Origin of the sequence: Methylovulum sp. (genome assembly GCF_028687615.1) — a bacterium.
Classification (GTDB): domain Bacteria; phylum Pseudomonadota; class Gammaproteobacteria; order Methylococcales; family Methylomonadaceae; genus Methylovulum.
Map to the genome: position 1 here is coordinate 1 of NZ_JAQTZU010000004.1, position 56,981 is coordinate 56,981.

The window sequence follows — 56,981 nt, forward strand, 5'->3', positions numbered from 1 at the left end:
GGGGATCGTCGAGCTGTCCAAAAATATCTAAAAAATCCATTTCTCCATCGTCCTTGATCAATTGCTTATGCCGCTATTATCTAAAATTCTGTTGGTTGGGTCGCTATTTTTAATGAGGTAGCCCTGAGTGGCTTAGAATTCGGTAAAAAATAACGTTCCGATTGGAATAAAATACAGGAATCCAGCGGGGCGAATTCATTCGCTCCAGGCGATTAAAATCGCCCCTACCAAAAGGTGCTGACCGGCATGTTATGCTCGCGCAGCAATTGCTGGTCGATAGGTGTAGCTCCGAATTCGTTAATGATAATGGCAGAGCGCGGGTAATGGCTGAGCAAGCGGTTAAGCAAAGTGGTTTTGCCACTGCCTAGAAAGCCGCTTAGGAGGGTTATAGGGATTCGATGGATAGGGTTTGACATATAGATTAATCGGGTCTGGTTTTTTACATTATAATTTGGCAAGCCTATTGTGTGGCAACTTATTGAAAATATTATGAATGAATACCCTAACTCTATAATCGTCCCTAAGGCAGGGAAAAATTTAAACCTATTTGGTAATCCAAGCCCCTTAGAAGAAACTGAATGTGGTTCAAATTTTAACAAACCGTACCTATTTTCTTTTTTTTCGGGTGCAGGTTTTTTGGATTTGGGTTTTGAAAAAGCGGGTTACACCATTGCTTACGCTAATGAGATACACAAGCCCTTCCTTGATGCTTACCGCCATTCCCGCCAAAAAATGCACATCCCTGAACCACTCTACGGCTATTTTGCAGGTGATGTCGAAGACTGTCTTTTAGGTCAAGAAGCGGAGCGTTTAGGCCGTTTAGTCAAGGCTGCAAAATTGGCAAGCCAGCCCGTCGGCTTTATTTGGCCCGCCTTGCCCCGATTTTTCGGTTGGTGGTAAAAATCGGGGTCAACACGGTGAAAACGGACGTTTGTCGCAAATTTATACGGATTTGATTTGTAAGATTTTTTTGTATTTGAAAACGTCAAAGGTCTATACCGCACCATTCGGCATCGGGCTTTTTTTGATGGCTTGAAAACCCAGCTTATCGAAGCGGGTTATAGTTTGACTGAACGGCTAATTAATGCGATTGACTACGGTGCGCCGCAAGACCGTGAACGCATCATTTTATTTGGTGTTCGCCAAACGGCTTCAAAGAAGCCTCTCATAAATTCAAGGCATTAAGCCAATTCTGGCCTCTACGAAATGAAAAAAATACCAACAAGAGAACAATTATTAAATCCTGTTTTAGCAGCACTCCTTGGGTTAGGGGGGTCGGGTTCTATTGATGAAATCAACGAGAAAATTATCTCAAACCTCCAAATCCCTGATGAGTTAGTGATCATCCCGCATATAAAAGGCAAAGAAGGTGGGCAGACTGAACTGGAATACCAATCGGCATGGACTAGAACAATACTTAAAAGTGCTGGCTACATTACCAATTCAAAACGAGGTGTTTGGGCATTAGTGGACAGCAACAACACTACAATTGAAGCGATGGATTTGCCTAACATACCGTTGTCCGCCTACCAACAAGAAGAACTGGAAGAACATTGGAAATCTAAACTCCAAAAGATTTTAATCGAAAAATTGACCCCAGATGCTTTTGAGCGGTTAATACAGCGTTTTTTAAGGGAAAAAGGATTTTCTCATGTTGAAGTGACGGGACGCTCTGGAGATGGTGGAATTGATGGTAAAGGCATAGCAAAGATTAATGGGATATTAAGTTTTCATATAGTTTTTCAGTGCAAAAAATACCAAGGCGCGGTTTCGGCGGGGCATATTAGGGATTTTCGGGGTGCTATGGTGGGACGAACTGACAAAGGGCTTTTTATTACAACAGGCTATTTTACAAAAGATGCAGTTAAGGAAGCGACTCGTGACGGTGCGCCAACCATTGATTTAATTGATGGTGAAAAATTGGTTGAAAAATTAAAGGAGTTGAATTTAGGTGTCAACGTGGAGTTGATTGAAAAAATTTCAATTGATGAAAAATGGTTTGAGGGTATTTGATATATTGGTTGATACTTTTATATTAGCATTTAGTTTGGACACCTGAATCGCCTCATCAAAATGGCGTTTTGGCAGAAAGCCAAACAGGTAATGACCAAGCCATTTCTGAAATCCCAACCCAAAATATCGTTTATGATTCCTTGGCAATCACGAAGTCTTCATTACCCGCCGTAGGGACATTGACGTTAAACGGCGGCATCTGCAAATCCAAATCGCCTTGATTGAAATCGGCTATATGCTGGGATTCAGGACATGGGTTGCCCATAACGACAAAGGCTTTCAATACGGCGACAAAAGGGTTGGCGAACTCAATGGCGTTATTCCTCGCCTTGCTGATGAACGGGTCTTGGCTTCTTATGAAGATGCGGTAAAAGCCGCTAACTTAATTGATTGCATCTGGTTTAAAAACGGCAAACTGATGCCGGCGGTAATGGAAGTAGAACACAGTACGGGCATTACCAGCGGTTTGACGCGCATGAAAAATTTTCAAGATTTAGGCCCGCATCTGGCTGATATTCGTTGGGTGATTGTCGCGGCGGATGAAGATAGGGCGGAAGTGATGCGTAAAGCCAGTGTCGAGCATTTTCAATCGCTGAATGCTAAATTTTTCCCCTATTCAGCGGTTGAAGAGCTGTATGACTTATGCAAAAGGCGAAAACTTTCCAATAAGTCGGTTAATGAAGCGTTTTTGGATTGTTTTATGGCGCCGTGTTTGGCTGAGTCAATCCTAAATTAACCAATTTCAGAAGTAAGACTATTTGCAATACTCCAATTATCGACTTATCAAACCTACTCTACAATATCAATCAACATGGCGAACAAACCGCCGATGCTGAAAATCAAACGAAGCGATGGCAACGGACTGCAATACGTTGATATTGTGCGGATGCTGTAACAGTTGCCGGACAGGTGCTGATACGGGTCTTTGCACAATGCACATATGCGTGTCGTATTCGTAAATGCTGCTTAAATCTGCCAAATCGTTGCTAATGACGGCTTTGGCGGTAAAGGTCGGACTTTGTTGTGATTGCAAAACGGCGGACATAGCATTCATCAGGCCAATAAAAAGTGTTCAAAAATTACAATCAGTTGCATGAAAGCCACCCCCGCCGCAAAAATCAGGCTTTGCCCAATGAAATGGCTTAACGAGGAATGTTCGTGCAATACAGGAATAAAATCAGTGGCGGCAATATAGATAAAGCCGCCTGCCGCGATGGGCAATAAAAACACCAAAGAGGCTTCGGCGATACTGCCCAACCACAGCGTAAACAACGCCCCCACGATAACGGTTAACGAGCAGTAAAAGTTATAACGCAAGGCTTGCTTTGGCGTATAGCCGCCATAGACCAAGGCACCGACATCGCCGATTTCTTGGGGGATTTCATGGACGACAATCGCAAGCGTGGTGGTGAAGCCCAACACCGGATCAACCAAAAAACTGCCCGCGATTAAAATGCCATCGACAAAATTATGGATGGCATCGCCCAGTAAATTCATTTTTGCCAAAGGGCGGATACCCTTGGCTTCGGGTGTTTGTTCATCGCTTGGCACAGGGTGCTCATGTCGCCAGCGGAGAAATTTTTCCAAGACAAAAAAGCTAAAAATCCCTGACAACGTCAACAGGCTCACGCTTGACACCGAACCTTGGCGATTGACTGCATCGGGGATTAAATGGATGAAAGCATCACCGAGCAAAACGCCAACCGCCAACGCCACCAAATACGGGACAACCCGCTGCAACGTTTCCGCTTTCAGCCATAAGGCGAACACGCCACTTAAGGAAACTGTGCTGACAGCCATGCTGGCGGCTAAGGTTTCGGCGAGGACATTAAGAACGGGAATGGTCATCATGCTGTGTCCATGCGAAAGTTTTTTGCGCTGCGGTGGGCAAATGCGAGCGGTAAATAAAGCCCGCAATACGCTTAGGCAGCCAATACATACAAACATTGGCCAATACGGCTGCCGCCACGAACAACATGAGACGGGTGAGGATTATTTTTAGGATTGGCGTTTGAATTGACATCATCATTCTCCTCAAAACGTGATGGAACGGGTTATAAGCCTGTTCCAGCAAAGAATTATTTTTAGGATTGGCGTTTGAATTGACATTCTTGTTCTCCTCAAAACCTGACCCGATTAGAAAGATGCTTCAGTTCGCCCCAAAATCGTCATTCCGGCAGGGATTGCCGGAATCCAGAAGCCAAGGATGGCAATCTACACATCACATCCCTGTGTTTTAGATTCCGGCAATCCCTGCCGGAATGACGGCCAAGGGGAGCATCTGTCTAATCAGGAAACGTGATGGAACGGGTTATAAGCCCGCCAACAGCGGAGCTTCCTTAAGGAAACCCTGAATAAGTCTTCTGGCAAATTTAGGGCAAAGGGCATGAACGAATTCAACTTGTGCCGCGTTTTTAACAATCAAGCCGGCTCATCCAACAACCAAGCCGGAAAATCATCTTGATAGCTTTCCCAGTGGCTCTTACCTGCCGACAATTCCGCAGCCGTCAACAAACAGGCGTCCAACTCCCGGCACGCCTGATCGACATTGATGTTTTGCCCGATAAACACCAATTCTTGGCGGCAGTCACCATAGGGGGCTTGCCAATTTGCCATGATGTCATCGACGTTTTCTTCAGGCCATTCGTTTTTGGGTACTGATGCCCACCAGCGTCCGGCGCAGCCGTGCTGCATCATGCCGCCGGCTTGTGACCATTGCCCGACCCAATCAGGTCGCGATGCCAACCAGAAAAAACCTTTCGAACGCAATAAAGTGCCGTTATTCCAATCGCCAAAATGCAGGTAATCGTAAAAGCGTTGTGGATGGAAGGGGCGACGGGCGCGGTAGACAAAACTGGCAATACCGTATTCGTCAGTTTCGGGCTGGTGTTCGCCACGCAATTCCTGCAACCAGCCTGGCGCTTGGGCGGCCTTGTCAAAATCAAAACGTCCGGTATTCAGTAGTTTTGCCAGTGGTGCGTTCCCCATCACCATAGGGATAATTTCCGCATCACGGTTAAGGCTAGCCAATAAGGCTTGTAATTCCGCCAAATCAGTGCTGCTCACCAAGTCGGCTTTGGCAATCAGAATCACATTGCTGAATTCAATTTGTTCAACCAACAAATCGGCAATATTGCGCTGGTCATCTTCCCCTGCAACTTCACCGATTTCCGCTAGAAACGGCGCTTCCAAATATTGCGTCATGAAATTCATCGCATCCACAACGGTGACCATCGTATCGAGCTTGGCAAGGTCGGATAAACTCACGCCAGCGTCATCACGGAAGGTGAAGGTTTCGGCAATGGGCAGCGGTTCCGCGATGCCTGTCGATTCAATCAACAAATAATCAAAGCGCCCCGATTTCGCCAGTTCGGTGACTTCCAGCAACAAATCTTCACGCAATGTGCAGCAAATGCAGCCGTTGCTCATTTCCACCAATTTTTCTTCGGTGCGGTTCAGCACCCTTTCGTTTTTGACTAAGGCGGCATCAATATTGATTTCGCTCATATCGTTGACGATGACGATGACGGCAATTTTCAGCCCTTCGCGGTTGGCGAGGACTTGGTTTAATAACGTCGTTTTGCCTGCGCCTAAAAAGCCGGAAAGAACGGTGACGGGTAAGCGGTTTGTGGTCATAGTGTTTAAATCGGGTGTGTTTGCCCCGCTATTTGCTGTAGCGGAACAAGTGAAAAAATCTTCTAGCGGCGGCTAATACTTGGCCACCACGTTTAGGCATTTTCAAAAGAGGTTGCCGCAAAAATGATTTTTTGGATGAAGCATTTGGCGGTAAGAGGCGCGTCCCAGGTTAATTTTTTATGGGCAGGTATCGGTACAATTCGGGTGATTTTTAATACGTTCATGTTTTACGCGTTCATCGTGATTAGTGGCTAAGGATCATATCCGCGCTGTGTTTAGGCGCAGCAGGTTTTGCCATTTGCCAAATTGGGGTTTCAAGTATAAGCCCGTGGTGATGAGTCTTACGCCGGACATAAGTGGATTGCCGTTACCGGCACCGATACAGGAATGAAACCGGAGAGAAACACCCCCTTACCTACAAGTTACGGCAATCCGCTTATGCCCGGTGCATTCCCTTGCTTTTTTTAGCAGGACGATTGTCAGAAAGTTGAATCAATTCCTCCACGCTATAATGGTCAATAATTCACCCTAAGCCCAATCTCCGCCCCCCTACCCGGTTCCGGCGCAAAATTACGCAAATACGAGGTCGAATTGCGGATATTTTCATCCAGCAAGTTATTGGCTTTGGCAAACACCATCACATCCACGTCTTTGATTTGCTTGATGAGGTACTGGGTGCTGAGGTTTAGCTGCACATAACCAGCGGTGGCGGTGTCGAAATCGCCGGGACGGTCTTGGGCTTCGCCACGGGTCAGCCGCAGGTTGCTGTTCCAATCACCTTTGATATGGTCGAGTTGGAAACCGAAGCGTAACGGTGGCATTCGTGGCACGTCGCCGCCGGCGACAAATTGCCCGCGTGTGTAGTCGCTGAACAAAGTCAAATCGACGAGTCCGTAGTGGTTTTCTATGAGCGGGAAAATCAGTTTGCCTTCATAGCCCATAAACGTGGCATTGGCTTGGCGGCTTTCGACGACGGGCGAGCAAGGTGTGCCTACGGGGCAAATGCCGCCTTCTTCGGTGACAAACACCCCGCTACGTTGCTGGTAAATGTAATCGTTGGCCCAGTTGTGGAACAGATCGAATTCCGCGCGAAAGCCGTTGGCGTTGAATTTATAACCCAAATCCAAATTGTACGAAGTTTCTTCATGCAGCTTGATGTTGCCGATTTCAAAGCTGCGGGTGGCGTCGTGGTAGCCATTGGCGAGCAATTCCTGCACTTGCGGGGCGCGTTGCGAGCGGGTCATGGCAAGGTTGACACTGTGATTATCGTTGATTTTCCACAGGCTGGACGCGGATGCGCTGACGGGAACGTAATTCAAATTACTCAAGCCTTCCGGGGCGATAGTGGTATCTTCAACCCGAAAACCGAGTTGGTTATTCAGCATTCCGAATTTGAACGATTCGACGGCGAACACACCATAGCTATTGGTAAACGATTGCGGGACGATGACGGAATTGCTGGATTTATCTATCGCGGCAAAATCGCTGGCTATGGCTTGGAAGCCTAATGCCCCGTGCAGCCCGGCAATGGGTTTGTGGGTCAGTTCCAAACGGCTTTCGTAAGTTTTGTTGGTGAAAAACGCGGCTTCTTGCCCATTGGGGATTTCGGTGTGTTGGTAATCGGTGTAGCCCAGTTTCATGCGTAGCGATTCGGCAAAGGCGAACGGATTTTTCAGTTCGCTTTTCAAATCGTATTTGCTTTGTTTGAGGGCTATGCGGGTGATTTCGCCGCCTGTGCCATCGGGGGCGATGCCGTAATTGTTTTCCAATCGGTTGATGGACACGCCCGCAAAACCAGGTTCGCCGATTAACGACAGACCTGCCGAACCGCTGATGGCATCGCTAGAGCTGTTGGCGATAAAGCCATTAGTGTTTTGCAGCGTGTCGGGCAAAGTTGGGTCAACTTGCCGCGCGGCGTTGATGTCTATCGCATTGCCGCCAATATCGACATTGCCCCGGTCACGGAAAAAGCCGTCGATATGGTAGGCGATGTGGTCTTTGCCGCCTTCCAGTTTCATGGTCGTGGCGGTTTCATCAGAGACGGAATCAAAACGTTGTTCCAACGCACCGACCCACAGGGATGTGGGAAGTGCGGCGGAAGGTCGGGAATCTTCGCCGCCGCCTAGGAGTTTTTCGGGCAGTTGTTCGGGGATGCGGTTATCGATGACATTGACCACGCCGCCGATTGCACCGCTGCCGTAGAGTAGCGTGGCAGGGCCGCGTAATACTTCAATACGTTCCGCCAGCAACGGTTCGACGCTGGTGGCATGGTCTGGACTGATCGCGGACACATCGTTACTGCCGATGCCGTTATTCAGAACCCGCACCCGTGGCCCGCTTTGCCCGCGTATAACCGGTGTGCCAACGCCGGGCCCAAAAGATTGGCTGGTTATGCCGAGTTCGTTTTTCAGAGTTTCGCCGATGCTGTGCCCGACTTTCAAACGTAATTCTTCATCGCTTAGGATAGTGACGGGAAGCGTAGTATCGGAAACATTTTCTTGCAGGGGCGCAGTGACGACTATTTGCTCCAGTTCCGTTATAGATGAAGTTTCCGCATAGACAGGTGTGCCAAATGCGGATAGACAAAGCATGGCGAGTTTTTTATTCATATTTTAAGTGTCGGGGAAAGAGGCTATAGAAATGGTCAAACGGTGGATTATTGGCAAAAAATCTGGATATGATTAAAAGTGCAAAGTGACAAGTTTTTTCGCAGGGAAAAGATTGATGTGGGTTTCCCTTGCACACCAGTCCCAAACCCATCTTCTCCAGGAGAAAAAAAACAGACTAACCGGGTACCTTCTTGAAACCTTGCACTTTTAATCACACAAAAATCAGCCACTTCATAATGGCCTTGTTGCCATCAACCCAAACAACACGGCTCATAAAATATGTTATAACATAACATATTGCAAGTAATTTTTTCCCTGATGAAACAAGCTCCGCTATTCGGTAAACGGCGAATTCATATAATAAGTGCCATAACTTGCCTCATAAGCACTGATAAGCTAGTATTTCCGCATATCGAGTTTTTCAGCCACACCCAACTTTAAACCGTAAGGAATATCTCTCATGTTAAAAATCTATACCCTACTCATTCCGGCATTGCTGGCAGCAAGCTTGAGTGGCTGCGGAATGTTTCATAATTACGAAGTTAAAGATGCCGATCTGGTTGATGTAAGCTACGACGCCGTTGATGACCTGCAAAAAAGGCTCACCCGAAAACCCGCCAAAAACTCCCTGATCATCGTCACAACCTTATTGAATGTCGATAACCTTAACAAAACATCGGCTTTTGGCCGGATCGTTTCTGACCAAATCGCCTCGGCTTTCCATCAAGCCGGCTATCAAATCATCGGCATGGAACTGCCCATTGATTTGTTTGTGATGCAAGAGGATGGCAGCTTGCATCTTTCCGATGACACCCAAAAATTGCTTAGACGTTACCATGCCGCCGTCTTGGTTGGCGGGGTCTACGCTCCGGGCAAAAAGAATTCTTATGTGTCACTGCGCGTTATTGAAACCGCGACAAAAAATATCATTTCTTCAACGGATTACTCCATACCGATGGGACCGGATGCAAAATTGCTGATGTCGCCTAAGGATGTCGGCTCCGCCGGTACACGAGGCGAACCGCTTGCCGAGGAAGTAAAATCCGCCCCTGAGCCTGAAACCAGCGTAGTCGAAGAAAGCTCACCCGCTAAAACAGCAACTGAAAAGACCACAACAGAAAAAACCTCAAGCGACAGCCTCGAATAAGCATTTGGATTAACGCTCCCTCACCAAGCGAAAACCCAGATTTGCCTGCCGCGCCCACGCCGTACTCCAGTTGCGGTAGGCGGCGCGCACTCTGGGCGCGTCGGCATTCCAGCCGCCACCGCGCATCACCAGCAAATCGTCAAAATCGGGTTTGGCGTTTAGGCAAACCTGTTCGGAACCGTTATAAGCTTCTTCATAACGTGAACACGTCCATTCCCAGACATTGCCCAACATATCGTGCAATTTCCATGAATTAGCCAGCAATCCCCCTACCGTGGCATAAAAAAACTGCCCGTCGTCACATTCATGCCTTTGTTCCCAGGAGAGCGCCTTAATTTTTTTCTTATCGGCGACATTCGCATAACGGCAAGCAATGTCGGGATTATTTCCCCAATACCGCGCCGTTGTCGACCCTGCCCTGGCGGCATATTCCCATTCGGCTTCGGTAGGCAAACGATAATAGTGGCCAGATTCTTTGTTCAGCCAATCAATATAAGCCTGCACATCATGGAAACTGACACATCCCACTGGCTGGTCGGATTTTAGGCTCAAGTCCTTGACGGGAGACCGCCAGTTTGCCCACTCCCACCAGGCCCAATGTGGTTCGGCAGTATGGTCATAACTCCAGCAACCTTTTTCTTCGTTACCACGTTCAGCATCGGTCACAAAATGGGTGGCGTTGACAAAGTATTGGAATTCCTCGACGGTAATTTCGTATTTTGCCAACTTAAAACTTTTGACGCAGATTCTATGCAGGGTTTCGTTATCACCACGACCTTGTTCAGTTTCAGGACTCCCCATAAAAAAACAGCCCGAAGGCACAGCGGCCACATCGGGAACCAAGCCTGCACCGATATGACGTAAAGGCGTTTTTAAGGTCTTAGCCAATTCGGCCCGCACAGGCAAGTTGATGGCAAAACCGCCCAGCAAAAATAGAAAAGTGACGTGGATAATCGACATGAAAAAGTTTGCAGGCAAAAATTAAATTATCGCATGTTCCGTAACCAGACTTCCCTCTCCTTTCATAGGGTAAGTCAAACAACAATTCCGTTTGAAAACCTACAAAGTCTATCTTGCAATTAATATCTGCGGACAATTTAGGTATGATGCGGTAATTATTACCAGCTCATCCTACGATATGCCACTGAATAAAAGCCTACAATCCGAATTGCAAAACTTGCCCGACTCCTTGCGCGAAACTATCGCCCCATTATTGCAACAATGGCAGGAAAAACTCGGCCAGCTAAATCTGGACATTCCCACCTCGCCGGAATTGACCAGCCTGCCCAAAGTGTGGGCCGGCAGCCAGTTTATTGCGGAAACTTGCTTGCGGCAGCCGGAATTGCTGTTGGATTTAATAGCCACTGGTGATTTGTCAACACCTTATGCGGAATCGTCTTTTAACGAAAAGTTACAATTACTCGCCATAAGCGATGAAGCGGAGTTAATGCGCCAGCTCCGGCACAACCGGCGGCGCGAGATGGTCAGGATAGCGTGGCGGGATTTGGCGGGCTGGGCGCAATTGTCTGAAACGCTGATGGATTTATCGCGCCTGGCAGATGCCTGCATCCAATTCGCCTTGGATTTTCTGTACACACAAGCCTGTGCGAAACGTGGCGCCCCCTTACTGCCGGATGGCAGCCCACAGCAGCTTATCGTGCTGGGCATGGGCAAACTCGGCGCCTACGAGCTGAATTATTCCTCCGACATCGACCTGATTTTTGCCTACCCCGAAGAGGGTGTCTTGCCTGACCGCAAAGCCACGAGTTACGGCGAATTTTTCACCCGTTTATGCCAAAGCCTGGTCAAAGTCTTGGATGAAATTACCGTGGACGGCTTTGTATTCCGCACCGACATCCGTCTGCGGCCTTATGGAGACAGCGGCGCGGTGATCATGACGTTTGACGGCATGGAGCATTATTACCTGACCCAAGCGCGGGAGTGGGAGCGTTACGCGATGATCAAAGCCCGGCAAGTCGCCGGCGATTTTACGATGGGGGCGCAGTTGATGGGTATGTTACGGGCCTTTGTCTACCGGCGTTATCTTGATTATGGCGCGTTTGAAGAATTGCGCTCGTTGAAAGCCCAAATCACCCAAGAATTGCGCCGTAAAGACCGCCTCGACAACGTCAAGCTCGGCGCGGGCGGTATCCGCGAAGTGGAGTTTATCGGCCAAGCGTTCCAACTTATCCGGGGCGGTACTGAAAAATCCCTACAACAACGCGGTATCCTGGATATTTTAAAAAGGCTAGGCGAGCTGAATTTGCTCACGCCTGCCGACACCGAACAACTTATTTCGTCTTACGGCTTCCTGCGCCGTGTCGAAAACCATATCCAGCAATATCAAGACAAGCAATGCCACGATTTGCCAACCAACCCGACCGCCCAAACCAGCCTGGCCTATTCACTGGATTTTTCTGATTGGAACCATTTTAAAACCGCCTTGGACAGCGTCAGAAGCCAAGTCCATAGTGTTTTTGAACAAGTCTTCTCATTATCCAAACCGGAATCAAGCGACAGCCACGGGCTGCATATTTGGTCAGAAAATGCCGATGAAGCCGATTTACTGGAACAACTTGGACAATGTGGGTTCACCAGACCACAAGCCAGCCTGACCGCCATCCGGCAATTCAAACAAGCCGCGCCGATTAAACGTTTGAGCGCCAAAGGCGCGGCGGTGTTGGATCGCTTAATGCCGCTATTGTTAGATGCCCTGCCCGTCCAGACCCACCCTGACCAAACCTTAAAACGGGTCTTGACCTTGTTTGAAGCTGTCGCCGGACGGGCAGTGTATTTGTCGCTACTGGCAGAAAATCCCGATGCGTTGGCACAATTGTTACGCTTGATTTCCGCCAGCGCATGGCTAAGTGATTATTTGGCGCGTTACCCCATTTTGTTTGATGAACTGCTTGATCCGCGCACGTTATTTGCCCCCTTGCAAAAACAGGATTTGGACGCGCAACTGGCGATATTGCTCACCCCGATAGACAACCAAGACCTTGAAGCGTTGATGACCGTCCTGCGCCAATTCAAGCAACAGCAAGTATTGAAAGTCGCCGCCGCCGACATCATGGGCGTGGTTCCATTGATGGTGGTCAGTGATTATCTGACCTATATCGCCGAAAGCGTGGTCGGGCAAGTCGTCAAACGGGCATGGCTGATGCTGACTGAAAAACATGGCTTCCCGCCGGTAAGCCAAGAAAGTGGCGAAGTTAGCCCTGGTTTTGCTGTCTTGGGACTCGGAAAATTTGGCGGTATCGAATTGGGCTATGGTTCCGATTTGGATTTGGTGTTTATTTGCGATTACGCCGATGGCCTGGCAATGACCGATGGTGCAAAACCGCTGTCCTGCACCCAGTTCTACGGGCGTTTAGGCCAAAAAATCAGGCACATCCTCGACACCAAATTGCTGTCCGGCATTTTGTATGAAATCGACATGCGCTTACGCCCGAACGGTGATTCCGGCTTGCTAGTGACCCACATCAACACCTACGAAGACTACCTCCGCAACCAAGCCTGGACCTGGGAACACCAAGCCTTGGTCAGAGGCCGCTTTATTGCAGGCGACACCCGTTTGCAAACGGGTTTTGAAAAGTTGCGCCATGCTATTTTAGGCTTGCCCAGAAACCTTGAAAACTTAAGGGCCGAAGTCCGCGACATGCGCGAAAAAATGCGCCTAGCCCTTGTGAACAACGAACTTGGGAAATTTGACCTCAAACAAGGCAACGGTGGCATCGCCGATATTGAATTCATCGTGCAATTTCTGATACTGGCCCATGCTGCAAACCACCCCGCGTTGACCGTTTACACCGACAACATCCGCTTATTGGAAAATCTGGGAAGCCAAGGCTTGCTTCCCGAAACCACAGTCACCACGCTAAAAACGGCGTATTGCGAATACCGGGATTTAGGCCATAAACTGGCGCTACAAGACAGCCTCGCCCTGGTTGATGAAAGGGAAGTTGCCGAATTGAAACAGTCGGTCGGGCACATTTGGGATCAAGTATTAATTTTCCCGTAAGTTTTGCATTCTTTAGCGTTGCGCTTGCCTATACAGTAAGCCAGGCTTAATGGAGATTTGCATTGGATTGCTGGCAATTTCCCGTGCCGCCAGAAATTGCGCGTAATAATTGCGGGAAGCGAATCCAAACGCCGGGCCGTTATAAGCCTTGACGATACGGACAAAATCCCGGCCCACGGTATTTTGCGCCCGTCTCATGCCGCCAACACCGTGGTTGTAGGAAGTAATCGCTGTCGGCCAATCCCCCAGTTTGCGGTAGGCGAAACTCAAATAACGGGCCGCACCAAGCGCAGATGCAAAAGGATCCAAGCGTTTGTCAACCCTATCGCCACCGGGCATGAAGGTTTTCGCCGCGCCTTTGGTGAATTGCCACATGCCTACCGCACCTGCGGAAGATTTGGCGGACGGTTGGAACGAAGATTCAACATGAGGCAATAAGGCCAATTCTTCCGGCAAGCCCGCATCACGGAATATTTTTCTAAATTGCCGTTCATAGCGGCGGCTTATCTCCAGCCCTTTCATAAACCGTTCCTGGGTGCCACGTTGTGGACGCACCCGTTCGGCTGCTCCGGTTAAAACACTGCCCAGTGGTCTGCCATTAGCTTGTAATTTGGGGATGATTCGCCTGTCGCTGGCATTCAACGGCATGTTATAGCGCAATTTATTCTCAAGGATTGCCAGTTGGGTTTTCCAAAAAGCGCGGCGTTGGCTGACCATTTCTTTTTGTTCGCTGGTCAGGCTTTCGCCGACATCCCCTGGCAACACCATCACTTCGTAGATCACATCCAAATAACGGTCATCGTGAAATGCCACTTCCGAGCGACGCCACTCCACATAGGTTTTGCGCCAGAATTCCACCGCCGGTTCCAGCTCACCGGGTTTGTGAAATGCATCGGAAAGGTTTGATTTATAGGAGCTTTGCGGAGGAAATGCCGGTTGGCTAATGGGATGGGAGGTGGCGATATGGTCACTTTTGATCGTTGGTTCCGTGCTGGTACAAGCATTCAACACGAACACAAGCACTGCCAAAAACCCAATACGCTTAATTAATCGGTTCATTATTATTCAAAGGGGCTGGATAAATAATCTGTAGAAAAATAGTTTTTGCAACACAACATACAAAAAAACCTGGACATTGACAAGCAACATTGGTGTCGCAGCAAATTTTCCGCAGCCACCCTTCTTCATCACCCAACATCCATCAGCAAAAGCGCAGTAAAATGGAAACTGCTTTAAGCGGGTTTGGCCGTGTCGCTTGCTTTGAAGCCCATCAATTATAATAACTGATGTTACGCACCGACTACGAACTATCAATAACTTACAGTTGTTTTTTGCTTTGTAAGTCATTGATTCTTCGTTGGCCTGCGTAACATCAGATAATAAGCCATTAAGCATTTGCCAGCCGATAAATAGACCTTCCTGATCTTTAAAAATGGAAGACCTATGATCCGCATTAACCCAACCTAAAACCAAGCCCATGCCCACCATCGAAATACCCATCTGGCCTTACGCTTACGGACAACCCGTCAGCACCGGAAACCTGCGCACGTTGCCAGAAGACTTCATCGTCACCGAACAACTCGCCTTTGAACCGTCCGGCGACGGCGAACATGTATTTCTTTATATCGAAAAAATCGGTGAAAACACTGAATACATCGCCAGGCTCTTGGCAAGACACGCCCAGGTCCGGCAACGTGATATTGGCTATGCCGGACTCAAAGACCGCCATGCCATCACCCGCCAATGGTTTAGCGTCTGGTTGCCTGGTAAAACGGGGGACGGGCCGGATTGGACCTTACTGAATGGCGATCAACTACACGTTTTACATACTGTCCGCCATGCACAGAAACTAAAACGCGGCGTATTGGCGGGCAACCAGTTCCAAATCACGTTACGGAACTGGCAAGGCGACACCGACACGCTGATCCGGCAATTGGAGCAAATCAAAACCCACGGCGTCCCAAATTATTACGGTGGGCAACGTTTCGGCCATAACGGGCAGAACGTCAACAAAGCCTTGGCGATGTTCGATGGTGCGAAAACCGGACGCGAACAACGCAGCCTTTACCTTTCCGCCGCCCGTTCATTTTTATTCAACCAACTGCTCGCCCAACGCGTCCAAAACCAAACTTGGAACCAAGCCGTAGACGGGGATGCTTACATTTTTGACCGTTCTAATAGTTGCTTCAAATCCACGCAGGCCGATGACGGCATCATCCGACGTTTAAGCCGTGGCGACATCCATCCTAGCGGGATGTTATGGGGCAAAGGCGATGCCGACGTCAGCAGCACGGCATTGCAACTCGAACACAACATCATCGCCGCGTACCCAGCCCTAGCCGAGGGTTTGCTGGCAGTTGGGGTAGATAGAAACCGCCGCGCCTTGCGTGCCAATGTCTTTGATTTACAATGGGCATTTATTACGGATGATGTGCTGGTTGTGAGTTTTAGCTTGCCTGCGGGTAGCTATGCGACGGCGGCGTTGCGGGAGTTTGTGGATTATGGGGAAAAGTAGTTCAAGAGCGGTATCGCTTAGGAATGAGCATGGAATAAATTCGCGGATCAAGACCTGTCAGGTTTCTTGTGCCCCAGAGATATAAGGGTATCAAAACCTGGCAGGTCTAACGAGCCGTTGCGGAAATTATTTCATGCCCGTTCCTTACCTAAAAAATTTGTCCAATTTGGCTGTAAACTGGGTAAAGATTAGTAGCAGCGGGCAGAAGCCCGCCGCCTAGCTATAATGAGTTTGAAGCGATATTGAACAGCTTCCAACGCATCGGAATGGGGTTGCTAACAAAACTTCATCCTGGTTACGGGATTATTTGTTCATTTTTCATCGTGTTAAGCAATTGGCGTGCTTGTGCCGTTTCTTCTTCGGTACCATGCAGGATTAGGACAAATTTATCCGCAATCAGGGCTTTTTCGTATTTGATGATTTCGTCTTCTTTCATGCCCATGCTGAATAACGCCGCACCGAGCGCGGATAATCCCGCCATGATCACCGAACTTTCCATAGCCGCCACCAGCGAGGTGACAATTGGGCCGGCGAGGGCCACCAAACCGACACCGGGAATAAAGAACACGGCGGGTGCAAAAAGCAATCCCCAAATGCCACCCCAAATCGCGCCGACACTCCCCCACGTTTTAATGCGGTCGCCTTTGGTATAAAAACCTACGGGGTGTTCTTCAGTTTGATAGCCTTTACCAATAATAGATAGGTTTTCCATATCGAAACCTTGCTTGTGCAAGGCTTTTACGGCTTCTTCTGCCTCGATGTGGGAGTTAAAGATGGAGATGACGGTATTCTCAACACTATTTTTTAAATTATCTAAAGTATTTTCTGTGCTCATGGTACATGTCCTGAAAAATTTGCGGGAAGTCGCTGTCGGTTAATCTACTTGATTCGTAAAGATAATCCACCGGACAGTTTAGGATTTGGCTAAAAACAACTTCCCTGAAGCATTCTTGAAATCCTAGACCTGACAGGTTTCAAAAACCTGTCAGGTCTTAATATCGGGAAGTTATTAATGGCCAAATCTTTAGCTTGAATTATCAAGGGATAATCCAAATCCAGTATACGCCGATTTTTCAAGCTGAGTTAATCCGTTAAAGTCACTCGTTTTTCAGAGCAAACGAGAAGAAGAACGCTCGATATTGCCCTGCTGGTGCTGGACTTTATTTTACAAAATCTGCGTGGGAACCCTTAGCAGAAGTTATTTTTTGCCACATCCTAAAGCACTCGATACCCTACAGAAAATCACCTTCTACCTTCTATCATCTTCCGTCATTAACCGTGCCGCGAGCTGATGATCAGAAAACGTTGACAAGGCTTCGCCTATTGTCCGGCATTGGCCTCCTTGCGCTTCATAATCCTCAGAAAAGTCATGGATAAACTCCATGACGGTATGATCAATCAAATAACCTGCTGTAAAATCAAAAATAATCGACCTGCCTTTTTCAAGCTTGGCGAGCGCCTGTTTTAATGGCAGGAAGTTGGAAAAAAGCGCGGAACCCAACAGTTTGACCACCAGCGTACCGTTAGTTTTTTGCTCAATCGTAAAATGGATTTTGAACAAATTGCTAAACCACACGCCGCGTAGCAAATTAATCGCCAGCTTTACAATTATGCCCAGAACGACACCGCTGAGTAAATCTAACGCCAATATCCCGATAATAGTGATGATAAACATCAACAGTTGTTCTTTGCCAATATCCCTGACCCTGGCGAAAACTTTGGGCGAGGTTAATTTATAACCGGTATAAACTAGGATAGTCGCCAGTGAAGCTAAGGGGATATTTTGTATCAAGCGGGTAAACAGCACGACAAACAGCAATAACAACAAGCCATGAAAGAAGTTAGCCCATGCCGTTTTCGCGCCATTGTTGATGTTCGCTGAGCTACGGACGATTTCGGCAATCATCGGCAAACCGCCAATTAAACCGCAAACCAGATTACCTATACCGACGGCGGTTAAATCGCGGTCAAGATCAGAAGAACGTTTATCCGGGTCAAGTTTGTCAACTGCCGCCGCACTCAACAAGCTTTCTAGGCTGCCGACCAAGCTGATGCCCAGTACCGCTTCCCAAAAAGCGACGGTGCTTATCTTGGCAAAATCGGGGAAACAGAAACTGCTCAAAAAATCATCAGGAATAGCCACCAAATAGCCCATCCCTTTTGAAGTTGCTTGCTTATCAAGGCCGAAATGCCAGGCAAAAAGCATCCCCACCAGCACGACAATCACAGGTGCAGGAATTTTGGTGTTGATTAAAGGCCAAAGTATCAGTATTTCCAATCCTAAAAAACTAATCAGCATGGTCTGTCCATTCATGTTCAATAGGCTATGCGGGATTTGCGCGACCATTGAAAGCAAGCCGCCGGAGTCCGGCGTAACACCTAGCATGACATGGGTTTGGGTGACCATGATGATCAAGCCAATGGCTGCCAACATGCCGTGGATGACCGAAGCGGGGAAAAAGGCGCTCAAGCGTCCCAGCTTAAAAACGCCCATCAAAATCTGCAACAGACTGGCGACCACTATCGCCGCCAAGGTATACCGATAACCCGCCAGCGCGTCGCCTTCCCCCAATGCCTGCACCGCCGCCAACACCACGACTATCAATCCGGCGGCCGGGCCGTTGATGGTCAAATGGGAACCGCTGATCCGCGAAACCAACACACCGCCGATAACCGCCGTGATAATGCCCGCCGACGGCGGAAAGCCAGACGCCACCGATATGCCTAAACACAAAGGCAAAGCGATTAAAAAAACCAGAAAACCTGATTGCAAATCATCACGCCAATGCGCTTTCAACTCAGCCAGGCCAGTTTTAGATAGAATACCTTTGTCCATCATTAATCCTCATGTTTATCGGCTTTGCGCCGATCTTTTATCATTTTATGCGCGTTTTTGAGGGGACAATTTACCCTCTGACCTAAGCTGTGCTTGAACCCAAATCATATCGGCTAACTTCCCCTTTTTTTAAACCAACCCGCTTAACTTTGTTCGCTATTGATTGTTTCATAGATGCTTGCTCAAAAAGCTGGGCGATGCGTTCAATAGGCAATGCAAGCATTTATGAAACACAGTATAAACGGGATGGATAAAATCGGGCCTATGATTTAATTCAAGCACACGTTCATTGGCTTAAATATTGCCCAATAAAAAAGCCCCGGTAGATAACCGTTATCTACCGGGGCTTTTTGCAGGCATCCGTCATCTCACCAACAACTCCGGCCCAAACCAATCCACAATGACATGCCGATAATGCTCGGCTTTTGCGGTTTGCAGATGTTCAAGCGGGTTGAGATTATCGGTGAGCAAGACGCCATTGCGCTTGTCCACCGGAAACAGCCGTTCTTTCAACCACGCGGATTGGCTGCCCAGCAAGGTTTTTGCATCCAAATCTATCGATTGTTTTTGGGTCGCCAAAAAAATGAAATCGTTGAAATCACGTCCGGGTTCGGAGATGAACACGGATTGTTGTGGAAACACTTCGGCTATGGTTTTAGATACGGCGGCCAAGGCATTGGCGTGTCCACCTTGGGCGAAGGCGACAAAATTCACGGCGAGTATGCCTTGTTCGGACAGCAAGCCGCGTAATTGCGCGAGGGTTTCCACGGTCAACAAGTGCGATGGTTCCGAACCGCCCGTGAAGCAATCGTGGATAATCAGGTCGTAAGGGCCGGACAAATGGCGGATTTCATACCGCGCATCGCCGACGATGGCTTTGCCGGTGGGCTGGTAGCCAAAATAATCGACGGCGGCATCGGCAACGGCGGGGTCGATTTCCAAGGTGTCGGTGACGATGTGGTAGCGCTCATGCAGGACTTTTGCCATGTGCCCCGCCCCCAAACCGATGATCAGGGCACGGTGCATTTTTTGCGGGGCCAAGGCGGGAATCAGGCCGACAATATCCTGATAACTCAAGCGGCTTTGTCCGTTGCTGAGGCTGGACGCGCCGATGGTTGACGCATCCGAAGTCAACAAACGCAAGTCGCGGGCTTTTTGGTCGATGACCCGCACCCAACCGTACAGACTTTCGCGTTCGGATTGGACCTGGAACTGGTTGCCGCCTGTATAACCATGCCCTGCACCGATAATTGCTGGCAACAAGGTCAAGCCGATAATGGCAAGGACGATGCTGGGCAGGATGGCGACGGAAACTTTACGTTTTTTCTGTTCATAAACCGCAATGGCGACCGCCAGCACCAGCAATAAAATCCCCGTACCGATCAAGATTTGCCGCGAACCCAACAAAGGGAACAAGAAAAATCCCAGCATCAAAGTGCCAACCACGCTGCCGACGGTGCTGACGGCATAAATTGAACCCGCGCTATTGCCGACCCCTGCCAATTGTGACGTTGCGAGTTTTATCGCAAAAGGCCCGACCATGCCAAGCAAGGTCAAACTGGGCGAAAACAAAATCAACGCGCTGACAAACGCCCCGCCGCGAAGCCCTAGCGGGTCGGTAGCCAACAGAACCGGTCGGGTCAGCAAGGGGATCAGCAACGTGAAAATAGCCGCCAAGGCGATGATTAGCGATAAACCTGTGCGTTTTGACGTATCCGCCCAACGTCCGCCGATAAAATAACCGATGGCGAGGGCGATCATGGTCACGGAAATCAGCGATGACCAGACGTAAAGGCTGGCCCCATAAAACGGCGCGATCATGCGCGTCCCTAGCAGTTCGATCACCATCACGGACGCGCCGGTGACGAAAACAGTGGCAAAGAGTCCGGTGCGGTGGAACAGTTGGGTGTTATGGGTCATTTTTGTCTGCTATGTGGTAGTTTTTATGGGGATTATCTATGACCAGCGAGTTGGGTTGTTCGTGGGAGGGAACGCGTATCTCCGGGGCATAAAGGCATCCTGCCCGCCAGTTGCGCTCAAGAGACCTTAAGCTCCAAAAACCGAAAACTTGACCGTTCAAAGCATATTTTCTATGCGGCAAACAACGAACCGCCCGCCCTACCCTCGACATCAAACCAATAATGCGGCAAACCCAGCGAATCCAACCACTCCGGGCCTTGGTCTTCCTTGAGCATGGCGATGGTTGACGCACTGCCGGCAATCACGCAAAAATCACTGACCACGCTGACCGCCGCCAAATATTTGACAGGCCAGCCGGTTTTCGGATTGAGGATGTGCCCGTAGCGGACACCGTCAATCAGGATGCAGCGTTCGTAATCCCCGCTACTGGCTAGTGCCCCGTGATGTAATGACACCGTATCGAGCAAGGCATTTTGTTGGCGCGGATGCCGTATGCCGATACGCCAGGGACTGCCGTCTGTACGCGGGCCGATGATTTTTATGTCGCCGCCGAGATTGACAACGCCATGATTTATGCCTTGCGACCGGCACAAGGCGGCGGCACGGTCTACGGCGTATTCTTTGACGATGCCGCCAAAATCAATTTCCATCCCGGCCACGGTAAATTCCAGCAGTGGACTTTGCCAGTGGACTTTGTGCCAACCGATTTTACCAAGCAGGTTTTGTATGGTTTCTTCATCGGGTAGTTTGCCTAGATCAAACCGCCACGCCTGCCGCAAGATACCTGAGGTTATATCAAACAAGCCTTCGCTTTGTTCATGGCAAGCCACTGCGTAATCCAACAATCCCCCTGTTTCGGCATCCACTTCGATACTGCCGCCAAGCGCCGCCACACGGTTGATCGCCGCTAAAAAACTATCGGGACGATAACGCGAATAACGGATTTCCAAGCGTTGTATGTCGGCAATGGCGGCATCAGCGACTTGCTTGGCTTGGGTTTGGGTTTTGGCAAATAGCTGAATATCACAAGGTGTGCCCATAGCCTTGAATTCAGCGCGATAAAATTCCATGCCAGCTAAAACATCACGCTCCAGGTTGCCGACAACGCCCCTTCCCTTTCCAGTTGATAGCCGTTGACATCGTCTTCAATGGGTTGCAGCCATTCCACTCCTAAACTATTGCCTTTTAAATCACCCGAAGGGACAGTGAAATTGAGACCTAAACCTAAATCCCAATAACGCCCGCCGTAATTGCCGCCAAAATCCATAGGCCCAGAACTGAAATTGGCTTTTGATCCCGGATTGACATTATTGACCAGCACATTGTCGACTACACCCGCCACCCGGTTGAATCTGCCGTCAATTTTGCCCTGCACGGTATAAATGCCCCGGACGGAAGCGGATAACCAGTTTGTCAAATGGTAATTTCCCCATGCCGTACCCTGAAACATATCGCCCAAGGCATAGCCGGAATCGTTTTTGCTTTCAAGGCGGTTGGTCGCACTGAATTGCGCCCCCCATGACCAATCATCCAACATACCTGTGTACGTCAAGCTGGGTTTAAAATCCCATGTGCCACTGCCAAGCTGCATACCGTAATGCAGCAAACCTTTATCATCACCGTGCATGGCTCTGAGTTTGATGTCAACATCCCCGGTAGGCGCACTTAAACCCAAGGTGGCATGGACATGATGATTACCTGTGTCAAACAATTTAAACAGCGCGTACATGCCGGTGTCGCCGACCCCGCCAGTGCGATGCCCGCCGTGCAAATGGTCTTGGAAAGCATTGTAGGAGACACCTTCCAATAAACGTAAATCCATGTCCATGTCCATAAACTGCGGCATGAGCATCAGGTTCAGCCAGTCGGTAGGGGCGTACATGATGTCCAGCATGTGCATACTCATATCCATATAGGTCGGCGTAACCCGGCAGTGTTTGGTGAAAGCCTGCAAACAACCGTTGTTCCTGATGGTTTGATCCGTAACGGCCTGGATGCCGTGTAGCGTATCCCCTGCCTGACGGCTGTACATATATCGGTAACCGAGCATGACATCGTTGGCTTGATCAAGCATGTGCCCAAACATAACACCCGCCGGGCCGTGGCTGCCGTGGTGCTTGCCATGATGGGCATGGCTATGGCCGGATTGGCTACCGCCCGTGTTTAAAGCGGCAAGATTGACGTTTAAGGCGGCATTCGCCAGGTAATAATCAAAATCGCTATAACTGCCTTCGCCACCACCGCCCATTTTTAAAGCACCGGCATGGGTATAGTATTCAAAGCCCGCCTCAATACTGACTGCTTTGGATAATTTTTTGTTGATGGTCACGCCGCCGCTTAAGGCACCAAACGCCGACAGACGTTGGTCACTGGAGAAATTGGCGGGCAATGTGCCGGGGTCGGCGAGGGCTTTGGCATAAGTCTGCTTGGAAATTAAATAAGGGTGATAAAAATCAGCGGCATCTTGGGAGTAATAACGGATTTTTGGTGTTATCGTCCAGCTTGGGCCGACAGCTTGCACCCAATCCGCTTCAAAGGTGTGGGCGTTGATACCCCAATCATCGTGAAAAAAGCGATAATCAAGATGTAATGCCGCATCGGCAAAAGCAATGTGCTGGATAAAACGGCTGCCTACCGTCAATTGGTTGCGCTCGTTAGGACGCTGCTCCAGAAATGCCCTGACATCACCGACAATGGAATTAGGATGATCTGGGTCCGTACCTAATGTTGCCGGATCGGCAAAGACAATAGTCATCACTTTGTAAGGATTTTCCAAATAACCGGTGCTGCGTGTGTAAGCAACACTGGTTTGGACTAAAGCACTCTTATTCAACACTTGCGTCAAGCCCAAACTGGTCGCCCAATCTTGGCGGTTGCCGTGCAATATCTGCATAGTGCCACTTTTTTCAATCTGTTGGGCAAATGCCTTTTTAGTGATGTAGGTTTCAGCATCATGATCCAGGATCGCCGAGTTATCGCTATTGGTATAACTCAAGCCCATATCCAAGGTCGTGCGTTTTTGGTTAAAATCCAAGCGACCGCTTAAATTACCAAAACGTGATTCATAATCATGTTCCACAGATAGGCCGCCGCCTATTTTGATGGCGGCTTCATCCCATTCATAACCCAAAGTGAAATCACCTTGTTTGCGTGTTTCAGGCGAAGCCATCGATAAAACATGCACAGGTTGTGCAGTTCTAAACAATTTTTTTCCTGGTACGGTTTTATCGTAAATGAGGATCGGGACAAACTTTTGGGTCAAGAACATCCGGGCGTTATTGATATAAGGCGACGCCCCCGTGATAATTGTTTCATTGTTTGCCGTATTCGCCTTAATCGCACGGTTGCCATTGGCTGCCAATGGTGCCGTGGTAATCGGCGTCGCCCCCGACCAAGTGTCCTGGATGTAATTAAAAGCAAATTTGATACGGTCAGACAAGCTGACACGCGCTTTCCCCACCACGCTTTCAACTTCGATGGGATTTTTGTTGTTCAGTACGTTGTATAAATTACGCTTGCCTTCTTCATAATGGCTGTATTGGAAATTGACTTCGTCATCTTCAGCCGCACCCGCCGCAGGCAAAATCAGTCCAGGTAAGGCCAAAGCCGCAAGCGTCAGGGCTTGAAGCGCAGGATTGGATTTAATAACAGCCACAACCGCCTCCACTGGCAGAACTGCTGGCAGACTCCGCTTCACGGCTACTGTGCGTATGTTCGCTCAAAGTATCTTGCATGGGGGTAGGCGCAGTCGCCATAGAGGGTTTGGCAAGTATCCCGCGTTGCCAAGGTGATACGGGGACGCAGGCTGACAGGGTAATGGCCGACACTATCAAGGCCACTAAGGTTGGGCGTGGTTTTGTACTCATTGTTGCGATTCCCTGTTAGGGTCCGGCCAGTAACTTGTCAACCAAACTTTTTAATTCTTCTGCTTCCCCACTTTTAAAGCCCAGATGCACATGACGCACCACGCCTTTTTGATCGATCAGGTAAGAAGAAGGCATTGCTTGTACAGCAAACTTTTCGGCACATTGCCCGTTAGCATCAGCGACAATAGTAAAACCAACCGGATATTTGGCAAGAAAATTCTGGGCATCTTCGGCGTTTTCATCCATATTCACCCCAATGACTTGCAAACCACGACCTTTAAGCCCGCTATTTAAGCTGTCCAAAAAGGGGAAAGACTTGGCGCAAGGGCCGCACCAGGAAGCCCAAAAATCAATATACAAGACTTTGCCTTGAAATTGTTTAAGCGATTGCGGTTCGGCATCGGGGAAAGATTTGAGCTGGCAATCAGGGGCTGTATCCCCAGGCTCTACGGCATGTGCCATTGGTATAAAAGAGACCACCAAGGCAAGAAATAGTAAAGAGAGGCTGCGTCTATTCATTTGCTGTTATTTTTTTTATAAATGAAACACTTAGCCGAGAATACGCAAAAAGGCATTATCCTCGGCCAGAATTATTGGATTATTGGTTTTGCACGATTTTGACGGCGATACCTGTAAGTTTGCCTACGCTGCTATAGCAATTCACATTCATTTTGTAGTTTTCAACACCAACGGCCGTTTTATTGACCCTGACATCGTAGACACCATTGCCGCTATTGATAGATTTAACATATTTTTTAGTAATGGGATTGTAGATCATGCCAGTAGGTATCGCTGTCGGACTAGGGGCATTAGTGGCGTCCCCATCGACAGCGTCTGTGGTGTTTGCCCCAAATACGCCTTTGACAGCTTGCACACTTATGAGAGGGGCGGCAACGGGCAATAAATCCAGCACATTGACTTTCAGATTATAGGTATCGCCGTTGGCATTTTTAGAGCAAGTCACCCGGTAATAATCGGTTGTTCCTCTACCAGCCCCAAGAGCACCCGTTACAGAATTTGCCATTGTCGTATGGGCGTGGGTTACTAGCCCCGTCAACAGGATTGTTGCCAACGTATTTTTTAAGGTTGTTGTGTTCATAAATTCCTCGACTATTTAATTGGCATTACTGGTTAATGGTTTGGACTATATCTGTACCGGTATGCCCGCCATCGCTTGCTTCGCAATGGTATTGCAAAGAGTAATTTACTGCTCCAACCGCAGTTTTATCGACTGCCAGATAAAAAAAGCCATTGCCGCCTTTATAAATGATAGTCGGGCTAAAAGTGGCGTTGCCATTTGCCGCATCGGTGGTATTGGTTGCCGTCGCAGGCAAGGTGGTGCCGGTATTATCATCCCTGATGACTTGGATACTGAGTTTTGGGATCGTGGTTGAATTATTTCTGACCGCAACATAAATGCGGTTAGTATCTCCAGACCCATCGCCAAAGTTGTAACAATGTACTTGATAGTAATCCATCGCGGTACTTGCCGCGCCTAAAGAACCGGTCAAATCATGGGCGAAGGCAAGGGTTGTTTGCCCTAAAGCCGTTAGCGCCAACAACGTGATCAAAACAGGATGTTTCTTCATTTTTTTCATAAAAGTCCTCATAATTTAATTATTAGCGGCAAAGCTGTTCATAGTAGCGTGTTTTTAAGCCGATTGACGCAGATTATTCATCCTTAAATGTGACCATCAATTGTGCTTGTCCACAACCAACATCTCATTGGGTTTTCAGGGCCTCTAATTTGGACGCTGCATATAATCTTACCGTTTCATCGCCATCAACTAGTGCCTGTTGCAACAAATCAGGATGATGACCGGCACTATCGACCACCATCAAGCGGACTGAAACGTCCTCATCTTGTAATGCGGATGCCAATCCGTCCGTAGCATCTGCGTCGTCATATTTAGACAAAGCGAACACCGCTTGCGCCCTGACCTCGGCAGAGGAATCTGATAAAGCCGACACCAAGGTTTTCCTAACTAACGGATCTTTATCGGGTGTTTGCACCGCCAGTGCGCCAATTGCATCTGCGCGGCTTCCAGGGTCATTAACTTGGGCCATCGCAAGCAATTTCCCCGTATCATTATTATTGGAAGCTTGCATTAAAAGCTTCTTATCCGCCTTATTTTTTAATGTCCCCTGTTTGCCGTCTTTAGCTGCCCCAAACACCCATATCTCTTCCAACACAGCAGGCTGTGCAGTAGCAGTTGCCTGTGCATAACGGAAAACCATATCAGCCTGTTTATCCAGCAGGCATTCAAGGAGTTGTTTTATATTTGATCCAGCACAAGCCACTGATACCGGCGCATCCGGCAAACCAGAAAAATGTATTATGACGCCGGTGTTTTTTGCTAGGGTATCAAGTACCTGTGCTAACGTTTTTTTTGACGCTTCAAGCTTAATCTGTTGGTCAGCATTGCTATAAGCGGTCAAGCGGATAGCTTCATCGTCCGCCCTTATTGCCAACGACACTAGCAAACCTACGCATATCACCAAAACTTTGCTTATCAACACACCCAGTTACCGAGTTTACATAAATGAAAAACCACGAATCCGAAAATTCGTGGTCAAAAGCATAAAACAAGTTATTTATAGTGGCATAGAGGTTGATAACATAAGAATAATTATCTAGCTGATACCAATTATTCCACAGCCATAATCAAATAACACACCAGAAGGCCAAAGCGAGGTTTAGTGTTACGTTATGATCTCTATCTTCTTGAAGGCCAATAGTGTTGTGGCGCACCGGCTGGTGCACGGCCACGCGGAATTGGCAAGTTGGCATCAATATCTGCATCCGCAGGCTCGATAGCCAAGTTATAACCGTCACCGCAAGCAGGATCAAGTGGATTAGCTACCAAATCACGGCTAATGGTCATTGTAGGCCAGTAGAACAAACCCTTATCCATATCGGCTTGGCTATAAGGCATGACTTGCGGATCATTGAATTTAGTTGTCATGTGACCAATCCAGACATCCATCCGGGCAGGATTAGTATCGTTGGCCTTGCCACTTAGACACCAGTTGGCGGCAGCTACACGCACTTTCAGGCTTTTTGCACAAGAAGTTGATGATTTTATAAAAGCAACTGGGCCAACATTGAACGGGCCATAGACAGAAGTACTGGTCACTGATTCCCACATGGGCGCAGACGCATAAGGTATTGGGCCATTATGACTGAAAAAGCCTCTATTTAAAGGCGTGGCATGTTGACCAACCAACGTGTTTTTATCTATCACGGGAACAAAATTAGGGAAGATATTAGGTTGCACCAAACCCAAACCCAAGTTAATAAAACCTTTGCCTGGTACGACACCGGCAATATCTCCTGATAAATCAGGCAATTCCCCTATTTTAAGCCCAGTTGTCGGATCCAACTTAGTGACTACCGCCATCGCAGGATCTGCGGCATTTGGAAACAGCACCGAAGATGCAATGACATCCAAGTGCTTGCCTGAAGTATCTTCATTACCGCTACAGCCATGAGTAATATTGAGTGCATTAAAAGACAGTTGGTTTTCCACAACGGCATTTCTGATACCCGTGTGCGCCAGTACGTTTTGGGCGGCAACCGAAACCAATATTGCGCCTGAAATCAGTGCCAGTTTTTTCGCCAGTGTTTGTTTTTTCATCAAGTCCTCCTGTGGACATTATTAGTTTTAAAAGCAAATCAAGAAAATGATTAGAACCTGCCCTAGATTTACATTAACTAAAGAGAGCAGTATGTATGCCACTTTCTTATATAAAGATTTCAAACTAATATGAATAGCAACACATTGAATTATATATTTTAAAAATTTTATTCAAGAAAAAATAACTTATAAAAAGCAGGGGATTACCATCTTTTTGGAACCCATTCCCTTCCTTAAAATTAACGGAGAAATGCCTGAAACCGCCGCTTTAAAAGAAAAACGTGTGAAATGCCGCAGATTTATTTTTTTGGCTTTAATTAAGCCTATGTTTTTATTAAATATAATAGAAACAGCGTCAAATGACACAATTAAATACGTTAAATAACATAGTTTAATTATATTTATAACGACGTGTTGGTATCCAGCTTCCATCTAACAACCGTGTTCCATTGCCCGGTTCGCCCAACTGACAACGCCATTACCGTTAAGCCAAAACAAAAAAGGCCGGAAACACAAATTCTCTTTGTATTTCCGGCCCTTGAGCTGACTAAATGGCTACCTACCTGCCATAGCCCATCATTGTAATGATAAATTAACTGATTTTACCGTGGCAATGTTTGAACTTTTTCCCGGAGCCACAGGGACAAGCATCGTTCCTGCCGACATTTTTAGTGTCAACGCCAGCAAGCAACGGTGCGTTGGCCTCTTCCTCATCGTCCACCGCCAATTGCGCCGCGTCATCAGCATCGAATAATGGCACTTGTGCATGCTGGAACTGCATGGCCCTTGGCGTTTGCATTTGTTCGTCCAACACTTGGGCGTCATGGTCTTGCCTGAGCTGGATTTTGAACAAGATGGTGACGACTTCGTGCTTAATATGTTCCAGCAGGTTATTGAACATTTCAAACGCTTCACGCTTGTATTCCTGTTTCGGGTCTTTTTGTGCATACCCCCGGAAATGGATGCCTTGGCGCAGATAATCCATCGCGGCGAGATGCTCTTTCCAATTGCTGTCCAACACTTGCAACATGATTGTTTTTTCAATATGTTGCATGATTTCCAAACCGATATGCTGTTCCTTGTCTTTATGGTTTTGTTCGAGTATTTCGACAATACGCTGACGTAATGAAGGCTCTTGCAAAGAATGGTCTTCATCCAACATTTGGCGGATCGGAATCTGCACAGTAAATTCTTGGTGGATATGGGACTCTAATTCCTCTATCGCCCATTGTTCAGCCATCGTTTTAGGCGGGATATATTCCGTGATGGCGTGGTTGACGACGTCTTCCCGTATCGCCGTGATAATCCCGGAAATTTCCGCCGCCGCCATGACTTCATTACGCTGGGCATAAATCACTTTACGCTGGTCATTGGCGACATCGTCATAAGCAAGGATTTCTTTACGGATGTCAAAATTGCGGCCTTCGACTTTGCGTTGGGCGTTTTCAATGGAGCGCGTCACCCAAGGATGCTCAATCGCCTCGCCGTTGCCCATACCCAGTTTTTGCATCAAACCGGCGACGCGCTCAGAAGCAAATATCCGCATCAAGTCATCTTGCAAAGACAAGTAAAAACGGGTGGAACCCGGATCACCTTGGCGACCGGAACGACCGCGCAACTGGTTGTCGATACGGCGTGATTCGTGCCGCTCCGAGCCAATGACATGCAATCCACCGCTGGCGATGACTTGGTTATGGCGATCCAACCAGCCCCCGCGTGTTTTGTCCTTTTCTGCATCGCTGGCCTCAGTGCCTAGAAGTTTCAGTTCAGCTTCAAGATTGCCACCCAGCACGATGTCGGTTCCGCGTCCCGCCATGTTGGTGGCAATGGTCACGGCGAAAGGCTGGCCGGCCTGTTCAATGATGTGCGCCTCGCGTTCATGCTGTTTGGCGTTCAACACTTCATGCTTGATGCCCATCGTATTCAAGAGCAGCGACACCCGTTCGGAATTTTCAATCGACGTGGTTCCAACCAACACCGGCTGCCCGCGACTGACGCATTCTTTAATGTCTTCAGCCACGGCTTGGTATTTTTCATCGGCGGTCAGGAAGATCACATCACCCAGATCGCGGCGTATCATCGGTCTATGGGTAGGGATAACCACCACTTCCAAACCATAAATTTTGTTCAGCTCGAACGCTTCGGTATCGGCGGTTCCGGTCATGCCCGACAGTTTTTCGTACAGACGGAAGTAATTTTGGAAGGTGATGGAAGCCAGCGTTTGGTTTTCGTTTTGGATGGTGACGTGCTCTTTCGCCTCTATCGCCTGATGCAGGCCTTCTGACCAACGCCGTCCGGGCATCACGCGTCCGGTAAATTCGTCAACAATGACCACTTCGTCATTGGCGACAATGTAATCCACGTCTTTCTTGAACAAGATGTGGCCCCGCATGGAGGCGTTCAGATAGTGCATCAAACGGATGTTGGTCGCATCATACAAGCTGGTGCCTTCCGCCATCAGGCCGTGTTCGACCATAAGCTGTTCGATACGCTCATGGCCTTGTTCGGTCAGATGGATTTGGCGGGTTTTTTCATCGACCGTGTAATCGCCATGCGGGCTGTCTTTTTCCTGGACGGTCAACAGCGGGACAATGTCATTGGCCTTGATGTAAATCTCGGTGCTGTCTTCAGTGGGTCCGGAAATAATCAGCGGTGTCCGTGCTTCGTCAATCAGGATGGAGTCCACTTCATCGACGATGGCAAAATACAAATCCCGCTGGACTTTTTGCTCCAAGCTGAACGCCATATTGTCACGCAGATAATCGAAGCCGAATTCGTTGTTAGTGCCGTAAGTGATGTCAGAAGCGTAGGCTTGGCGTCTTGACGGGGCATCCATCTGGCTCAGGATCACACCCGTGGACAAGCCCAAATAGCCATAGAGCATGCCCATGTTTTCGGCATCGCGTTTAGCCAAATAGTCATTGACGGTGACGACATGCACGCCACGGGCTGGTAATGCGTTCAGATACGCCGCCAAGGTCGCCATCAGCGTTTTGCCTTCGCCGGTTTTCATTTCGGCAATCTTACCGTCGTTCAACACCATGCCACCGATCAATTGCACATCGAAATGGCGTAGGCCGAACACGCGTGTGGACGCTTCGCGCACGGCTGCAAAGGCTTCAGGAATGAGAGTGTCCAGACGTTCTCCCTGAGCCAGACGGTCACGAAAAAACTGGGTTTTAGCTTTTAATTCATCCTCAGATAGTTTTTCATATTCCAAAGCTAAAGCATTGATCTTTTTGACCAGCTTTCTCTTTTTATTTATCAGCCTATCGTTACGGCTCCCTACAACAAGTTTAACTAGCTTACCGAGCATGTCTTTTTCCGGTGTGAAAGTGGTAAATGATTTAATCAAAGCTTCCGATTATATACCGTCTAGCTTATTAGTTACAGAGAAAACGCCCGATTGTTATATTCATCAGACGCTTGTGAACGGCTGGAAATTAACCGATAACTTGATATTTGTTGGTCATTGCCTTGGTCATTGCTGATGCAGCCAAGGCCCTTCTGCATTGATAAGCCACTGAAAATGTGAAATTAGCATATAATTGAACGCGTAGAATTGGTTTTTGACACCTACGGTCAAGGACGCTGGCCGGCACTTTTAGGTGTCCGTAAAACCAACAGGATGGACAATAATAATTAAACATCAGTATCCATGTAGAGAAAGTGCGTCTGGTTTATCCAGCACGTTCTTTACGGCTATTTACTGGCAACCACGACTAGAACGACAGAGGAATAAAATCATGCAACTGTTCACCAAAAAACTTTTAAATTATTTTTTGATCGGTATCCTAGCGATAATCCCCATCGTAGTTATTTTGCAAATCATTATTTTTATTGAGAAATTAGTTTCAGACCTGTTCAGCATCGTCTATGACTATGCGGATAGCTATGTCTATACGGCATTGTTTTTCACTGTCAGTTTTACGATTGTCGTGTCCATCGGCCAGAAAATCGTCAAGAAAGGCCGCCCTTGGGTGATCACCATATTCGACAAAATCATTGAAAGAATTCCATTTTTAAATACGGTGTACCGGGTGGTCGGCAAATTGATCAACATGTTCTCATCACATAACCAAACTATTGCCAAAGAAGTGGTTTATGTTGAATACCCCAGTGCGGGCATTTGGGTGCCGGCTTATGTCACCAACCGGCATGATGACAAGTATGTGTTGTTTATCCCAACCTCGCCCAACCCAACTTCGGGCTTTACCGTTATTGTTGACCAGGCAAAAATCGTTAAATCCGCAATGGATATTGAAGAAGCCACCAGCTTTATTGTCAGTGTTGGCGTCGATTACAATAAAGCTTCAGAAATGGCTGAACTACCTTAAGCTGTCTGTGAATCCTTAAAATCCACTTTACATAAACCCCATAAACCAATGAAATTTAAAATTGCCCTCATATTTTTATTGACCATTTTCAATATGGTCGGCTGTAGCAAAGAAAAACCGGCCGACGTCAATGCTTCTTCCGCCCCCAATGATCAAGCAACCGGTGCTCAAAACCCCCAGCTCGAAGCCCTCAATAGAGCCAAACTGGTGGAACAAGTGCTCCAAGAAGGGGCTGAACAAGAAAAACGACAAATTGATTCGCAAACAAAATAAGCTTCAAAGTCAATGTCGGTTATACCGGCGGTCAAGTTTTCGGTTTCTTCAATTCGTTGTAGGGTACGCTGTGCGTACCTTTTTCATTGATTTTTAATGATAATTTATGAAGGTACGCACAGCGTACCCTACCTAAAAAACCGAAAACTTGACCATTCTGAGAGTATATATTCCGCGTTGATAACATCTTGGCAGTGACCGTAACACACCAAAAACCTCCCGAATCTTACAAGCCAGGATATTTTTTATACAATTTAATGGCTTATGCTGTAATCGACGCAGTATACACCGTCAGTTTTATCCTACCGCCACCGCCCTATTCGCATCCCTAATCCACTCGCTCCAAGACCCGGCATATAAGCTGGAGCCACGCAAACCCGCATGTTCCATAGCCAACAGATTATGGCAAGCAGTGACTCCCGAACCGCAATTGTGTACCACTGCATCCGGTGAGTAGTTGCCTATCAAGTTGCTAAACTGTTGCCGTAACACCGCAGGTGGCAGAAACAATCCATCTTGAGCTAAATTTTGCTGGAACGGGCGGTTTAACGCGCCAGGAATATGCCCGGCGACGGGATCTATCGGCTCTTGTTCACCACGATAACGTTCGGGTGTCCGGGCATCAAGCAAGCAAAGTTTTTTAGTCGCCAAGCCATTTTCCAGCGCACGGGCATCCAAGCAGCCGCTGGTGTTCAGGTACGGCCTGAAAACAACCGGCTTAACTTTGGGCAAGATAGTGGTGATGGGCAAACCCAGTTGTTGCCAGTGTTTGCTGCCGCCATCCAATACCGCCACCTTGTCATGCCCCAACCAACGTAACAACCACCACAAGCGCCCGGCAAACGCGCCGCTGGCATCATCATAAACCACCACTTGGGTATGGTTGGCTATGCCCCATGTCCCTAATTTGTTTGCCAATGCCCGGACATCCGGCAACGGGTGGCGGCCTGTTTGGTCAGTGATTTGCGAGGATAAATCCTGGTTCAAATCGGCATAACGGGCGTTGGGGAGATGTCCGAACCGGTAAGCGCTGTGTCCGGCTTCGGTGTCAGCCAGTGAAAACCGGCAATCGACGACGGTCCAGTCTGGATTCGCCAAATTAGCTTGCAAATCGGCGGCGGAAATTAAAGTGGTGTAGTTCATGGAGAGACCTGTAGGATAATTTTGCCGATGTGCTGGTTGCTTTCCATCAGCGCATGGGCCAGCGCGGCATCGTTAAGGGGAAAAATACGATGGATAACGGGCTTGATTGTGCCGGACTCCAGTAAAGGCCAGACGTTTTTATAGAGTTTTTGGGCGATGGCGGCCTTAAAGGCATCGTCACGGCCCCGTAAGGTGGAACCGGTAAGGGTCAGGCGTTTTTGCATCACGGCCCACAGATTCAGTTCGGATTTGGCGCCCTGCTGCACGGCGATTTGCACCAGCCGCCCATCTGTTGCCAGGCATTTGATATTACGCGGCAAATAATCACCACCGATCATATCGAGGATCACGTCAACGCCACGATGTTGGGTCAATTGCAGGACTGCTTCGACAAAATCCTGTTCACGGTAATTAATCGCCGCCTCTGCGCCTAATTCACGGCAAAAGTGGCATTTTTCTTCAGAACCTGCGCTGATAAAAACTTTGGCGCCAAACGCCCTGGCAAGTTGTATCGCGGTTGTGCCTATGCCACTGCCGCCGCCATGCACCAGTAAAGTTTCGTTGGCATTTAAGCCGGCGCGGTCGAAGATATTGCTCCAGACGGTAAAAAAGGTTTCCGGCAACGCCGCCGCTTCGAGTAATGACAAACTTTCTGGTACTGGCAAACATAAGGCCGCAGAAGCCAAGCAATATTCGGCATAGCCACCACCCGTGACCAAGGCGCACACGGTATCACCGACTCGCCACGGCGTCACCGCATCGCCCACCGCCGCCACGGTTCCAGCAATTTCCAGACCGGGAATATCCGATGCGCCAGGTGGCGGCGGATATAGGCCATTACGCTGCATCACATCAGGGCGGTTTATCCCGGCGGCGGCGACTTTAACCAACACCTGATACGAAGCCGGTTCCGGTATGGCCCGTTCGGAGCTTAGTAAGGCATGGTTTTGTATTTCGATAACACGCATAAATTAATCCGCAATAAAAATGACCACGCTATTATATGCAACGCAAGCCAGTTTCCGGCAATCAAGGTTTGCAAGTTTTTAAATCCAGCCGATAGAAAAAATCAGAAAATACGGATAACACACAAACGCTAAGATTCTGATTGCCCGATAATTGACGCTGCCTGTAGTGGATGCTATCTTGCCGCCCAGCTATTTAGCGGCGGGATTTTAAGCCGCCACAACATAAGGATAAAAAATGATTAAGGCAGGTATTGTAGGCGGCACCGGATATACCGGAGTGGAACTGTTACGGATTTTGGCACGGCATCCCGATGTTGACGTGTCTGTCGTCACGTCACGCGCCGATGCCGGGGTGCGGGTAGATGCGGTGTATCCGAGCCTGCGAAAATTGCTGGATGCCTGCTTCACCCAACCGGAAATCGACACCCTGGCGCAATGCGATGTGGTGTTCTTTGCCACACCCAACGGCACGGCGATGCAAATGGCCGAAGCCTTATTGGAGCGGGGCGTCAAAGTCATCGATTTATCGGCTGATTTTAGATTACAAAACGTCGAAGAATGGCAACATTGGTATGGCATGAATCACGCCTGCCCCGATTTGATCAGACACGCCGTCTATGGCTTGCCCGAAGTCAACCGCGCCGCCATCCAGCAAGCCAATTTAATCGCTTGCCCAGGCTGTTACCCGACCGCCGTGCAATTGGGTTTTTTGCCGCTGATAGAAAACAAGTTGGTTGATCTTGGCCACCTGATCGCCGATGTCAAATCCGGTGTCAGTGGCGCAGGACGCAAAGCGGAATTGGCGGCCTTGATGAGCGAAACCGGCGAAAGCTTCAAAGCCTACGCCGTCAGCGGACATCGGCATTTACCTGAAATCCGCCAAGGTTTGGCTATTGCCGCCGGACAAGCCGTGCAATTGACGTTTGTCCCGCATTTGACCCCGATGATACGCGGCATCCACGCCACTTTGTACGCACAGTTGCGGGGCAATGCCAGCTCCTTGCAAGCCCTGTACGAACAACGCTATGCAAACGAGCCGTTTGTCGATGTCCTGCCGCAGGCTTCACATCCTGACACCCGTAATGTGCGCGGCAGCAACAATTGCCAAATCTCCCTGCATCAACCGCAAGACGGCAACACGGTGGTGGTGCTGTCGGTCATCGACAATCTGGTCAAAGGCGCGTCAGGACAAGCGGTGCAGAACATGAACCTGATGTTTGGCTTGGCAGAAACGGCAGGCTTGGGGACAGTCGCTTTGTATCCCTAACCGCCCATCTAACAATTGCAATCTTCATGGCAACTGGAAATTGAAAGGATTAGGCGATGCACCCATTGTGGCTATCGCCAATCCAATCACTGGCTGGGCAACCATTAGCTGCCTAACAAAGTCCCCCAGCATTTGCTGGAGCTTATCGATACACGCAGCAATCCATTGACGCACTTCCAGATTACCAACAATCCGTCTTCATCCGCGCCATCGCCAAAATTACAATGGCTTGCCCCCCATCTAAAAACCCATGCCCATCAAAATTGAACAACGGCATAGTATTTTTTGATGGTATTTCTTGATTAGGAAGACCTAGGCGGAAGGGTATGAAGCCCCTTGTGCCGCCCCCCAGACAAATACCCTAGGGCATAGGAGCGGGGAATACAAGACAATAGCGGCAACCGGGCCGCCTTTTCTTTGCCATTTTCTTTTCGACCGGGTGGATGCCACCACTAAAGGGTGGTCTATGGACAGAGCAGCGTAGCGGTGTGCCAAAGCACCGCAAAAGCAAGTGGGCCGCTTGCCCGTGTGGGAACCGACTTTAAATAATCGTCGCAATCGCAACTCAACTTCTGTTTCTTTTCGACAACCCAGATGTATCTGCGTAACATCAGTTAATCAGACTATCGCCATGACTTGCCGCTTCGGATTCTCCCCATGAAAAAACCTTACCTGATAACCGCCCTTATCCTTGCCGGACTGGCTGCGGTTTATTTTTATAAGCAGCCGCCCAAACCCATAGCAGTTGACGTGTATACCGTCGCCAAGGGCGAGGTTAAATCAACAGTGTCCAATACGCGGGTAGGCACGGTCAAGGCATGTAGGCGGGCTTTTCTGGCTCCGGCGACGGGCGGTCAGGTGGCAAAACTGCATGTTAAAGAAGGCGACCAAGTCCAGCAAAACCAGTTGTTGCTGGAGGTGTGGAATAAGGATTTACAAGACCAAGTGAAATTACAGCAAGCGCAAATCCGCGCGAACCAAGCTTCCGCCGAACAGGCTTGCCAGCTTGGCGCCAGTGCGGGCCGTGAAGCGGAACGGATCAACAAGCTGTATCAGCGCGACCGTTTTGTTTCTGAGGAAATGGTCGATAACAAAGTGTTCACCGCCAAATCCAAGCAAGCCGCCTGCAAGGCCGCACGCGAAAACATCAAAGTCAGCGAACGGGCTTTGGAAGCGGCGCAAGCGGCGGTTGAGCGCACCCTGCTCATCGCCCCGTTTGACGGCACGGTGGCGGAGATCAATGCCGAACTCGGCGAATATGCCACACCGTCACCACCAGGAATCCCCACCCTGCCTGCAATTGACCTGATGGATGTCAGTTGCCTATATGTGTCCGCCCCGATTGATGAAGTCGACGCGCCGCAGATAAAAACGGGCATGACCGCTTGCGTCTCGCTGGATGCCTTCCCTGAAAAACGCTGTTCCGGCACAGTGTCACGGATTGCCCCGTATGTGTTGGAAAAAGAAAAACAGGCGCGTACCGTCGAAGTGGAAGTGAAGCTGACCGACCCGAAAGACCTCAAGGAATTGCTGCCCGGCTACAGCGCCGATATTGAAGTTTTACTGACCAGCAAAGCGCAAGCGATCTGGGTTCCGGCAGAAGCCGTCATGGAAAACAACCGCGTTTTACTGATAAAAGCAGACGGTTTATTGGAAGAGCGCAGCTTTAAACCCGGCTTAAGCAACTGGAATACCATAGAAGTCATTTCCGGCTTGGCTGTCGGCGACAAAATCGTCAAATCCATCGGTCAGGACGGCGTGAAGGCAGGTGCTTATGTCCAGGAACGGCCATGATCCAGTTGGAGCATATCCATCGGTATTTCCAGGTCGGCGAGCAGTCCGTCCACGCCCTGAATGACATTAACCTCACGATAAACAAAGGTGAATACGTCTCGGTGATGGGCCCCTCTGGTTCCGGTAAATCCACGTTGTTAAATATTGTCGCCTTGCTTGACAGGCCCTCTTCGGGGCGGTATGTGTTGAATGATATTGATGTGATCCAACGCAGCGATGATGAACTGGCTAGGATACGCCGGGAAAATATCGGTTTTGTGTTCCAGTTTTTCCACGTCATCCCGCGTTTGACCGCCGCCGAAAACGTCGAAATGCCGATGATATTGGCAGGCATCAACCCCAAGGAACGCAAACAACGGGTGCTGGAAGCACTGGCTGCCGTCAGCTTGCAAGACCGCATCCACCATAAACCGAACCAACTGTCCGGCGGGCAACTGCAACGGGTGGCGATTGCCCGTGCGATGATTATGCGCCCCGAAGTGGTGTTAGCCGACGAACCGACAGGCAACCTAGATAGTAAGGCGGGCTTGGAAATTATGGAGTTATTGGAAAACCTGAATCGGCAAGGCGTGACCTTGATTATGATTACCCACGATCAGGTACTGGGTAGCCGTGCGCCACGGCGGATTAGGATTGTTGATGGGCAAATTGAATAATGGCGAATAGCTTTCCAGGTTTTTCGCTATTTGGTATTGATAGGTTTACCTCTTGTTTGAATGCTATCAAATCTAAGGCGAATGAATGTCTTCATTCAGCCATTAAGAGAATGGAATTTGAGATTTACGGCAAGTGAAAGCTTCAGAGCAACCGATCAACGTCTCACATCATCGGCAGCAAAAAGCAAAGCGAGGAATGAGCAGCACTTTTTGCTGTCCGAGTGTATGCGATTGTTATACGTCACGACTTCGACACTTTATTTATCATTCGACCAAGCCAAACCGGAGTCTTGGATACTCACCATACTTAGCAGCATAAACCATCACGGTATTGTAGGCATCGAAAAAGTCTTCCTCATTCTGGAGGTGCGCGCAGAATTGGTATAGCTCTGGATAGTCCAATGCTATACATGGAACTGCCTTATCTCTAAAAACTTCAAGTAGAAGTGGACTATATTCGCTATATTGATCATTAAATAACTCTTTGACCACTATCAATGCCTTAACCTCTAGCTGTGTGGTGTCGATAGAGTATTGCTTTCCATTAATTAGAAATTCTAATCTGCCCCCGATGCGGCGATAGTAGCCGATCGCTCCCTTCACCTGTTCAATAGCCTTCTTCAGCGCCCCCACCACATTGCTGCGTTTTCTTGATAGCTTCTGTCGGCTGATCCGCTTAATGTTCGGGCTATCTTTCGCTTGAATGATTAGCAACTTTGTATCGGTGATCACCAGAATATCGCATATCTCTTCTTTATCGTGTATCCGTTTGGGGCTGAGATAAATTTGTTCAGGCGAGAAAACTGATAAAAGGCACTGAATTATATCTTCTTCTTGGTAGCTTCCTGGCTCTTCTCTTTCTAATATGGTATGGCTAAATCCACGCGAACCATGATAAGAATGCTGTTCTGGCCGCAGATCTTGTATGAAAAGGTCTTCTCCATAGACGGACTCGTTCAAAGAAACACCAATTGCCCGATCATCATCCAAAGAAGTCCGCAATCCAAAAAAAGTTTCAATTTCATCCATCATTGCTCGGGCGTTTGGAAAAGAGAAGTCCAGCAGAGTGATTTCATCAATTTTCTGTTGTGTCTCATCAGGAATTGTGATGTGTGCGCGATACACCAAGCGCTCACGTGATAGCTCATCAAAAAAATGAACATTGATCCGCCCGTTTCGAAGCGATTCAAATAGCGTTATAGAAAAATCATCTGAAAACAAGGGGGTCTTAATAACCAAAGGTTCATCTTCATCATCGAAGAATGCTGTAACCAGTCCAAAGGTCTTTTGATTATCAACGATTACAGGCACTAGGTAGATTTTTAAACTTGCATTGATCTTGGCGGCAAGAATGTATTCCTTTGGTGCCTTAACTATGAATATCGGGCACTCTTCATCTTTCAAGAGGAGCGGCAAGATGCCAACGGGCATCTGCTGAATAATAAGCATTAAACTTGGGTATTGTAGAGTCAACATTGGTTGTTTCCAAAACTATGGTTTGCATATGACACACTAATCTTTAACTCCATCCTCATGCGGGCCGGGGTTTGCAAACCCCGGCCCTAACGTTTTAATGTGGCTGCCGCTATCTCTGAACTATCCGAGAAACTCAGCCGGACGCAGCATATTGCCCCCCGTCCGGCTGAGTTACAGGATCATTGTAGCCTCAAATCAGATAGGTTTTGGGTAGTCCTGCAATCGGAATGATTTGTAAAAAGTCAAGCCTACCGATTTATTGGGTCGAATGCCCGTACTTCAAGGCGTACAGTCATCGCAATATTTTATTGACAAATCTATTATCATTCCGATTGCAGGACTACCAGGTTTTGTTATAAAGGGAATTGCCTAGCACCTCATTGCCTGATGTATCATCATGGTGCATAATAATGTACGCTTAATGTGTATACAAAGGAGCACGGCCATGTCACAGACACACACCAGAGAAGCGGCTTCCGTTTCCATTAACATCCGAGCCAAAACCAGGCAACGTGATCTAATCGATCAGGCTGCTGATCGTCTAGGCCGTAGCCGGTCTGATTTTATGCTTGAAGCAGCCTGTCGTGAGGCGGAAAACGTGCTGCTCGATCAGGCTTTCTTTACGGTCGATGAAGGCACTTACGCTAAATTTCAGGCGCTGCTCGATCAGCCATTGCCACCAACTGACAAGTTACGCCGATTGCTCAAGACGAAAGCGCCTTGGGAGAAATGAACCCACTCGATTTTACCCCCCCTCGCCGATCACGGTTGATCACGAACTGGCAAATTTTGACAGTGGTGAATCATCTCTGAACGAATGGCTCAAAAAGCGTGCTTTCAAGAACCATTCGACCGGCGCTTCGCGCTGTTTTGTGTTGTGTGTAGGCGAAACTGTCATTGGTTACTACAGCCTGTCGGCAGGCGCGATCAGCCATGAGGCTGCACCAAAGGCGATGCGGCGCAACATGCCAAACCCACTGCCTGTCCTGTTGCTCGGTCGGCTCGCCGTCGATAAGCGTTACCATAACCAGGGAATCGGGCAGGCACTGCTTCGTGATGCGATGCTGCGGGCAGTCAACGTCTCGGGAGATGCCGGTGTGTTTGCCCTATTGGTTCATGCTATTTCTGACCAAGCCAAACAGTTCTACCTTTCGCGTGGATTCGTGGAATCACCTTTGCAACCGATGACGCTTCTGATGACGATAGAAACCATTCGATCAATTTTAGCCGAGCCTGACTGACAACAAAATTATGAAACTCGGCAGATGTGTCAAGTTGATATAGCACAGGAAAGCCTATTCAGAATGCAACGCCTGCAACGGCTCCAAACGGGACGCCCTGATTGCCGGTATCACGCCTGAAATGATGCCTATCAGTAAAGACAGGATGAAAGCGGCGGTGATGTAACTCCAGGCCAATTCGGTGGGCAGTGCCGGCACTAGCTTGCTGGTTAATCCAACGATGCCGATACCCGCTAAAACCCCGATCAGCCCGCCCACCGCGCTTAAGCTTAAGGCTTCAAACAAGAATAACTTGAATATGATGCTTCTTTCCGCGCCTATGGCCCGCAACAAGCCGATTTCCGACACCCGCTCCGATACGGCTATGGTCATAATGGTGATGATGCCGACTGACCCGACCAACAGCGAGATGCCCCCTAAAGCCGCCACCGCCATTGTCAAAATGTTCAGGATGGAATCCATGCTCGCCAACATCTGGTTTTGGGTGATTAAGGTAAAATCTTCAAGTCCATGCCGTGCCATGAGCAATTGCTTAATGCTTTTGAGTACCGAGGCGACCGAGACGTTATTGCCATACAGCAAATCAATTTCCATCAGGCTTTCCCGATCAAACAAAGCCAACGCTTTTGCCGCCGGAATATAGACGCTGTCATCCATATCATAACCCAGCATCTGGCCTTTTTTTTCCATCACGCCCAGCACACGGTAACGGTCAGTGCCAATGCGTATGCGTTTGCCCAAGGGGCTGGTTTGCCCGAACAACTCGCTTGCCAGCTTATCGCCCAGCACGGCGAAAGCGCGGGGATGGGCGTCTTCACCTGAAGGCAAAAACTGGCCTAATTGGGTGCGGATTTGCCAGACTTGGGGGACGGCGGCCCCCGCACCGATGACGTTGGTGCGCCGCTGTTTGGTGTCCGTTTCCACCCGTGCATTGCCTTGCACCACGGGCACGACGGCAAGTATCCCGCCTAATTTGCCCAAACTCGCTGCATCTGTCATAGATAATGGACGTACCGTGCTGATGGTCGCCCCGGATAATCCAAAAGTGGACTTTTTCCCTGGATGGATGCCAATAATATTCGTCCCAAACTGGGTGAATTCAGCGATCACCAAGCTGTGCAGGCCACGGCCTAAGGAGGTCAGGATAATGACGGCGGCAATCCCGATGATTAATCCTAACGAAGTGAGTGCCGACCGTAATTTATAGGCGGTGATGGTTCGGAATGACAGAAGCAGTATGTCAAAGAAATTCATAGTCATCGTTTCGCCAACGCGACTATCGGGTCTAGCCTTGCCGCTTTGCGGGCTGGCAACACACCGAACAATAAGCCAGTCAGGATTGAAACGCTGACGGCGGACACTAAGCCCCAGTCAGGCAGGGCAATAGGGAAATTCGGATAAATGATTTGTATGGCTGAGATGACCAATTGGCCGACGGACAAACCGACCAACGCGCCGACCCATGACAACAGCACGGCCTCAGCCAGAAAAAGCCACTGCACCTGGGCTTGTGATGCGCCCAATGCTTTGAGCAAGCCGATTTCGGCGGTACGCTGCGTGACACTGACCAGCATGACGTTCATGACCAGCACACCCGCGACAACCAGGCTAATGCCACCGATACAGGCCACGGCGATGGTCAGCGCGGTCAGGATTTTATTGAAGGCGTTGACCACACTGTCCTGGGTGATGACGGTGATGTCCTCTTCGCCCTCGTGACGAAGTTTGATGATCTTTTTGACGGCATCAACCGTTTTTAACATCGCGTCCCTGGACTTGGTTTCGATTAAAATTCGGAACAAGGAGTGGGTGTCGAATAAGGCTTGGGCGGAAGCGACAGGGATAATCACCATCTCATCAAAATCGACACCGACGGATTCGCCTTCCGAAGCCAGCACGCCGATAACCCGAAACCGTCGGTCATTTATGCGTAGCCATTGGCCCAATGCCGGCGTGTTGGCAAACAATTGTCCGCGTATCATTTGCCCGATGACACAAACGGACAGGGCGTTACCAGCCTCGGTTTTCGGTAAAAAACTGCCTTGCGCCATCGTCAGATGCCGCACCCGCAATAACGCATCCGTGGAACCAAACACATTGGTTTCCCGCTCCAGACCCGCAAAGGTGACCGGGGCGGCCCCTATCGTCAACGGCGCCACCGCCGCGACATAGGGGATGTGCGCCACCGCCCCGGCATCTTCCAGGGTCAAATCCCTGGGTGTTTCACCGAATAACGGCGGGGAGCCGCCCGTTGTTTCGGTACGTCCAGGCAATACGATAACCAGATGCGTGCCCAGAGCTTCAAACTCATGCACGATATAACTGCGGGCGCTTTCGCTGAGTGCGATCAACACCGTCACGGAAGTCACGCCTATGCCCATTGCCAAGATAATCAGCAATGTCCGCAACCACTGGGATTTTATGGAAATAATGGCTTGTTGGAAGATGTCCACAAGGCGCATTTCAACCTCCGTAATCTGTTTTTCGACTCTTGCTATTCCGTCCTGGCATAGCGAACTGGTAAATGGGCCATTTCACCTCGACCTACACAGTTAGTGCGGCGCAGATAAGATGGCGCGTGCGTCAAACATGATACCAGCCAATACTCTGGTGGTATATTGAAACGGCAATGATGCAGATATTTAGAGCATAGAACCCTCATCACAAGCACCGCCATCAAGATAGTCAAGCCTATTCGCCTGAAAAATATCGAAAACCGGTGATTATGCACATTCCCTATCGTATGGATAGCGGCTTGGAGGAAATTTAATTGCGTTCAGCCTTTACCGGATTTTCCACAATCATGCACTCATCTATAGACACTTAGCGCATAATTGTGCAATATGCGTGTCAAATCTGTGGTAGTTTGACCGCCTTGTACAAAATTCCACAACGAGATTACTGCCTGCATCTACAGCCGGGGAAAATCAACGCTGTAGGGGATTCCGCTAACACAACCATCAGGTAACAAAATGGCTTCCAACTCTAACCGGCCCACATCCCCGCATTTACAAATATATAAACTGCCATTGACCGGCATCATTTCTATCTCCCACCGGATCACGGGGGTTATGCTGTCTGCGGGTTTGCTGTTGATTGTCTATATCCTGTCGGCTGTTTCAGGCGGCATTGATAACTATGATGAAATGCAGGCGGTTATGAATAATTGGCTGATAACACCCATGTATTGGGGATTTATTTTCGCCCTGTTTTTCCATTTATGTCATGGTGTGCGGCATTTAATTTGGGATGCAGGCGAGACTTTTGCCAAGGAAACTTTGGATTATTATGCAAAAATCGAGCTTGGCGCGGCGTTTGTTTTAACTTTAATCGCTTTAATCTTCATTTGAGAGGCTGCTTTATGGATTTTAGACCCCCTTTAGCCAGGGCCTTAGGTTTAGGTTCGGCGAAAACCGGAACCTCGCATTGGTGGATGCAGCGTGTCACCGCTGTGGCCTTAGTCCCCTTGTCTTTCCCGCTCATCATCTTACTCAATCTGTGCATCAACGCACCCTATCTCGAAACCGTGTCATGGCTAGGTATGCCGTTTAATACGGTGTGCATCGTCGCCTGGATACTGGCGGTGTTTTATCACGCGGCCTTAGGTCTGCAGGTGGTGATTGAAGATTATGTCGCCAACGAAGGCGCGAAAATCATCGCGGTATGGGCGGTGAATCTGACCTTCCTGTTTCTGGCACTGGCGGCGTTGCTGGCGGTTTTGCGTATCATTTTAATAGGATAAGGCATGTCTACAAGTTACAAAATTATCGAACATGCTTACGATGTCATCGTCGTGGGCGCGGGTGGCGCAGGTTTGCGGGCGACGTTTGGCATGGCGGAAAAGGGTTTAAAAACCGCGTGTTTGACCAAAGTGTTCCCCACCCGTAGCCATACCGTTGCGGCGCAAGGCGGCATCAGCGCGGCCTTGGGCAATATGGGCGAAGATGACTGGCGTTTCCACATGTACGACACCGTCAAAGGTTCGGACTGGCTGGGCGACCAAGACGCGATTGAATACATGTGCCGCGAGGCGATCCCGGCGGTGATTGAATTGGAACATTACGGCGTGCCGTTCTCGCGCACCGCCGACGGCAAAATTTACCAACGCGCCTTCGGCGGCATGACCACGCATTACGGCAAAGGCTTGGCGCAACGCACTTGCGCGGCGGCGGACAAAACCGGACACGCGATACTGCATACTTTGTACCAGCAAGCCTTGAAGCATAACGCCGAATTCTTCGTCGAATACATCGCCCTGGATTTGATCATGCAGGACGGCGAATGCCGTGGCGTATTGGCCTGGTGCCTGGATGACGGTTCGATACACTTGTTCAAAGCCCATCAAACGGTGTTGGCAACTGGCGGTTATGGACGCAGTTATTTTTCCTGCACGTCGGCACACACCGTCACCGGTGATGGCAATGCGATGGTGTTACGCGCGGGTCTGCCCTTGCAAGACATGGAATTCGTACAATTCCACCCTACCGGCATTTACGGGGCCGGTTGCCTGATCACCGAAGGTGTGCGCGGCGAAGGCGGTTATCTGACCAATTCCGAAGGCGAGCGGTTTATGGAGCGTTACGCGCCATCGGCGAAAGATCTGGCTTCGCGTGACGTGGTCAGCCGCGCCATGACCATTGAAATCAGCGAAGGCCGTGGAGTCGGCAAACTCAAAGACCATATCTACCTGCATATCGAACATCTGGATCCGGCGATTATCCACGAGCGTTTGCCGGGCATTGCCGAAACCTCGAAAATTTTCGCGGGTGTCGATGTCACTAAAGAACCCATCCCAGTCCTGCCGACCGTGCATTACAACATGGGCGGCATCCCCACGAACTACAAAGCCGAAGTGGTGACGCTGGAAAATGGTAATCCTGACAAAGTTGTTCCAGGCCTGATGGCAATCGGCGAAGCGGCCTGTGTGTCGGTGCATGGCGCTAACCGCTTAGGTTCAAATTCCTTGCTGGATTTGATTGTGTTCGGACGCTCTGCGGCAATCCGCTGCGCCGAACTCATCAAGCCAGGGATCGCCCATAAACCGCTGAATAAAAATGTTTGCGAACCCGCCCTGGCGCGTTTTGACAGAATCCGCAATGCCAACGGTAGCCGTTCAACTTCTGATATCCGCTTGGATATGCAGCGGACTATGCAAACCAAAGCCGCCGTGTTCAGGACTGAAGCGACATTGAATGAAGGCATAGCCGCAATGGCGGACATCAGTGCCTCGTTTGCCGACGTGGGCATCAAAGACAAATCCATGATATGGAACACCGATCTGGTTGAAACCTTGGAGCTGGACAATTTGCTCGCCCAAGCCAGTGTCACGATCAACGCCGCCGGCAACCGCAAGGAAAGCCGTGGCGGTCATGCACGGGAAGATTATCCCAAACGTGATGATGCCAACTGGATGAAGCACACACTGACTTGGTTGATTGACGGCAAAGTCGATATTGATTACCGTCCGGTGCATTTGTACACCTTGTCGGATGATATTGAGGTGATTCCGCCGAAAGAGCGGGTTTATTAAGCGGGATTATTAATTGATTGAGGGAACTGCCATGCCAAACCCAGCTTATCAAATCGCCAGTAGCAATAAAGAAGTGGTCATTACCTTAAATCGTTCCTTGATTGCCCAAGAAAAGCTCGAACAATTTTTAGATTACCTAACCATCAGTGCAATCCAACAAAAAAGCCAACTGACCGAGGAAACCGCCTGGGAATTAATCAACGACATTGACAATACCTTGTGGGAAAAACACAAAAATTTATTCCTCTCATGAAACAACCTGTCATTGTCGATACCAACATCCTCTTTTCGGCTTTGTTAAGCAATCGTTCCAAATTTGCAGAAACCTTGTTAGCCACTGAAAATGCGTTTTTCGTCTGCGAAATGGTCTTGGTCGAACTTTTCAAACACAAAGAAAAAATAATTAAAATAAGCGGACTGAGTGAAGATGAAATCATCCAGCTTTATCCAATCTACTTAAAAAAAGTGCATCTGTACAAAGAAGAGCTGATTAGCATAGAAAATCGCCACCAAGCTTATCAACTCTGCCACGACATTGATAAACATGATTCCGCGCACATTGCCCTGACGCTTGAACTGAAAGGTTTATTGTGGACCGGCGATAAAGTGCTAAAAGAAGGATTAATCAAAAAAGGATTTACCCACTTTTTCGACTATTAGACGACACGCGCACCCCATTTCCCATGCCACCCCAATCAATCCGAGATTTTCCACATGGCTGAATTCACCCTACCCAAAAATTCCGTACCCACTAAAGGCAAAACCTTCAAAGCCCCTGCACACGCCACCAACATCCGCCGTTTTGAAGTGTACCGCTGGGACCCTGACTCCGGTGAAAACCCGCGTGTCGATGTTTACGAGCTGGACATGGACGATTGCGGGCCGATGGTGCTGGATGCGATTTTGAAAATCAAAAATGACATCGACAGCACCCTCACCTTCCGCCGCTCCTGCCGCGAAGGCGTGTGCGGCTCGTGCGCGATGAACGTCAACGGCAAAAACACGCTGGCCTGCACCAAAGCCATTGATGCTTATCCTGGCACCATCAAAATTTACCCGCTGCCACACATGTCGGTCGTCAAAGATTTAGTGCCGGACATGACGCATTTTTACGCGCAATATGCGTCGATCAAACCGTGGATAGCCACGCAAACCCCCGCCCCGGCCGATTCCGAACGCCTGCAAAGCAAGGAAGACCGTGCGAAATTGGATGGTTTGTACGAATGTGTGCTGTGCGCCTGTTGCTCGACCAGTTGCCCCAGTTATTGGTGGAACAGCGAGCGTTACCTGGGCCCAGCCGTGTTGTTGCAAGCCTACCGCTGGTTGGCGGACAGCCGTGATGAACATACCGGCGCACGTTTGGATGAATTGGAAGACCCGTTCAAACTGTACCGTTGCCACACTATCATGAATTGCACCGACACTTGCCCTAAGGGCCTAAACCCGGCCAAAGCCATTGCGGAAACCAAAAAACTGCTGATCCAACGGCAATAATGGAGCTGGCAAAGCTAAAATGGCAATGCCGACGTGGCAGCCTGGAATTGGATTTGCTACTCAAAAATTATTTCGACACGGTTTATTTGCAAGCGGATAACGAAGAAAAAACGCGGTTTGTCGAGATGTTGAAACTGGATGATGAGGTGTTATTGGAATTTTTTCTAAAAACGCACACAAACAAATAAAAGGCTATGAAGCACAGGACTCCCGGTTGTTGCGCTTCAATGCCTCCGGCACATACGGCAATATGGGGTTAGGCGATTTCCAAGAATGAATGTTCAAAACAAATGTAAAGCCAACATAATCGCATCTTCCCGGCCATTTTCAGCGGGGTAATAGCCTTTTCTGATGCCGATTTCATTAAAACCCATGTCTTCGTACAAGGCGATGGCGACGATATTGGACGGCCTGACTTCCAAAAAAATCGTCTCCGCCCTGCCCCTAGACGCGTCGATCAGATGCTTGAGCATTTTCCGGCCTATGCCTTGTTTCTGCTCGGCGGGGTCTACGGAGATATTCAGGATATGCGCTTCCCCCGCCCCTATGGTCAGCAGGCAGTAGCCCAAAACCCGGTCAAGTTCTTCACAGACCCAGCAGCTATAACTCCCTTTCAAGCAATCTTCAAAAATATCTTCTTCCCAAGGAAATGGGTAATTTTTTCGTTCAATGGCGAGCACTTGCGGCAAGTCGGCGTTGGTCATCCTTCTGATACGGAATAAATCCTTGCGCGGTACGGAATCAGGGAATACTTTGGCATAGAATTCCTTATCGGCATCGTAAACGACCAAGGTTTTAATTTTATCGAACAGTTCACGCATGGATAGCTTCCTTTTCTTATTATTGTTTTTGTAGGGTTTTTATTGCAAATTGCAGGTCTTGCCAAGCTTTGCGCTTTTCCAGCAATGACCTTAATAAATACGCGGGGTGATAAATGACAATGACAGGTATCGAATTTACGTTATGCACCCTGCCCCTAAGTTTGGACAAGGGCGCGTCAGTACCCAACAAGGTTTGCGCGGCGATACGCCCTACCGCCAAGATGATTTTTGGTTGGATCAACGCGATTTGCCGTTGCAGATAATCATGGCAACCCGCCACTTCATCGGCGTGGGGGTCGCGGTTATTGGGCGGGCGGCATTTGACGATATTGGTGATGAACACGTCTTCACGGCCAAGGCCGATGGCGCGGATCATTTCGGTCAACAATTGCCCCGCATTGCCAACAAACGGCAAGCCTTGCTCGTCTTCATGCTGGCCTGGGCCTTCGCCTATGAACAGCCAGTCGGCGTTTTTATTGCCGGAACCGAACACCGTATTTTTGCGGGTGCTACATAGGCCACATCGGGTGCAAGCGGCGACTTCGGCGGCTAAGGTGTCCCAGTCATCGCTGACCGGGACACTTTCCGGTCGGGTCTCTACACAGCTAGTAATTGCAACGCTTGGCAATTCCAGATGGGAAGGCGCAAGATGTCGGGGTATCCAAACATCAATACCCATTGCATCCAGATACTGCAAACGTAGCGCGTTATCCACAATGCTACCTGTTACACATCACCTTTCTGCGGATGCTGGCGCTTATTCGGATGATGCAGTTTGTTGACGGCGTTGATATAGGCTTTTGCCGAAGCCACCACTATGTCGGTGTCCGCACCCAAACCGTTGACGATGCGTCCCGATTTTTCCAGACGCACAGTAACCTCGCCTTGTGAATCAGTGCCGTTGGTGATGTTGTTGACGGAATACAAGGCCAAGGTCGCATGGGTTTGCACCAATTGCTCGATGGCTTTCAAGGTCGCATCGACAACACCGCCGCCTTCAGCACAACCGATGGCTTCTTTATTGTCAATGCGCAAAGTCACTTGGGCATTGGGGACTTCACCGGTCTCGGAACACACTTTCAAGGCGATCAATTTGACCCGTTCGTCTTCAGCTTCAATACTGGATTCAGAGATCAATGCCTGCAAATCTTCGTCAAAAATCTCGTGTTTTTTATCGGCAAGTTGCTTGAAACGTATAAACGCCTCGTTGATTTCTTCTTCTGAGTTGAATTCAAAGCCCAACTCGGTGATGCGGCTTTTAAACGCATTGCGGCCTGAATGCTTGCCCAACACCATCCGGTTCGCCGACCAGCCAACATCTTCCGCCCGCATGATTTCGTAAGTCTCGCGGCTTTTTAAGACACCGTCTTGGTGGATGCCGGCTTCGTGGGCAAAGGCATTCGCACCAACTATCGCTTTGTTCGGCTGCACCGGAAAACCCGTGATGGTCGAGACCAATTTTGAACAAGTCAAAATTTCGCGGGTGTCGATGCGGGTTTGGCAGTTGAACACATCATGGCGGGTACGCACCGCCATGACCACCTCTTCCAAGGACGCATTGCCGGCCCTCTCGCCCAAGCCGTTGATGGTGCACTCGACTTGGCGCGCGCCGTTCATCACCGCCGATAAGGAATTCGCCACCGCCAAACCCAAATCGTTATGGCAATGCACGGAAAAAATGGCTTTATCGGAATTGGGGATACGCGCCCTTAGATTGGCAATAGTCGCGCCAAATTGCTGCGGGATGCTGTAACCGACGGTATCGGGGATGTTCAAGGTAGTCGCACCCGCATCAATCACCGCTTCCAAAATCCGGCACAAAAAATCTTCTTCGGAGCGTCCGGCATCTTCCGGGGAAAACTCAACATCGTCAGTATATTGCCGCGCCCGTTTGACCGCTTTGACGGCATGGTCTATCACTTGCTCCGGCGACATGTTCAGCTTCATTTGCATGTGGATCGGCGAGGTGGCGATAAAGGTATGGATACGGCGGCGTTCGGCGTTTTTCAAGGCTTCACCGGCACGGTCTATATCTTTGTCCAAAGCCCGCGCCAAACCGCACACGGCGCTGTCTTTGATGATTTTCGCCACCGCTTGCACGGCTTCAAAATCGCCCGGACTGGCTGCCGGAAATCCGGCTTCGATGACATCAACCCGAAGCCGTTCCAAGGCCCTGGCAATACGGACTTTTTCATCACGCGTCATCGACGCGCCGGGACTTTGCTCACCGTCACGCAAAGTCGTGTCAAAAATAATTAAATGGTCTTTCATAAAAACTCCATACACGGAGAGCTATCAACTTAGGTGTTGACAGGAATAAATAAGGATGGATTGGAAAATGGAGATTGAATAAGATGGCTGCCCATCAGGGCAGTAATCTTAGGACGAGGCCGGACACTGCACACAAGCCTAGGTTGCCGGGCATTGTGCCGACCGAAGTGAAGTGTGTATAAAGTGTGTGTTTAATGGTGATCATGGCGGGGGACTATACGCGAATGAACAAAAGCCTTCAAGCCCATTTTAACCTTTACGTTCCTGCATGATGCGTTTGCGTTGCACCAGCGTAATCACCGGCCCTGAAATCGCATAGGCCAAAAACAGCAAAAACAACATGGTTTGGGGTTGCGCCATAACAAACGCGATGCCCAGCATCATGGCAATGGCGACAAAAAACGGCACTTTGCCTTTTAAGTCGATGCTTTTGAAACTCGTGTAGCGAAAATTGCTGACCATCAACAAGCCAGTTCCGATGGTGAACGCGATGGCTATATATTTCACCATGTCTATCGGATAACCATGTTCCAGGCAAATCCAGATAAATCCCGCAAGAATAGCCGCCGCCGCAGGGCTTGCCAGCCCTTGAAAATAGCGTTTGTCGGCCGTTTCCAATTGCGTGTTGAACCTCGCCAAGCGCAAAGCCGCGCCTGCGGTATGCACAAACGCGGCGAACAAACCCAAGCGTCCCAGACTGGGAAACGCCCATAAATACATGACCAAGGCCGGGGCGACGCCAAATGACACCATGTCCGACAAGCTATCGTATTGCGCCCCGAATTCGCTTTGGGTATTGGTCAGACGCGCCACACGCCCATCCAGGCCATCAAGGATCATCGCCACAAAAATTGCCACTACGGCGGTTTCATAACGCCCGTTCATCGCGGAAGTGATCGCATAAAAACCGGCAAACAACGCACCGGTCGTAAACAGATTGGGTAATAAATAAATGCCTCGGCGGCGTATGGAAGCCTTATCAGATGTCATACTTCAATTAATTCCTTGATGAAATGATTATTCGCTTGAATTATACAATGTGTATACCAAGCCATCGCTGATTATTATAATTTTTTACCTACTCAAGCTTAAATTCAAAACCGATAACATCAGGATAAATTTTAAATTAAGTCCATCCCAGCTATCCGCTTGTTTGTTTAGGATTACATTGTCGATTGATATTGCATTGCATTACAACGGCTTGATTGCGATAAAGTCGCTAATTAACAACAAATGGGCTTTGTTATTTGGACTTTATCCTTGTAGATGATTTTCCATTATGGCCGTCCACCGTTGCATAATAACGATGCGTTACGTATGATTCCCGTCAATACTTTATTGTGATAGGAAAAGGGAGACATGCTAGAAAAACGTAAACATCCAAGAGTGCCTACTGATCTTGATTTTTCATTTTTTCTTGACGGTCAGCAATACACGGGCAAGGTAGGGAACATAAGTTTAAGCGGCGCATTTTTATCTGCGCCAGAACCAGAATTAATTCCGTCATATATCGCGAAATCGGGTGATCTTACAATCCAACTGAATGATGAGTTGCTAGTATTAAAATCTGAAGTTGTTTATGCAGTAGGCCACGACAATGCGTTTTTCCCAGTCGGAGCAGGTTTGATTTTTAGCAAAACAGACGAAGAAACCCGACTTTCGATAATGAAATTAGCCACCTTGGAGCTTTAGTAAGCGCCCGCCATACGGCATATTTCTGGATTTTTATTTTATAGCCACGCCCAAATGAATCATTATTTTTACCATTTCCCTTATAAGCCCTCCCTAATTCTAACTGTCATCTTTTTGCTTTGGGGGTGCGACCAACCAACGGTACAAAAAATCAGTGGCGAAGCACAAGGCACAACTTACCACATCAGTTTTTGGTCCGCGCAAGCCACCGATATGCAAGCAATAAAACAGGCTGTGGATGGCGAATTTAAGCGTATTGATCAATTATTGTCAAACTACCGCCCTGATTCGGCGATTGAGCAGCTTAACGCGACAGTTAGCAGTGAACCGCAAGCCGTAAATGAAGAAATTATTGCTTTAATTGAGCAAGCCCGCATCGTCAGTATCGCAAGTGCCGGTTGTTATGATTTGACGATCAAGCCGCTATTCGATTTATGGGGTTTTAAAGCCAACAAGTTTTCGCCTCCCGCTCAGAAAACCCTGCAATCGACCTTACAAGAAGTGGGTTTTGAAAAAATTGAAATCTTGGACAAAAACCATTTGCGTAGGCTCAATCCCGAATTGAAAATTGATTTGTCCTCCATCGCCCAGGGCTATAGTGTTGGGCGTATCGCCGCTTTGCTGGAGCAACAAGGCATGGACAATTATCTGGTGGAAATTGGCGGTGAGTTGCAAACCCGTGGACAAAAACCGGGTGGGGAGGCGTGGCGGATCGCCTTGGAAAAACCGCTATCCGACGAACGCACCATGCAAAAAATCATTACGATTGAACAGGCCGAACCCATGACAGTGATGACATCCGGCACTTACCGGCATTATTTTGATGATCATGGTAAACGTTATAGCCATATTCTGGATGCCAGGAGGGGAATTCCCGTAGAGCATAACACCGTTTCGGTGACAGTGTTCCATAATGACCCGACCCAAGCCGATGCGTGGTCTACCGCTTTGTTGTGCTTAGGGCGGATGGCTGGTCTTGACGCTGCCAATAAAGCAGGAATCGCGGCCTTGTTTATCGAGCAACAGGATAAATCGTTTAATGAGTTCAATAGCACCGCCCTGCAAGCTCTGCATACAGTGACCATCAAATAATCGCTTGATTTGACTATCGCTTTTGTCATCAAAAAGCAATGCGCAAGTTGTTACGATATAATCATTTATTTTTTAGCCTTATAACTTATGTCGAGACTGAATATTCTTGTAGTTGAAGATGAAGATGCCATCAGAGGTATGTTGATGATGGTCCTTGAACAAGCCGGCTTTAAATCAATTGCCGCTGCCGATGCAGAGGACGCACAAAAGGTTTTGGATGATATTTCACCTGATTTAATTCTTTTGGATTGGATGCTGCCTGGTATTAGTGGCGTGGAATGGGCTAGACGTTTAAAAAAAGAACCCGTATATCGGGATTTGCCAATTATTTTGCTCACGGCCCGTGGTGAGGAAGAAGATAAAGTCAGAGGGCTGGAAATTGGTGCCGATGATTACATCACCAAGCCATTTTCACCAAAAGAATTGGTCGCCCGGATTCGGGCAGTACTGCGGCGTAGTGGTAAAATCCAGGGCTTGGCACAAATTGCTTTGGGTGATTTGATTCTTGATACTGAACAGCACCGGTTGAGCATTGGTGATAAACAACTGGAAGTCAGCCCTACCGAATTCCGTTTGATGCAGTTTTTCATGACCCATCCTGACAAAGTCTACAGCCGTACCCAGTTGCTGGACCAGGTCTGGGGGCGTAGCGTCTATATCGAAGAACGCACTATTGATGTGCATATCCGCCGCTTGCGGAAAATTTTGGGGGAACACGGGCGGGAAGACTTGGTACAAACTGTACGTGGCTTTGGTTATCGTTTTTCGCTGATGGAATGAGTTTCATGGACGCTTGGCGAAAAGAATTTATCAGCGTTCTATCGCTATTGTTTGCGGCATTTGTTATTGGTTCTGTAACGGATACCCTGTTTCCTGCTTTATTTTGGATGACCCTGTTTCTGCTGATCTGCCAATTTCGGCAAATCCGACGATTTGAAAAATGGATATGTGCAGGTGGCAAAGGTCAATATCCAAAAACGTCTGGTATCTGGGAAGAAATTTTTTACCATATTTATCGCATTAAAAAGAGTGATAAACGGCGCAAAAAGAAGCTCAGGAAATTAATAGAACAGTTCCGCCAATCTACTGAAGCATTGCCCGACGCAGCCGTGGTGTTACGTAGCAATGATGAAATTGATTGGGCCAATAAGACGGCCAGACAAGTCCTCGGCTTGCAACAAGCAGATAAAGGCCAACGGATTATTAATTTTGTCCGGTTTCCTGACTTTATCCGTTACCTCAAATCGGGTAATTACAGTGAGCCTGCCATTATACCGTCGCCGCTAAACAACCGGATCACCCTAGAAGTGCGTATTATCTGTTATGGCTCAGGATTGCGCCTGTTGCTTGCCCAAGATGTGACGCAATTGAAGAAAATGCAAACCATGCGCAAGGATTTTGTTGCCAATGTTTCACATGAGCTGAGGACACCGTTGACCGTGCTTAAGGGTTATCTGGAAACCTTACAGGATATGGACGATGACGCATCGCCCCTACTGACCAACTCCTTCAAAGAAATGCTGGGCCAAACTGAACGGATGCAACATCTCGTCGATGATTTGCTATTACTGACGCGTTTAGAAACTCAACAGAAAAAAACCCAGTGCATTGATGTCCCTGCTTTATTAAGCCAAATATGCAAAGAAGGGGACACAATGGAAAATGCTTCCAGACGCATTGAATTAACATTAGAAACCTCGGCACACCTTTACGGTGAAGAGCAGGATCTACGTAGTGCCTTCACCAATTTACTTGGCAATGCCCTGAAATATTCTCCTGACGATTCCGTCGTTAAAGTGCGCTGGTATCAAAATAAAGAAGAAATTATTTTGGATGTAGAAGATTTTGGGGAGGGTATAGCCGTATCTGAAATTCCGCGTATCACAGAGCGTTTTTATCGTGTTGAAAACAAACGCCGCAACAAAATCCCTGGAACGGGTTTAGGTTTAGCGATTGTAAAGCATGTGTTAATGCGCCATGACGCAAACTTGAAAATCACCAGTGAACTTGGCAAAGGCAGTTGCTTTAGCTGTCATTTTCCTGTTAGACGAAATTGCTGCAATTAAATCTGCCTAAAAGAGGTTAAGGCTATACGGACAAGGCGTCCATTAAATCAATCATAAATTCCATCTCTTCATCCTCCACTTTATCCCAAGCCCTAAAACCCAAGCTTTTTAATACATCCTGACCTTTGTCATTATTTTTCATGCCGACCAATAATTCCAGTATATCCATTTTACGATGCGCCAATTTTGGACCTATCATCAGGCCGTGATGGATAACACTGATTTCACTTCTAACAATAACCCGCAGCTTACTCTTAACTATATTGGATAGGCCATCATAAGCCTCAGCAAGAAAAACACCAACATCAGCATTACCTTTAAGTAATTGTTTTGCAACCAGAATATAAGCATCACAGCTTATTATAATGGTGTTGTTTAAGTTAAGGTCCCCCGCCTCTAGCATGATCATACCCATCAAGCGTATATCCGGGTCATCCGTAACGGCAATTTTTATACCTGAAGATAAGTCGGCCACATCATATATCAGACTTTCGGCATTTACGGCAATAATGGCTTCGTCAGAAACCCCGACAGGCCTCGCCAGCGGGCGGAAACCTTTTTTACGTACCAACATTGCGGCATCAAAGGGATTGGCGTAGATCAAATCTATACCGTTACTTTCAATTACAGCCTTTTGTGTTTGGAAACAATCGTACATT

57 protein-coding genes and 1 pseudogene (1 of these 58 running past the window's edge) are annotated in these 56,981 nt (G+C 48.6%); 26 read left to right on the top strand and 32 right to left on the bottom strand.

All coding sequences use genetic code 11. From position 1 onward, the window contains the following. Positions 1-224: 224 nt before the first annotated feature. Complete coding sequence (locus PHH59_RS03155; protein ID WP_300011092.1) at positions 225-416, bottom strand: GTP-binding protein; 192 nt, start codon at positions 414-416, stop codon at positions 225-227. 73 nt (positions 417-489) lie between these two features. Between PHH59_RS03155 and PHH59_RS03160 the strand changes: the two genes are divergently transcribed. The 5 genes and pseudogenes from PHH59_RS03160 to PHH59_RS03175 all read left to right on the top strand — a co-directional run bounded on the left by PHH59_RS03160 (position 490) and on the right by PHH59_RS03175 (position 2,749). Then, a complete protein-coding gene (locus PHH59_RS03160; protein ID WP_300011095.1) occupies positions 490-900 on the top strand; it encodes a DNA cytosine methyltransferase in 411 nt (136 codons plus the stop codon). Positions 901-978: 78 nt separating this feature from the next. After that, positions 979-1,185: pseudogene (locus tag PHH59_RS16900) on the top strand (DNA cytosine methyltransferase); the annotation flags it as partial. A 21-nt stretch (positions 1,186-1,206) separates the two neighbouring features. Then, positions 1,207-2,013, top strand: a complete 807-nt coding sequence (locus PHH59_RS03165; RefSeq protein WP_300011098.1) for a restriction endonuclease — start codon at positions 1,207-1,209, stop codon at positions 2,011-2,013. 68 nt (positions 2,014-2,081) lie between these two features. After that, positions 2,082-2,234 (top strand): hypothetical protein, encoded by a 153-nt coding sequence (locus tag PHH59_RS03170; protein WP_300011101.1) that lies wholly within the window; start codon positions 2,082-2,084, stop codon positions 2,232-2,234. Then, positions 2,231-2,749 (top strand): hypothetical protein, encoded by a 519-nt coding sequence (locus PHH59_RS03175; RefSeq protein WP_300011104.1) that lies wholly within the window; start codon positions 2,231-2,233, stop codon positions 2,747-2,749. The genes PHH59_RS03170 and PHH59_RS03175 overlap by 4 nt, the downstream gene beginning before the upstream one ends. Positions 2,750-2,815: 66 nt before the next feature. On the opposite strand, the gene PHH59_RS03180 is transcribed toward PHH59_RS03175, so the two are convergent. The 6 genes from PHH59_RS03180 to PHH59_RS03205 all read right to left on the bottom strand — a co-directional run bounded on the left by PHH59_RS03180 (position 2,816) and on the right by PHH59_RS03205 (position 8,258). Then, the gene (locus PHH59_RS03180) at positions 2,816-3,058 is read right to left on the bottom strand and encodes a hypothetical protein (protein WP_300011107.1); all 243 of its coding nucleotides are present in this window, start codon (positions 3,056-3,058) and stop codon (positions 2,816-2,818) included. A gap of 8 nt (positions 3,059-3,066) precedes the next feature. Beyond that, on the bottom strand, positions 3,067-3,861 hold the full coding sequence (locus PHH59_RS03185; protein WP_300011110.1) for a ZIP family metal transporter: 795 nt from the start codon (positions 3,859-3,861) through the stop codon (positions 3,067-3,069). Next, positions 3,842-4,036 (bottom strand): hypothetical protein, encoded by a 195-nt coding sequence (locus tag PHH59_RS03190; protein ID WP_300011113.1) that lies wholly within the window; start codon positions 4,034-4,036, stop codon positions 3,842-3,844. Before PHH59_RS03190 ends, PHH59_RS03185 begins: the two co-directional genes overlap by 20 nt. Before the next feature lie 398 nt (positions 4,037-4,434). Then, positions 4,435-5,649 carry a zinc metallochaperone GTPase ZigA gene (zigA, locus tag PHH59_RS03195; protein WP_300011117.1) on the bottom strand — a complete coding sequence of 405 codons (1,215 nt, stop codon included), beginning with the start codon at positions 5,647-5,649 and terminating at the stop codon, positions 4,435-4,437. Positions 5,650-5,741: 92 nt separating this feature from the next. Beyond that, positions 5,742-5,873 carry a hypothetical protein gene (locus tag PHH59_RS03200; RefSeq protein ID WP_300011120.1) on the bottom strand — a complete coding sequence of 44 codons (132 nt, stop codon included), beginning with the start codon at positions 5,871-5,873 and terminating at the stop codon, positions 5,742-5,744. Positions 5,874-6,164: 291 nt separating this feature from the next. Then, positions 6,165-8,258 (bottom strand): TonB-dependent receptor, encoded by a 2,094-nt coding sequence (locus PHH59_RS03205; protein ID WP_300011123.1) that lies wholly within the window; start codon positions 8,256-8,258, stop codon positions 6,165-6,167. A 460-nt stretch (positions 8,259-8,718) separates the two neighbouring features. On the opposite strand from PHH59_RS03205, the gene PHH59_RS03210 reads away from it, so the two are divergent. Then, complete coding sequence (locus PHH59_RS03210) at positions 8,719-9,405, top strand: FlgO family outer membrane protein (RefSeq protein ID WP_300011126.1); 687 nt, start codon at positions 8,719-8,721, stop codon at positions 9,403-9,405. Between the two features lie 9 nt (positions 9,406-9,414). Here PHH59_RS03210 and PHH59_RS03215 read toward each other — a convergent pair whose 3' ends face one another. Beyond that, complete coding sequence (locus PHH59_RS03215) at positions 9,415-10,365, bottom strand: SUMF1/EgtB/PvdO family nonheme iron enzyme (RefSeq protein ID WP_300011129.1); 951 nt, start codon at positions 10,363-10,365, stop codon at positions 9,415-9,417. 178 nt (positions 10,366-10,543) lie between these two features. Between PHH59_RS03215 and glnE the strand changes: the two genes are divergently transcribed. Then, positions 10,544-13,426 (top strand): bifunctional [glutamate--ammonia ligase]-adenylyl-L-tyrosine phosphorylase/[glutamate--ammonia-ligase] adenylyltransferase, encoded by a 2,883-nt coding sequence (gene glnE, locus PHH59_RS03220; protein ID WP_300011132.1) that lies wholly within the window; start codon positions 10,544-10,546, stop codon positions 13,424-13,426. Between the two features lie 12 nt (positions 13,427-13,438). On the opposite strand, the gene PHH59_RS03225 is transcribed toward glnE, so the two are convergent. After that, positions 13,439-14,485, bottom strand: a complete 1,047-nt coding sequence (locus PHH59_RS03225) for a lytic transglycosylase domain-containing protein (protein WP_300011135.1) — start codon at positions 14,483-14,485, stop codon at positions 13,439-13,441. Between the two features lie 6 nt (positions 14,486-14,491). After that, positions 14,492-14,926 (bottom strand): hypothetical protein, encoded by a 435-nt coding sequence (locus PHH59_RS03230; protein ID WP_300011138.1) that lies wholly within the window; start codon positions 14,924-14,926, stop codon positions 14,492-14,494. Between PHH59_RS03230 and truD the strand changes: the two genes are divergently transcribed. Further along, entirely contained in the window at positions 14,904-15,941 is a 1,038-nt protein-coding gene (truD, locus tag PHH59_RS03235; RefSeq protein WP_300011141.1) for a tRNA pseudouridine(13) synthase TruD, read from the top strand. The genes PHH59_RS03230 and truD overlap by 23 nt on opposite strands. 295 nt (positions 15,942-16,236) lie before the next feature. Here truD and PHH59_RS03240 read toward each other — a convergent pair whose 3' ends face one another. The 12 genes from PHH59_RS03240 to secA all read right to left on the bottom strand — a co-directional run bounded on the left by PHH59_RS03240 (position 16,237) and on the right by secA (position 31,517). Next, positions 16,237-16,776: a DUF1269 domain-containing protein gene (locus PHH59_RS03240; protein WP_300011144.1), complete on the bottom strand. Its 540-nt coding sequence runs from the start codon at positions 16,774-16,776 to the stop codon at positions 16,237-16,239. Between the two features lie 414 nt (positions 16,777-17,190). Continuing rightward, positions 17,191-18,777, bottom strand: coding sequence for a SulP family inorganic anion transporter (locus PHH59_RS03245; RefSeq protein WP_300011147.1), 1,587 nt, complete (start codon positions 18,775-18,777; stop codon positions 17,191-17,193). Positions 18,778-19,140: 363 nt separating this feature from the next. Beyond that, complete coding sequence (locus PHH59_RS03250; protein ID WP_300011149.1) at positions 19,141-20,697, bottom strand: fused MFS/spermidine synthase; 1,557 nt, start codon at positions 20,695-20,697, stop codon at positions 19,141-19,143. 170 nt (positions 20,698-20,867) lie between these two features. Beyond that, the gene (locus PHH59_RS03255) at positions 20,868-21,767 is read right to left on the bottom strand and encodes an FAD:protein FMN transferase (protein ID WP_300011152.1); all 900 of its coding nucleotides are present in this window, start codon (positions 21,765-21,767) and stop codon (positions 20,868-20,870) included. 5 nt (positions 21,768-21,772) lie between these two features. Beyond that, the gene (locus PHH59_RS03260) at positions 21,773-24,352 is read right to left on the bottom strand and encodes a DUF3570 domain-containing protein (RefSeq protein ID WP_300011154.1); all 2,580 of its coding nucleotides are present in this window, start codon (positions 24,350-24,352) and stop codon (positions 21,773-21,775) included. Continuing rightward, a complete protein-coding gene (locus PHH59_RS03265) occupies positions 24,339-24,563 on the bottom strand; it encodes a DUF4266 domain-containing protein (RefSeq protein ID WP_300011157.1) in 225 nt (74 codons plus the stop codon). Before PHH59_RS03265 ends, PHH59_RS03260 begins: the two co-directional genes overlap by 14 nt. A 15-nt stretch (positions 24,564-24,578) precedes the next feature. Then, entirely contained in the window at positions 24,579-25,082 is a 504-nt protein-coding gene (locus PHH59_RS03270) for a TlpA disulfide reductase family protein (protein ID WP_300011160.1), read from the bottom strand. A 79-nt stretch (positions 25,083-25,161) separates the two neighbouring features. Further along, the gene (locus tag PHH59_RS03275; RefSeq protein WP_300011163.1) at positions 25,162-25,662 is read right to left on the bottom strand and encodes a hypothetical protein; all 501 of its coding nucleotides are present in this window, start codon (positions 25,660-25,662) and stop codon (positions 25,162-25,164) included. Between the two features lie 25 nt (positions 25,663-25,687). Next, a complete protein-coding gene (locus tag PHH59_RS03280; RefSeq protein ID WP_300011166.1) occupies positions 25,688-26,161 on the bottom strand; it encodes a hypothetical protein in 474 nt (157 codons plus the stop codon). A 124-nt stretch (positions 26,162-26,285) separates the two neighbouring features. After that, positions 26,286-27,083, bottom strand: a complete 798-nt coding sequence (locus PHH59_RS03285) for a HEAT repeat domain-containing protein (protein ID WP_300011169.1) — start codon at positions 27,081-27,083, stop codon at positions 26,286-26,288. Positions 27,084-27,280: 197 nt separating this feature from the next. Then, on the bottom strand, positions 27,281-28,201 hold the full coding sequence (locus PHH59_RS03290) for a hypothetical protein (protein ID WP_300011172.1): 921 nt from the start codon (positions 28,199-28,201) through the stop codon (positions 27,281-27,283). A gap of 592 nt (positions 28,202-28,793) precedes the next feature. Continuing rightward, positions 28,794-31,517 (bottom strand): preprotein translocase subunit SecA, encoded by a 2,724-nt coding sequence (secA, locus tag PHH59_RS03295; RefSeq protein WP_300011564.1) that lies wholly within the window; start codon positions 31,515-31,517, stop codon positions 28,794-28,796. 430 nt (positions 31,518-31,947) lie between these two features. On the opposite strand from secA, the gene PHH59_RS03300 reads away from it, so the two are divergent. Both PHH59_RS03300 and PHH59_RS03305 read left to right on the top strand, forming a co-directional pair. Further along, a complete protein-coding gene (locus tag PHH59_RS03300) occupies positions 31,948-32,538 on the top strand; it encodes a DUF502 domain-containing protein (protein ID WP_300011175.1) in 591 nt (196 codons plus the stop codon). 48 nt (positions 32,539-32,586) lie between these two features. Next, a complete protein-coding gene (locus tag PHH59_RS03305) occupies positions 32,587-32,811 on the top strand; it encodes a hypothetical protein (protein WP_300011178.1) in 225 nt (74 codons plus the stop codon). 297 nt (positions 32,812-33,108) lie between these two features. Here PHH59_RS03305 and PHH59_RS03310 read toward each other — a convergent pair whose 3' ends face one another. Together PHH59_RS03310 and PHH59_RS03315 are read right to left on the bottom strand one after the other, a co-directional pair. Next, the gene (locus PHH59_RS03310; protein WP_300011181.1) at positions 33,109-33,954 is read right to left on the bottom strand and encodes a sulfurtransferase; all 846 of its coding nucleotides are present in this window, start codon (positions 33,952-33,954) and stop codon (positions 33,109-33,111) included. Continuing rightward, positions 33,951-34,922 (bottom strand): NAD(P)H-quinone oxidoreductase, encoded by a 972-nt coding sequence (locus PHH59_RS03315; RefSeq protein ID WP_300011183.1) that lies wholly within the window; start codon positions 34,920-34,922, stop codon positions 33,951-33,953. The genes PHH59_RS03310 and PHH59_RS03315 overlap by 4 nt, the downstream gene beginning before the upstream one ends. A 235-nt stretch (positions 34,923-35,157) precedes the next feature. On the opposite strand from PHH59_RS03315, the gene argC reads away from it, so the two are divergent. The 3 genes from argC (at position 35,158) to PHH59_RS03330 (ending at position 38,639) form a co-directional block, all read left to right on the top strand. After that, on the top strand, positions 35,158-36,189 hold the full coding sequence (gene argC, locus PHH59_RS03320; RefSeq protein WP_300011186.1) for an N-acetyl-gamma-glutamyl-phosphate reductase: 1,032 nt from the start codon (positions 35,158-35,160) through the stop codon (positions 36,187-36,189). Positions 36,190-36,846: 657 nt separating this feature from the next. Further along, complete coding sequence (locus PHH59_RS03325) at positions 36,847-37,983, top strand: efflux RND transporter periplasmic adaptor subunit (RefSeq protein WP_300011189.1); 1,137 nt, start codon at positions 36,847-36,849, stop codon at positions 37,981-37,983. Next, positions 37,980-38,639, top strand: coding sequence for an ABC transporter ATP-binding protein (locus tag PHH59_RS03330; protein WP_300011192.1), 660 nt, complete (start codon positions 37,980-37,982; stop codon positions 38,637-38,639). The genes PHH59_RS03325 and PHH59_RS03330 overlap by 4 nt, the downstream gene beginning before the upstream one ends. Before the next feature lie 264 nt (positions 38,640-38,903). Here PHH59_RS03330 and PHH59_RS03335 read toward each other — a convergent pair whose 3' ends face one another. Further along, positions 38,904-40,115, bottom strand: a complete 1,212-nt coding sequence (locus PHH59_RS03335; RefSeq protein WP_300011195.1) for a hypothetical protein — start codon at positions 40,113-40,115, stop codon at positions 38,904-38,906. 445 nt (positions 40,116-40,560) lie between these two features. Between PHH59_RS03335 and PHH59_RS03340 the strand changes: the two genes are divergently transcribed. After that, positions 40,561-40,848, top strand: coding sequence for a DUF1778 domain-containing protein (locus tag PHH59_RS03340; protein WP_300011198.1), 288 nt, complete (start codon positions 40,561-40,563; stop codon positions 40,846-40,848). Then, positions 40,745-41,356, top strand: coding sequence for a GNAT family N-acetyltransferase (locus PHH59_RS03345; RefSeq protein ID WP_300011201.1), 612 nt, complete (start codon positions 40,745-40,747; stop codon positions 41,354-41,356). The genes PHH59_RS03340 and PHH59_RS03345 overlap by 104 nt, the downstream gene beginning before the upstream one ends. A gap of 54 nt (positions 41,357-41,410) precedes the next feature. Here the strand turns inward: PHH59_RS03345 and PHH59_RS03350 are convergent, their stop codons facing one another. Next, complete coding sequence (locus PHH59_RS03350; RefSeq protein WP_300011204.1) at positions 41,411-42,610, bottom strand: ABC transporter permease; 1,200 nt, start codon at positions 42,608-42,610, stop codon at positions 41,411-41,413. A 2-nt stretch (positions 42,611-42,612) separates the two neighbouring features. Further along, positions 42,613-43,818: an ABC transporter permease gene (locus PHH59_RS03355; RefSeq protein WP_300011207.1), complete on the bottom strand. Its 1,206-nt coding sequence runs from the start codon at positions 43,816-43,818 to the stop codon at positions 42,613-42,615. A gap of 510 nt (positions 43,819-44,328) precedes the next feature. Between PHH59_RS03355 and sdhC the strand changes: the two genes are divergently transcribed. The 7 genes from sdhC to PHH59_RS03390 are packed head-to-tail and all read left to right on the top strand — an operon-like array spanning position 44,329 to position 48,568. Beyond that, on the top strand, positions 44,329-44,706 hold the full coding sequence (gene sdhC, locus PHH59_RS03360) for a succinate dehydrogenase, cytochrome b556 subunit (protein ID WP_300011211.1): 378 nt from the start codon (positions 44,329-44,331) through the stop codon (positions 44,704-44,706). 11 nt (positions 44,707-44,717) lie between these two features. Further along, complete coding sequence (gene sdhD / locus PHH59_RS03365) at positions 44,718-45,098, top strand: succinate dehydrogenase, hydrophobic membrane anchor protein (RefSeq protein WP_300011214.1); 381 nt, start codon at positions 44,718-44,720, stop codon at positions 45,096-45,098. Positions 45,099-45,101: 3 nt separating this feature from the next. After that, complete coding sequence (gene sdhA, locus PHH59_RS03370; protein WP_300011217.1) at positions 45,102-46,886, top strand: succinate dehydrogenase flavoprotein subunit; 1,785 nt, start codon at positions 45,102-45,104, stop codon at positions 46,884-46,886. Between the two features lie 31 nt (positions 46,887-46,917). Beyond that, entirely contained in the window at positions 46,918-47,139 is a 222-nt protein-coding gene (locus PHH59_RS03375) for a hypothetical protein (RefSeq protein ID WP_300011220.1), read from the top strand. Beyond that, positions 47,106-47,546, top strand: a complete 441-nt coding sequence (locus PHH59_RS03380; RefSeq protein WP_300011223.1) for a PIN domain-containing protein — start codon at positions 47,106-47,108, stop codon at positions 47,544-47,546. The genes PHH59_RS03375 and PHH59_RS03380 overlap by 34 nt, the downstream gene beginning before the upstream one ends. 54 nt (positions 47,547-47,600) lie before the next feature. Further along, entirely contained in the window at positions 47,601-48,380 is a 780-nt protein-coding gene (locus PHH59_RS03385) for a succinate dehydrogenase iron-sulfur subunit (protein ID WP_300011226.1), read from the top strand. After that, positions 48,380-48,568, top strand: a complete 189-nt coding sequence (locus PHH59_RS03390) for a succinate dehydrogenase assembly factor 2 (RefSeq protein ID WP_300011230.1) — start codon at positions 48,380-48,382, stop codon at positions 48,566-48,568. Before PHH59_RS03385 ends, PHH59_RS03390 begins: the two co-directional genes overlap by 1 nt. 93 nt (positions 48,569-48,661) lie before the next feature. On the opposite strand, the gene rimI is transcribed toward PHH59_RS03390, so the two are convergent. The 4 genes from rimI to pssA form a co-directional block, all read right to left on the bottom strand. Continuing rightward, a complete protein-coding gene (gene rimI / locus PHH59_RS03395; RefSeq protein ID WP_300011233.1) occupies positions 48,662-49,201 on the bottom strand; it encodes a ribosomal protein S18-alanine N-acetyltransferase in 540 nt (179 codons plus the stop codon). A 19-nt stretch (positions 49,202-49,220) separates the two neighbouring features. Then, positions 49,221-49,916, bottom strand: a complete 696-nt coding sequence (locus PHH59_RS03400; protein WP_300011236.1) for a uracil-DNA glycosylase — start codon at positions 49,914-49,916, stop codon at positions 49,221-49,223. An 11-nt stretch (positions 49,917-49,927) separates the two neighbouring features. Then, positions 49,928-51,472, bottom strand: coding sequence for a 2-isopropylmalate synthase (locus tag PHH59_RS03405; protein ID WP_300011239.1), 1,545 nt, complete (start codon positions 51,470-51,472; stop codon positions 49,928-49,930). Positions 51,473-51,721: 249 nt separating this feature from the next. Further along, positions 51,722-52,462: a CDP-diacylglycerol--serine O-phosphatidyltransferase gene (gene pssA / locus PHH59_RS03410; protein ID WP_300011241.1), complete on the bottom strand. Its 741-nt coding sequence runs from the start codon at positions 52,460-52,462 to the stop codon at positions 51,722-51,724. A gap of 369 nt (positions 52,463-52,831) precedes the next feature. On the opposite strand from pssA, the gene PHH59_RS03415 reads away from it, so the two are divergent. The 4 genes from PHH59_RS03415 to phoR all read left to right on the top strand — a co-directional run bounded on the left by PHH59_RS03415 (position 52,832) and on the right by phoR (position 56,322). Beyond that, a complete protein-coding gene (locus tag PHH59_RS03415) occupies positions 52,832-53,164 on the top strand; it encodes a PilZ domain-containing protein (protein ID WP_300011243.1) in 333 nt (110 codons plus the stop codon). A 54-nt stretch (positions 53,165-53,218) separates the two neighbouring features. After that, complete coding sequence (locus PHH59_RS03420; protein WP_300011246.1) at positions 53,219-54,256, top strand: FAD:protein FMN transferase; 1,038 nt, start codon at positions 53,219-53,221, stop codon at positions 54,254-54,256. Between the two features lie 87 nt (positions 54,257-54,343). Further along, positions 54,344-55,036 (top strand): phosphate regulon transcriptional regulator PhoB, encoded by a 693-nt coding sequence (phoB, locus tag PHH59_RS03425; RefSeq protein WP_300011249.1) that lies wholly within the window; start codon positions 54,344-54,346, stop codon positions 55,034-55,036. A 5-nt stretch (positions 55,037-55,041) separates the two neighbouring features. After that, positions 55,042-56,322 carry a phosphate regulon sensor histidine kinase PhoR gene (phoR, locus tag PHH59_RS03430; protein WP_300011252.1) on the top strand — a complete coding sequence of 427 codons (1,281 nt, stop codon included), beginning with the start codon at positions 55,042-55,044 and terminating at the stop codon, positions 56,320-56,322. A gap of 22 nt (positions 56,323-56,344) precedes the next feature. Here the strand turns inward: phoR and PHH59_RS03435 are convergent, their stop codons facing one another. Then, on the bottom strand, positions 56,345-56,981 hold the 3' portion of the coding sequence (locus tag PHH59_RS03435; protein ID WP_300011254.1) for a phosphate/phosphite/phosphonate ABC transporter substrate-binding protein. The gene runs 110 nt beyond the window's last position; 637 of the gene's 747 nt are visible here — the last part of the coding sequence; the start codon falls outside the window, past its right edge; the stop codon is at positions 56,345-56,347.

What these genes read in the sequence shown, in the direction of transcription:
- PHH59_RS03230 (WP_300011138.1), bottom strand. Translation starts at nt 14,926, where the DNA reads ATGGGTATTTCGATGGTGGGCATGGGCTTGGTTTTAGGTTGGGTTAAT.
- PHH59_RS03405 (WP_300011239.1), bottom strand. Translation starts at nt 51,472, where the DNA reads ATGAAAGACCATTTAATTATTTTTGACACGACTTTGCGTGACGGTGAG.
- phoB (WP_300011249.1), top strand. Translation starts at nt 54,344, where the DNA reads ATGTCGAGACTGAATATTCTTGTAGTTGAAGATGAAGATGCCATCAGA.
- secA (WP_300011564.1), bottom strand. Translation starts at nt 31,517, where the DNA reads ATGCTCGGTAAGCTAGTTAAACTTGTTGTAGGGAGCCGTAACGATAGG.
- argC (WP_300011186.1), top strand. Translation starts at nt 35,158, where the DNA reads ATGATTAAGGCAGGTATTGTAGGCGGCACCGGATATACCGGAGTGGAA.
- PHH59_RS03355 (WP_300011207.1), bottom strand. Translation starts at nt 43,818, where the DNA reads ATGCGCCTTGTGGACATCTTCCAACAAGCCATTATTTCCATAAAATCC.
- PHH59_RS03345 (WP_300011201.1), top strand. Translation starts at nt 40,745, where the DNA reads ATGAAGGCACTTACGCTAAATTTCAGGCGCTGCTCGATCAGCCATTGC.
- PHH59_RS03165 (WP_300011098.1), top strand. Translation starts at nt 1,207, where the DNA reads ATGAAAAAAATACCAACAAGAGAACAATTATTAAATCCTGTTTTAGCA.
- PHH59_RS03255 (WP_300011152.1), bottom strand. Translation starts at nt 21,767, where the DNA reads ATGGAATTTTATCGCGCTGAATTCAAGGCTATGGGCACACCTTGTGAT.
- PHH59_RS03375 (WP_300011220.1), top strand. Translation starts at nt 46,918, where the DNA reads ATGCCAAACCCAGCTTATCAAATCGCCAGTAGCAATAAAGAAGTGGTC.
- phoR (WP_300011252.1), top strand. Translation starts at nt 55,042, where the DNA reads ATGGACGCTTGGCGAAAAGAATTTATCAGCGTTCTATCGCTATTGTTT.
- sdhD (WP_300011214.1), top strand. Translation starts at nt 44,718, where the DNA reads ATGGATTTTAGACCCCCTTTAGCCAGGGCCTTAGGTTTAGGTTCGGCG.
- PHH59_RS03200 (WP_300011120.1), bottom strand. Translation starts at nt 5,873, where the DNA reads ATGAACGTATTAAAAATCACCCGAATTGTACCGATACCTGCCCATAAA.
- PHH59_RS03330 (WP_300011192.1), top strand. Translation starts at nt 37,980, where the DNA reads ATGATCCAGTTGGAGCATATCCATCGGTATTTCCAGGTCGGCGAGCAG.
- PHH59_RS03385 (WP_300011226.1), top strand. Translation starts at nt 47,601, where the DNA reads ATGGCTGAATTCACCCTACCCAAAAATTCCGTACCCACTAAAGGCAAA.
- glnE (WP_300011132.1), top strand. Translation starts at nt 10,544, where the DNA reads ATGCCACTGAATAAAAGCCTACAATCCGAATTGCAAAACTTGCCCGAC.
- PHH59_RS03305 (WP_300011178.1), top strand. Translation starts at nt 32,587, where the DNA reads ATGAAATTTAAAATTGCCCTCATATTTTTATTGACCATTTTCAATATG.
- PHH59_RS03215 (WP_300011129.1), bottom strand. Translation starts at nt 10,365, where the DNA reads ATGTCGATTATCCACGTCACTTTTCTATTTTTGCTGGGCGGTTTTGCC.
- PHH59_RS03415 (WP_300011243.1), top strand. Translation starts at nt 52,832, where the DNA reads ATGCTAGAAAAACGTAAACATCCAAGAGTGCCTACTGATCTTGATTTT.
- PHH59_RS03340 (WP_300011198.1), top strand. Translation starts at nt 40,561, where the DNA reads ATGTCACAGACACACACCAGAGAAGCGGCTTCCGTTTCCATTAACATC.
- PHH59_RS03160 (WP_300011095.1), top strand. Translation starts at nt 490, where the DNA reads ATGAATGAATACCCTAACTCTATAATCGTCCCTAAGGCAGGGAAAAAT.
- PHH59_RS03300 (WP_300011175.1), top strand. Translation starts at nt 31,948, where the DNA reads ATGCAACTGTTCACCAAAAAACTTTTAAATTATTTTTTGATCGGTATC.
- PHH59_RS03240 (WP_300011144.1), bottom strand. Translation starts at nt 16,776, where the DNA reads ATGAGCACAGAAAATACTTTAGATAATTTAAAAAATAGTGTTGAGAAT.
- PHH59_RS03290 (WP_300011172.1), bottom strand. Translation starts at nt 28,201, where the DNA reads ATGAAAAAACAAACACTGGCGAAAAAACTGGCACTGATTTCAGGCGCA.
- PHH59_RS03315 (WP_300011183.1), bottom strand. Translation starts at nt 34,922, where the DNA reads ATGCGTGTTATCGAAATACAAAACCATGCCTTACTAAGCTCCGAACGG.
- PHH59_RS03325 (WP_300011189.1), top strand. Translation starts at nt 36,847, where the DNA reads ATGAAAAAACCTTACCTGATAACCGCCCTTATCCTTGCCGGACTGGCT.
- pssA (WP_300011241.1), bottom strand. Translation starts at nt 52,462, where the DNA reads ATGACATCTGATAAGGCTTCCATACGCCGCCGAGGCATTTATTTATTA.
- PHH59_RS03180 (WP_300011107.1), bottom strand. Translation starts at nt 3,058, where the DNA reads ATGTCCGCCGTTTTGCAATCACAACAAAGTCCGACCTTTACCGCCAAA.
- PHH59_RS03335 (WP_300011195.1), bottom strand. Translation starts at nt 40,115, where the DNA reads ATGTTGACTCTACAATACCCAAGTTTAATGCTTATTATTCAGCAGATG.
- PHH59_RS03275 (WP_300011163.1), bottom strand. Translation starts at nt 25,662, where the DNA reads ATGAACACAACAACCTTAAAAAATACGTTGGCAACAATCCTGTTGACG.
- PHH59_RS03310 (WP_300011181.1), bottom strand. Translation starts at nt 33,954, where the DNA reads ATGAACTACACCACTTTAATTTCCGCCGCCGATTTGCAAGCTAATTTG.
- PHH59_RS03185 (WP_300011110.1), bottom strand. Translation starts at nt 3,861, where the DNA reads ATGACCATTCCCGTTCTTAATGTCCTCGCCGAAACCTTAGCCGCCAGC.
- PHH59_RS03280 (WP_300011166.1), bottom strand. Translation starts at nt 26,161, where the DNA reads ATGAAAAAAATGAAGAAACATCCTGTTTTGATCACGTTGTTGGCGCTA.
- PHH59_RS03420 (WP_300011246.1), top strand. Translation starts at nt 53,219, where the DNA reads ATGAATCATTATTTTTACCATTTCCCTTATAAGCCCTCCCTAATTCTA.
- PHH59_RS03190 (WP_300011113.1), bottom strand. Translation starts at nt 4,036, where the DNA reads ATGTCAATTCAAACGCCAATCCTAAAAATAATCCTCACCCGTCTCATG.
- PHH59_RS03210 (WP_300011126.1), top strand. Translation starts at nt 8,719, where the DNA reads ATGTTAAAAATCTATACCCTACTCATTCCGGCATTGCTGGCAGCAAGC.
- PHH59_RS03350 (WP_300011204.1), bottom strand. Translation starts at nt 42,610, where the DNA reads ATGAATTTCTTTGACATACTGCTTCTGTCATTCCGAACCATCACCGCC.
- truD (WP_300011141.1), top strand. Translation starts at nt 14,904, where the DNA reads ATGCCCACCATCGAAATACCCATCTGGCCTTACGCTTACGGACAACCC.
- PHH59_RS03390 (WP_300011230.1), top strand. Translation starts at nt 48,380, where the DNA reads ATGGAGCTGGCAAAGCTAAAATGGCAATGCCGACGTGGCAGCCTGGAA.
- rimI (WP_300011233.1), bottom strand. Translation starts at nt 49,201, where the DNA reads ATGCGTGAACTGTTCGATAAAATTAAAACCTTGGTCGTTTACGATGCC.
- PHH59_RS03270 (WP_300011160.1), bottom strand. Translation starts at nt 25,082, where the DNA reads ATGAATAGACGCAGCCTCTCTTTACTATTTCTTGCCTTGGTGGTCTCT.
- sdhA (WP_300011217.1), top strand. Translation starts at nt 45,102, where the DNA reads ATGTCTACAAGTTACAAAATTATCGAACATGCTTACGATGTCATCGTC.
- PHH59_RS03225 (WP_300011135.1), bottom strand. Translation starts at nt 14,485, where the DNA reads ATGAACCGATTAATTAAGCGTATTGGGTTTTTGGCAGTGCTTGTGTTC.
- zigA (WP_300011117.1), bottom strand. Translation starts at nt 5,649, where the DNA reads ATGACCACAAACCGCTTACCCGTCACCGTTCTTTCCGGCTTTTTAGGC.
- PHH59_RS03265 (WP_300011157.1), bottom strand. Translation starts at nt 24,563, where the DNA reads ATGAGTACAAAACCACGCCCAACCTTAGTGGCCTTGATAGTGTCGGCC.
- sdhC (WP_300011211.1), top strand. Translation starts at nt 44,329, where the DNA reads ATGGCTTCCAACTCTAACCGGCCCACATCCCCGCATTTACAAATATAT.
- PHH59_RS03155 (WP_300011092.1), bottom strand. Translation starts at nt 416, where the DNA reads ATGTCAAACCCTATCCATCGAATCCCTATAACCCTCCTAAGCGGCTTT.
- PHH59_RS03245 (WP_300011147.1), bottom strand. Translation starts at nt 18,777, where the DNA reads ATGGACAAAGGTATTCTATCTAAAACTGGCCTGGCTGAGTTGAAAGCG.
- PHH59_RS03250 (WP_300011149.1), bottom strand. Translation starts at nt 20,697, where the DNA reads ATGACCCATAACACCCAACTGTTCCACCGCACCGGACTCTTTGCCACT.
- PHH59_RS03205 (WP_300011123.1), bottom strand. Translation starts at nt 8,258, where the DNA reads ATGAATAAAAAACTCGCCATGCTTTGTCTATCCGCATTTGGCACACCT.